The sequence below is a fragment of the Streptomyces sp. NPDC005820 genome, assembly GCF_040630255.1.
Classification (GTDB): domain Bacteria; phylum Actinomycetota; class Actinomycetes; order Streptomycetales; family Streptomycetaceae; genus Streptomyces.
On record NZ_JBEXXE010000058.1, the window covers coordinates 1 to 56,599 of the forward strand.

The following is a 56,599-nucleotide window of genomic DNA, read 5'->3' on the forward strand; positions in this document are numbered from 1 at the left end:
AGTACATCCAGTACGAGGGCTTCCGGCCGGCACGACGAGAGCACGCACCGGACGCCGCTCCTTGACGGGCAAACGTTGCCTGCCGCGGCACTAGGCGTGGACCACATCGACACCGCCGCCTTCTACTTCTCCTCCCTCCGCTCGGCCAACGAACTCATCAACAGCGCGCTCTCCCCGTACCCGGACGGCCTGCTCATCGCCACGAAGGTCGGCCCCTTCCGGACCTGGGCGGGCGAGTGGGGCACCGCGGCCCGCCCCGAGGACCTGCGCGGCCATGTCGAGGAGAACCTGCGCCAGCTCGGCCGCGACCACCTCGACCTCGTCTATCTGCGCCGGATGCGCCAGGACTCGATCGCCGAGCACTTCGGGGCCCTGGCCGACCTGCGCGAGGCCGGTCTGATCCGCCACCTCGGCGTCTCCGACGTCACACCCCGCCATCTCGCCGAGGCGCAGGCCATCGCGCCGGTGGTGAGCGTGCAGAACCGGTACGGCCTCGGCGCCACCACCCCCGCCACCGAGGAACTCCGCACCGCCTGCCGCGACCAGGGCATCGCCTTCGTCCCGTTCTTCGCCATCGCCGGCGACGGCGGAGCCCTCGGCGCGACGACCGCCCACGACGAGGCCGTCCTCGCCGCAGCCCGTGCCCACGCCGTCACCCCCGCCCAGATCCGCCTCGCCTGGACCCTCGCCCAGGGCCCGCATGTCCTGGCCATCCCCGGCACCGGCAACCCCGACCACCTCGCCGAGAACATCGCGGCCGGCGCCCTGCGCCTCACCCCCGGAGAACTGGACCGCCTCGACGCGGCCCACCGGGGCCACGCGTGACCGGCGCCGGACCACTGACGCGGCGCGCCTCCCCGCGCGTCGGGCCCGCCCACCCGCCTACCCCACCCACACCCCCTCCCGCATCACATGCCTTCCCGGCAGCTCACGCACCTCGCACCACGCCTGCACCCCCACCGGCCGCACCCGGAAGAAGGCGTACGCCGCACCGTCCCGACGCGGATCCCACCCCGTCTTCGCCACGAACGCCCGGGCGGCCTCCTCCGGGACCTCGTCGGACCTGTACGTCACCGTCTCCCCGTCGATGACCACCACGTCCCGGGTGTCGCCGAACGCCAGCCGGGCCCGCCCACCGGTCCGCAGGTTGCGACCGGTGGGGTTGGACAGCCGGGTGGACAGCCACACGTACTCGCCGTCCCAGACGAACCACAGGGCCACGAGGCACGGCACGCCCTCCGCGTCCGCGGTGGCGACCCAGATGTCGCTCTCCCGCCCCAGCCGGGCCAGAACGTCCCTCTTCCGCCGCCCGGCCCCGCGAACCGGCTCAGTGATCTCCATGCCCGGACGCTGACGAACGCCCGCACCCGCCGCCTCCGGCCACGGTCCCCACCACACCTAGGGCCGTGGACCTAGTCTTCGAGTCTTCGGACCAGGTCCACACCACCCGCACGCAGCAATGCGCACCCGGCCTGTGCACCCGGCGCCGGGCCCATGGAAACCCAGCTCCCGGGCCCCCGATGAGTCCTGACGCCGCATCGCCGCGATCGAGTCGAGTGGCACCCCGCCGATGGACAACGGAAACTATGAAGTAACGGTTTCGTGAAGGCATCAGTCCACGAGCTGGCGGCGCAATTTCCCCGCTCATCAATCGGCTCGAGGAAACCGGTCGTCGGCCGCATGGGCCGACGGTGACCAGATTTTTCTCAAGGAGCATGCATGCTGGAGAGGTCTGCCGATTACCTGACGTCCGCGCCGGACGAATCCTCAGCCGCCGGGCACGGAACGAAAGGTCCAACGGAAAACATTCCGCAGGTGGACGATATTCAGCCGACGGAGACCGCGAGGAAATTCGCCGAGATACTCGCCGGGGTCGTGTGCGTCGAGCAGGTGTCGGTCGACAGCAACTTCTTCGACGACCTCGGCGGAAATTCATTGGTGATGGCTCAGTTCTGCGCACGCGTCAGGAAGCGGACGGATCTGCCATCGGTGTCGATGAAGGACGTCTACCGTCACCAGACGATCCGCAGCCTGGCGACGGCGCTCGTCGACGCCGGTCCCGGAGTCGGTGCCGCCCCCGCTTCCGTCGGCCCGCAGGTTCCGGGGTCGTCTGAGGCGATGACCCCGTCCGGCACCCTGCAGTACACCCTCTGCGGAACGCTGCAGTTCCTGCTCTTCCTCGGATATTCCCTTCTCGCCGCGATGCTCACCGCACGCGGCTACGCATGGATATCCGCCGGCTCGAACCTGATCGAGGTCTACATCCGCTCCGCCGTGTTCGGCGGCGCCGCCTTCGTCGGCGCGTGCACTTTCCCCATAGCGGCGAAATGGATCCTGGTCGGCCGGTGGAAAACACGCGAATTCCCGGTCTGGGGCCTGACCTATCTGCGCTTCTGGACCGTCAAGGTGCTGCTCCACGCCAACCCGATGGTCTTCTTCATCGGCAACCCCCTCTACGTGCTGTACCTGCGGGCACTCGGTGCACGGATCGGCAGGCGTGTCACGATCCTCTCCCGCAACGTTCCGGTCTGCACCGACCTGCTCACGATCGGCGCCGACACGGTGATCCGCAAGGACTCGTTCTTCCTCTGCTACCGGGCGCACGCCGGCCGTATCCAGACGGGCCCGGTAACCCTCGGCAGGGACGTGTTCATCGGAGAGAAGACCGTGCTCGACATCGACACGTCGATGGGTGACGGCGCGCAGCTCGGTCATACGTCCTCGCTGCACAGCGGCCAGGCGGTCCCGGGCGGCCAGCGGTGGCACGGATCTCCGGCGCAGCGCACGGAGGTCGACTACGTAAGGATCCCGCCCGCCGGCTGCGGCACCCTGCGCCGGGCCGGCTTCGGCCTCGCGGCCCTGCTGCAGATGTTCCTCCTCTCCGTGCCGCTGGCCGTCGGCGGACTGTACATGCTGCTGACCGAGGTCCCGGCGCTGAGCGAGCGGCTGAGGCCGGGCGCGGCAGGGGTCGCGTCGCCGGAGCTCTACCTCGACGCGCTGGTCGTCTCCTGCGCTCTGTTCTTCGGCCTCGTCGTCGTGGGCATCGCCCTGCTGTTCACCGTTCCGCGCCTGCTGAACCGGTTCGTCGAGCCGGACAGGGTCTATCCGCTGTACGGCTTCCATTACTCGACGCATCGGGCGATCGCGCGCATCACCAACGTGAGGTTCTTCACCTGGCTGTTCGGCGACAGCTCCTACATCGTCCCCTATCTGCGCGGCCTTGGATACGACCTGTCCCGCGTGGAGCAGACGGGGTCGAACTTCGGCACCGAAGTGCAGCACGAGACCCCGTACCTCTGCTCCGTGGGCAGCGGCACGATGGTCGCCGACGGCCTGTCCCTCGTGAATGCCGACTTCTCGAGCACGTCGTTCCGGGTGTCCCGGGCGACGATCGGACCGCACAACTTCCTCGGTAACAACATCGCGTATCCGTCCGGTGCCAAGACGGGCGACAACTGCCTTCTTGCGACGAAGGTGATGATTCCGCTCGACGGCGAGATACGTGAAGGGGTGGGGCTGCTCGGCTCACCGTGCTTCGAGATTCCCCGGTCGGTGGAGCGCGACCTCCGGTTCGACCACCTGCGGACCGGCGGCGAGTTGCGCCGCAGTCTCGCCGCCAAGAACCGCTACAACATCCGGTCGATGCTCCTCTTTCTGCTCGTGCGGTGGCTGTACTTCTTCGTGCTGACCCTGCTCGCCCTCGCGGACCTCGATCTGTACGACTCCTACGGACATCTGCTGATCGCGGTATTCCTGGTGCTCACGCTGGCATTCACCCCGGTCTACTTCGTGCTGGTGGAGCGTGCCGTCGTCGCTTTCCGCGGGCTGCGACCGCAGTTGTGCTCCATCTACGACCCGTACTTCTGGTGGCACGAGCGTCTGTGGAAGGTGCCCGACCACTACCTCAACATTTTCAACGGCACCCCCTTCAAGAACGCGATCTGGCGGCTCCTGGGTGTGCGGCTCGGCAGCAGGGTCTTCGACGACGGCTGCTATCTGACGGAGCGGATGCTCACCACCATCGGGAACGACTGCACCCTCAACGCGGGGAGCAAGATCCAGTGCCACTCGCAGGAGGACGGCACCTTCAAGTCCGACCGCAGCACGATCGGCGACGGATGCACTCTCGGTGTCGGCTCCCACGTCCACTACGGCGTGACGATGGGCGACCGCTCGGTGCTCGCGCCCGACTCCTTCCTCATGAAGGGCGAGGAAGTCCCGCAGCACGCGTCCTGGGGTGGAAACCCGGCCACGGAGCTGAGAGCCGCCCCCGCGCCCGGTGACGACGGCGGTGGAGCCGCCCTGGTCGGCGGTGACGGACATCCTGGCCACGGCGAGTGAAGAGGGACTGATCGATGGCAACGCACGTGGAGACGGACCAGGAGTTCTGGCGCGGTGTACTCGTCGCCGGCGGCTCGACCACGATCCCGCGGTGGACGCTCCATCCGATGACGGGTGTCGATGAGCACGAGGCCACGATCCCGGGCCACCTCATGGCCGACTTGCGCCGTCTGGCCACGGACCTCACGATGCCGCTCGGCTCCGTGATGCTGGCCGCGCACGCCAAGGTACTCGCCGCGCTGGCCGGCGAGCAGGACGTCACGGCCGGCTACGTCGCCGAGGAGGGCGGCCGGCCGTTGCCCTGTCGGCTCACGACCGCACCCACGTCATGGCGGGCACTGCTGGTGGACGCCCATCGGGTCGCGTCGGACCTCCTGGCGCACAAGGACTTTCCGGTCGACGCACTCAGGCGCGAACTGGGCCTGTCCGAGGCGCCGATCGAGACCGTCTTCGATCCGCATCCGGCCTCCGGTCCCCGTCCGACGGCCGTCGACGGCGATCCCGCCGCGGACACCCCGCTGCGGGTGGCATTCTCGGAGCACGCCGGCCGGGCCGTGCTGCGACTGCGGTACCGGACCGACGTACTCGACGCCGACCACGCCGCCAGGATCGCCGGCTACCACCTCGCCGCGCTCGCGTGCATCGCCGCGGATCCGGATGCGGAGCACGCGCGACAGAGCCTGCTGTCCACCGAGGAGCTCCGGTTCCAGCTCGACGGGTTGTCCGGACCGCCCCGTGCCCTGCCGGACGCCCGGATGCACGAACTGTTCGAGCAACAGGTGAGGACACGTCCGGATGCCGTGGCCGCCGTGCACGGAGACCGGCAGTGGACGTACGAGGAACTCGACGCGCGTGCCAACCGGCTGGGACGAGCCCTGTTGGCGCGCGGGCTGCGGCGCGAAGGTGTCGTCGCGGTGGTGACCGGGAGAAACCTGGACTGGATGGCAGCGGTCCTCGCGGTGTTCAAGGCCGGAGGCGTGTACCTCCCCGTCGAGCCGCACTTCCCGGCCGACCGCATCGCGGCCATGCTCGCCCGCGCCGAGTGCGGGCTCGTCCTCACCGAACCGGGCAGCACCGACTCGCTCGACCAGGCCCTGCACTCGCTGCCGGGGGTCCGCAAGCTCCTCATCGGCACGGCGTACGACGAGGGCCACGCCGACGACGACCTGGGCATCGCCGTCGCACCGGACCAACTCGCCTACATCTACTTCACCTCCGGCTCCACGGGAGAGCCCAAGGGCGCGATGTGCGAGCACGCGGGCATGCTCAACCACCTCCACGCCAAGATCGACGACCTGGGAATCGGCGAGGGGCAGGCGGTCGCCCAGACCGCGCCCCAGTGCTTCGACATCTCGCTGTGGCAACTGGTGTCCGCGCTCCTGGTCGGTGGGCGGACCGTGCTGGTCGAGCAGGCGGTGATCCTGGACGTCCAGCGGTTCGTCGACGAGATCGTGCGCGGCCGGGTCGCCGTGCTCCAGGTCGTGCCGTCGTACCTCGAGGTCGTTCTGACCTATCTGGAGCAGCACCCGCGCGAACTGCCCGACCTGCGGTGCGTGTCCGTCACCGGTGAGGCCTTGAAGAAGGAGCTCACGCAACGCTGGTTCGCGGCCGAGCCCGACATCAAGCTGGTCAACGCGTACGGCCTGACCGAGACCTCCGACGACACCAACCACGAGGTCATGGACCGGGTGCCGGCCCGTGAACGGGTCCCGCTCGGTCCCCCCGTCGGCAATGTGCGCGTCTACGTCGTCGACGAGCAGCTGTCGCCCGTGCCGCTCGGCGCCCCAGGCGAGATCGTCTTCTCCGGCGTCTGCGTGGGCCGCGGATACGTCAACGACCCCGACCGCACCAAGCAGGCCTTCATGCCCGATCCGCACCGCGAGGGCGCCCGGCTCTACCGGAGCGGCGACCACGGCCGCTGGCTGCCCGAGGGCAAGCTGGAGTTCCTCGGGCGCCGCGACACCCAGGTCAAGATCCGCGGCTTCAGGATCGAGATCGGCGAGATCGAGAACACCCTGCTGCGGGTGCCCGGTGTCCGCGACGGTGCGGTGGTCGTCGTGGAGCGGCCCGACCGGAGCGCACACCTGGTGGCCTTCCACTCCGGCGCGGGGCCGCTCTCGGCCGAGGAGCTGGGGGCCCGGCTGGGTGAGTCGCTGCCGGAGTACATGGTGCCGTCGGCCTTCCACCGGCTGGAGACACTGCCGCTGACCGCCAACGGCAAGACCGACAAGAGGGCACTGGCGGTGCTCGCGGGAGAGCTCGATGCCGTCGGACACCCCGAGGAAGGCCACGACGCTCCGGGCACACCGACCGAGCGATGGCTGGCGGCCGCCTGGGCGAACGTGCTCGGCGTCCCGCAGGATCGCATCGGTCGGCGGGACCACTTCTTCGACCGGGGCGGGACATCGTTGTCGGCCGTGAAGCTGGCCATCGCCCTGGAGCGCTCGGTGTCGCTGGACGACGTGACCCGCCATCCGGTGCTCGCCGATCTGGCCGCGCTCGTCGACGGCAGGCGCGACCGGCCTTCCGGGCTTCTTCAGCCTCTGTACGAACCGGAGGGCGCGCCCAACGGCGCCCTGGTGTGCTTTCCCCACGCCGGCGGCAACGCGGTGAACTTCCAGCCGCTGGCCAAGGCGCTGCGGGGCAGTGGTATCGCGGTCTACGCCGTCGAGCTGCCCGGTCACGACGTGGGTGCCGAGAGTGAGCCCTTCGCGCCGATGGCGGACGTGGTCGCGCGGGTCCTCGCCGAGATCGCCGAGCGAGGCCTGCCCGGAGTCCTGCTGTGGGGCCACTCCTCGGGCGCGGCCCTCGCCCTGGAGACGGCCAGACAGCTGGAGCAGCGCGGGGTGGACGTCCAACGGGTCTTCATCGGCGCGCAGTTGCTCGGCGATGCCGCCGGCCGGCGCGACGCCGTCACCGAGCTGACCGGGCAGAGCAACGCCGAGATCGCCGCGAAACCGAGCACGGACCGCGGCGACACCGGGCTCGCTCCGCCGGATGCGCGGCGGGCCGAGCAGGTCGGTGCCGCCTACCGGCACGACTGCGTGTCCGCACACCGCTATTTCGCGGACCTCCTCGGATCTCCGCCGACGGTGAAGCTGGCCGCGCCGGTCACCGTGGTCGTCGCCGCCGACGACCCGGTCACAGCCGGTCATGCGCGCCGCCACCGCGACTGGGAGCTCCTCGCGGACCGTGTCGACCTGCACGAACTCGCCGAGGGCGGCCACTACTTCCTGCGCACCTGTCCAGCCGAGGCGGCACAGATCGTGGTGCGCACCACCGCACCGCTGTCCTCTCCCTGAGCGGCACACACCGCCGCACACCGAAAGGAATCACGATGTCCTCCATGTCCCCGGCGTCGCCGCTCGACGACGTCGAGTTCCAGCCCGGTCGGCCTCCGATCCTGCGGGCCGAGCCCCCCGGCGACGCGCCGAACTGGGCTGCCGCACACCGGGAAGCGCTGCGGGCCGTCGTAGCCGAGCACGGCTGCGTCCTGATCCGCGGCCTCGGGCTGCGCGACGTGGCCGGCACCGGTGCCGTCTTCGAGCGGCTGAGCACCGGACTGATGACGGAGCGGGAGGCCTTCGCACCCCGGCGGACCTACGCCGACGGCGTGTACTCCTCCGCGCAGTGGCCGGCGAACCAGCCCATGTGCATGCACCACGAACTGAGCTACACGCTGGAGTTCCCCGGCCTGATGCTGTTCGCCTGCCTCACCGCGCCCACCGAGGGCGGGGCGACCGGAGTGGCCGACGCGGCGACCGTGCTCGAGGAGCTGCCCGCCGAGTTGACCGAGCGGTTCGAACGGGAGGGCTGGCTGCTCACCCGCAGCTACAACGACGAGATCGGATCGTCCCTCGTCGAGGCCTTCGGCACCGACGACCGGGACGCCGTCGAACGCTACTGCCGCGCCAACACGATCGAGTTCGACTGGCAGCCCGACGGGAGCCTGCGCACCCGGCAGCGCCGCAGCGCCGTGATGCGCCATCCGGTCACCGGCCGACGCTGCTGGTTCAACCAGATCGCCTTCCTCAACGAGTGGACGCTGGCCCCCGAGGTCCGTGAATACCTCGTCGAGGTCTACGGCGCCGACGGACTGCCGTTCAACACCCGCTTCGGAGGCGGCGACCCGATCGGCGAGGACGTGGTGACCGTGCTCAACAAGGTCTACGAGGCCAACACCGCACGCGAGCCGTGGCAGGCCGGCGACCTGATGCTCGTCGACAACATCCGTACCGCGCACAGCCGGGAGCCCTTCGAGGGATCGCGCGAGGTGCTCGTCGCGATGGCCGACCCGGTGCGACCGTCCGACTCCTCGCCGAACTTCGAGGTGACCGCCCGATGACCCGCAACCGCCCGACGACCACCGTCCCCACCTCCGTGACGGTGTCCGCGACGACCGAGCAGCACACCGTGCGGCCCTTCGCGGTGATTTCCGGGTCCCAGGTCCAACAGGTGCTGGAGGGACGCGAGAAGCAGATCGTCGACCTCGTCGAGGCCACCTACCGGCTGCACGGCGCGGGTGACTCGGTGAACCCGCCGTCGTACTTCCTGCGGTTCGCCGACCGGCCCTCCTCGCGGATCATCGCGCTGCCCGCCTCGATCGGCGGACACGTGGCGGTGGACGGCGTGAAGTGGATCTCCAGCTTCCCGGAGAACGTACAGGCCGGCATCCCGAGGGCGTCCGCCGTGCTGATCCTCAACGACCAGGAGACCGGCTATCCGTTCGCCTGCCTGGAGAGTTCGATCATCAGCGCCACCAGGACGGCCGCGTCGGCGGCGCTCGCCGCGGACCGGCTCAGCCTGGGCAGGCCGCGACCCACGCGCGTCGGGTTCTTCGGGACGGGCCTCATCGCCCGCTACATCCACACGTTCCTGGCGGGCAGCGGCTGGTCGTTCGACGAGATCGGCGTGCACGACCTGTCCGCCGACAGCGCGGCCGGGTTCCGCTGCTACCTCGAGCAGTCGGGCACGGCGGGCCGGATCACGGTGCACGACAGCGCCGAGGAGCTGATCCGCTTCAGCGACCTGGTGGTGTTCGCCACCGTCGCCGGTGAGCCGCACATCAGCGACCCCGCGTGGTTCTCGCACCATCCCGTGGTGCTGCACGTGTCGCTGCGCGACCTCGCGCCGGAGATCGTTCTCGCCTCGACCAACATCGTCGACGACGTCGAGCACTGTCTGAAGGCCGGCACCTCACCCCATCTGGCCGAGCAGCTCACCGGCAACCGGGACTTTCTGCAGGGCACGCTGGACGACGTGATGGCGGGCCGGGTGGCGGTGCCGACGGACCGTACGGTGGTGTTCTCGCCCTTCGGCCTCGGGGTGCTCGACCTCGCGGTCGGCAAATACGTCTACGACGAGGTGGTCCGCTCCGGGGAGTTGCACGTCATCGACGACTTCTTCCATGACATGCGCCGGCACGGATAACGGTCCGAAACGCGTTCAGATCCGGCGCAGGTCCTGCCGCAGATGAGGAGGCCGTCGTGCCCGTCATATCCGCGCCCCATGCCTTCAACGAGGGACAGCTCTATGTCGACCTTGAACCCATCTACGGGCGCTCCCTGTTCCTGAAGTGCGAGGGCTTCAACTTCGCCGGTTCGATCAAGCTCAAAGCGGCGACGGAGATGGTGGAGACCGCCGAGCGGAACGGAGTCCTCAAACCGGACTCGATCCTGGTCGAGTCCTCGTCGGGCAACCTCGGCGTGGCGCTGAGCATGATCGCGGCGAGCAAGGGCTACCGGTTCCTGTGTGTGACGGACTCCCGTTGCAACCTGTCGACCCGACTTCTGATGAAGGCATTGGGCAGCCGGGTGCTCACCATCTCCGACCTGGACGACAACGGCGGCTTCCTGGGCGCACGCCTCAACTACGTCCGCGCGCTGTGCGATGCCGACGACCGGTACGTGTGGCTCAGCCAGTACACCAATCCGGGCAACTGGAAGGCGCATTACCGCAGGACGGCGCCGGAGATCGCCCAGAGCTTCCCGCGCCTGGACGTACTGTTCGTCGGCGCCGGCACCACCGGGACCCTGATGGGCTGCGCACGCTACTTCCGCCAGTGGCACCGGCCGGTGCGGATCGTCGCGGTGGACAGTGCAGGCTCGGTGATCTTCGGTGGTGCGCCTGGCCGCCGCATGATTCCCGGTCTCGGCATGAGCATGCGCCCGCCGCTGCTCGACGAGTCCTACGTGGACGAGGTGATACACGTCGAGGAGACGGACACCATCCGTACGTGTCACCGCCTGGCCAGACACGGATTCCTGTTCGGCGGCTCCACCGGCACGGTCGTCAGCGGCGCCATGCGGTGGCTGGCCGAGAAGGGGGACGAGCGTGAACTCACCGCGGTGGCCATCTCCCCGGACCTCGGCGAGCGCTATCTCGACACCGTCTACCAATCCAATTGGCTGCAGGATCTGTACGGCGAGGAGGTGATGGACTTCGACGACAGTGCCGAAGATTCCTGGGCAGCCGCCCCTCCGCCCACGCGTCAGGAGAGCCGCCCACCGCACCACCCGTAGCCCGGCGGTGGCGGCCGCCACCGCCGGCAGCAGGACCGCCGTGCACAGGTTCCGTCGGCGCAGGTCGCCAGGGTCGGAGTCCTCCGCGGCGCTGTGGGAGCCCCCTCTGTATGCGGCCGGCGAGGAACAGGCGCCTGCGCCGGCCGCATTCGTGGAACCGACCGCGCGCGGTGACCGGCGGCGAGCCGGCCGACTGCCGGCGGAAAGGGTGGCCCGCGTCCCGGCGGCACTGCTGGACCTGATGGACGCGGGCGAGCCCGCAGCCGACGAGCCCGCCGCCGCGCCAGGCTGGTGCCGCGCCCCGGAGTCGATGGCCACCGGCGCGCTGGACGTGCGGCGCCGGCCCGCCGTCACCGTCCCCACGCCGCTGACGCGGGGGCGCCGACACCTGGCGGCCGATGCCGGAAGATCGCGTCCGCTCCGGACGGAGGATCAGTTCCCGGGCGGCTTCAGGAGCGCGGCAGGAAGCGGGCGATCTCCGTCGCCACGGTTTCGGGGACCGGTGACGGCGGGAAGTGTCATCTGGCCGCGAGACGTCGTCAGGGTGACGTGAGGCAGTGCGGTCGCGGGCCGGTCGAGGGGTTTCGGCATCCCCGCCGTCTGCACGAGCGGTGTCCCCACGTGCCGATGCCCTGCCGTACGCGCTCGAATGGCCCGAGGAGCACGGCGGCGGCGCGCCCGACGACCTCGTCGACGCCATGACGCGCGTGGGCTTCGACCTCGGCCCCCGGGGCGAGGACCCGAGCGTGGCGGGCAGGTTGGCCCTTGCCGAGGAGCTCACCGGCGTCCGCGTCACGGCCGGCCTCCTCGCCCGGGACACCTGCCTCACCGGCCACGCGGGCCGGCCCCCGGGCCGGGCGACAGAGCCCCACCGGCCAGGCGTCCCGGCGTTCCGGGACACGGGCGCGGCAAGCTGATCCCGCTCTCCCCGGACACCGTGCGGCAGGACTCGCCCGGCCCGGGCGAACGAGGACGGTCGAGGCGACTGGCGTCTGCGTAGTTTTACGTATAACCTCTCCCGTCAATCGCCCTGCCGATCACCTCCGCCGCTCGCCTCCCGAAAGGCCCCGATGTCCCGCATCGCCCTGGTCACCCTCGTCGTCGACGACTACGACGAGGCGATCCGCTTCTACACCGACGCGCTCGGCTTCCGGCTGGCCGAGGACGAGCCCCGGCCCGACGGCGCCCGCTGGGTCGTCGTACGGCCGGGCGAGGGCCAGGACGGCACCGGGCTGCTGCTCGCCCGCGCCAAGGGCGACGCCCAGCGCGACCGGATCGGCGACCAGACCGGCGGTCGCGTCGGCTTCTTCCTGCACACCGACGACTTCGCCCGCGACCACGCCCGGATGCTCGCGGCCGGCGTGACCTTCCTGGAGGAGCCCCGCCACGAGGTGTACGGCTCCGTCGTCGTCTTCCAGGACCTGTACGGCAACCGCTGGGACCTGCTCCAGCCCGCCGGCTGATTTTCCTCCCGCACCCCGAACCGCCCCGCCTCGCCCAAGGAAAGACCCGCCATGAACGCTACGCGCGTAGAAGCCGATGTGATCCGCCGCCTCCCCAAGGCCGTCCTGCACGACCACCTCGACGGCGGCCTGCGCCCCGCCACGGTCGTCGAGCTCGCCGCCGAGATCGGCCACACGCTCCCCACCACCGACCCCGACGAGCTGGCCGCCTGGTACTTCGAGGCCGCCAACTCCGGCGACCTGGTGCGCTACATAGCCACCTTCGAGCACACCCTCGCCGTGATGCAGTCCCGCGAGGGCCTGCTGCGCGTCGCCGAGGAGTACGTCCTCGACCTCGCCGCCGACGGCGTCGTCTACGCCGAGGTGCGCTACGCGCCCGAACTGAACGTGCGGGGCGGGCTGACGCTCGGCGAGGTCGTGGAGACCGTGCAGGAGGGCCTCGCGGCCGGTATGGCGAAGGCCGCCGCGGCCGGTACCCCGGTTCGCGTCGGCACCCTGCTCTGCGGCATGCGGATGTTCGACCGCGTCCGCGAGGCCGCCGACCTGGCCGTCGCCTACCGTGACGCCGGTGTGGTCGGCTTCGACATCGCCGGCGCCGAGGACGGCTTCCCGCCCGCCGACCACCTCGACGCCTTCGAGCACCTGCGCCGCGAGAGCGTCCCCTTCACCATCCACGCCGGTGAGGCCCACGGCCTGCCCAGCATCCACCAGGCCCTCCAGGTCTGCGGCGCCCAGCGCATCGGGCACGGCGTGCGCATCACCGAGGACATCGTCGACGGCAAGCTCGGCCGACTGGCCGGCTGGGTCCGTGACCGGCGCATCGCGCTGGAGATGTGCCCCACGTCCAATCTCCAGACCGGCGCCGCGACCTCCATCGCCGAGCACCCGATCACCGAGCTGAAGGACCTCGGCTTCCGGGTCACCGTCAACACCGACAACCGGCTGGTCTCCGGCACCACGATGACCCGCGAGATGGCGCTGCTCGTCGAGCAGGCGGGCTGGGGCGTCGAGGACCTGCGCACGGTCACCGTGAACGCCCTGAAGAGCGCGTTCATCCCGTTCGACGAGCGCAAGGCCCTCATCGAGGACGTCGTCCTGCCGGGTTACGCGGCCGCGCTCTGAAGCAGCCCGCGCACATACGCGGCCTGTCCGACGTGCTGAAGATCGTCGGACAGGACGCTGACCAGCCGTACGCCCAGCGTGACCGGCGGATCCCAGCGCACGTCCACGACCCGCTCGAGATCCGCCGCCGTCAGGGCGCGCAGCGCCCGGTGGCTCTGCTCGTGCACGGCGTCGTGGTACCCCGTCAGCAGGCCGGGGTCGGCGACCCGCACCTTCGCCACCTTCGCCGGGCTGTGCCCGTATCCGGTGTCATGGCGCGGCAGGTCGAGACCGAACCGTTTCTCCCAGTTGTCGGCCCGGCCCCACCACACCTGCTCGAGGTCGAAGGCGTCGGCGATGTGGTCGTCCTGGACCCGGGTGAGATGCCAGACGAGCCAGGCGACCGAGTTGGTCGCGGGGGTGGGCCGGGCGTTGAGGGCGTCGGGGTCGAGACCCTCGACGGCGGCGTGGACCTCTTCCCGGATGCGGTTGTACCCGTCGATGAGGATGTCCTTCGCATGCATGACTCCACCATCGCGCAGCCCACCCCCGCCCGCCGCTTCTTCGGCCGCCGTTCAGCGGGTCGTCGACCGCCGCCCACGGGCGGGGGCCGCCGTTCGGATCAGCGGAGGCGGCCCTTGAGGTGATTGCGGTGCGCCGCACGAGCCCGGTCGCCGCGGCGGGGGTACGGCATCCAGGACGTCCGGCAGGAGCCGGACCCGGACCCCAGGTGAGGAGCTCGGCGATGTACGCAGCGGTGCGGCGGTACGAAGGGGTGACCGATCCGGCGGAGGCGGGACGGCTCGTGCACGAGGGCTTCGTGCCGCTCATGCGCCAGGTCCCCGGCTTCGTGGCCTACTACTGGCTCGACGCCGGGGACGGAGTGATGGTCTCGACCAGCGTCTTCCAGGACCGGGCGGGCGCCGAGGAGTCGATCGCGAGGGCGGCGGTCTTCGTCCGGGACCATCTCGCGGCCCTCCTCCCCAACCCTCCGCAGGTCATGGCCGGCGAAGTGGTGGCCTTCGCCTGACGGGGTCACGCCTCCCCGGTCTCCAGCAGCGCCATCAGCGCCCGGGCCGCCGGGCTCGTCGCGTCGGGGGACGGCAGCAGGGCGACCGTCTCGTAGGCCGCCTCGCCGGTGTCCTTCAGGGGCAGTGCGGTCAGCGCCTCGCGCTTGTGCCGGAAGTGCCGCGGTACGACGGCCACCCCGAGGTTCTCGCCCACCAGGTCCAGCAGACTGTGCACGTCGTTGACCTCCAGCGCGACCGTACGGCGCACGCCCGCCTCCGCGAAGGCGGCGTCGGTGGCCCGGCGCGGCCCCCAGTCCGGGTGGAAGTCGACGAAAACCTCGCCCGCGATGTCCTCCGGGACGAGGGCGGCCGCCGCCCGGGTGAGGTGGTGGTCGGGATGGCACAGCACGTACATCGGCTCGGTCGCCAGCGGTACGCAGCGCAGCTGGTCGGTGTCCGCCTGGGTGCGGTAGGCGAAGGCCAGGTCGAGCCGGCCGGCCGCCACCTCCTCGCCGAGAGCGCCCGAGCCGGTCTGCCGCAGCCGGATCTCCACGTCCGGGTGCCGCCGCCGGAACGCGGCCAGCAGCCCCGCCACATGCACCCCCGCGATGCACTGCTCGGTGCCCACCGACAGGGTCCCGCGCACCACGCCCTGCACCGCGGCAACCGCCTCGTGCGCGGCCCTCACCTGCGCCAGGATCCGCTCCGCCTCCGCCAGGAGCGCCCGCCCCGCCTCGGTCAGCGTCACCCGCCGGGTGGTCCGCACGAACAGCGGCGCCCGCAGCTCGCGCTCGAGCGCCCGGATGGACGCCGACAGGCCCGACTGGGACACCATCAGCCGTTCGGCGGCCCGGGTGAAGTGCTGGTCCTCGGCGACCGCGACGAAATGCTGGAGGTGGCGCAGTTCCATGATTGAGAAGCGTAGCCGCACAATTTCATCGGATTCTTCTGTTGGACCGCTGCACGGCACTCGGGAACAGTGGAGGCGGAAGATCGTGGTCAACCCCGGATGGAGTCGCGTTGTACACCGCACACCCCGACCGTTACGCGGACATGCCCTACCGGCGCACCGGACGCAGCGGCCTGCAGCTCCCCGCGCTGTCGCTCGGACTGTGGCACAACTTCGGCCCGGACCGCCCGGCCGAGACCCAGCGGGCCATCCTGCGCCGCGCCTTCGACCTCGGTATCACCCACTTCGACCTGGCCAACAACTACGGCCCGCCGCCCGGCGCCGCCGAGTCCGCGCTCGGTCACTTCCTGAAGACGGACTTCGCGTCCTACCGGGACGAGCTGGTGATCTCCACCAAGGCCGGCTACCTGATGTGGCCCGGCCCGTACGGCGAGTGGGGCTCGCGCAAGTACCTGCTGTCGTCGCTGGACCAGAGCCTGAAGCGGATGGACCTGGACTACGTCGACGTCTTCTACTCGCACCGCCCCGACCCGGAGACTCCGCTGGAGGAGACGATGGGCGCCCTGCACTCCGCCGTCCAGCAGGGCAAGGCCCTCTACGTCGGCGTCTCCAACTACTCCGCGGAGCAGACCCGCGAGGCCGCCCGCATCCTGGGTGAACTGGGCACCCCGCTCCTCATCCACCAGCCGCGCTACTCGATGCTCGACCGCCGCCCCGAGAGCGAGGGCCTGCTGGACGCCCTGGACGAGCTCCAGGTCGGCTCGATCGTCTTCTCCCCGCTGGAGCAGGGCCTGCTCACCTCCCGCTACCTCGACGGCATCCCCGAGGACTCGCGCGCGGCGAGCGACAGCCCGTTCCTGAACTCCGACGCGCTCACCGAGGACCTGGTCGGCAAGCTGCGCGCCCTGGACGACATCGCCAAGTCCCGCGGGCAGTCCCTGGCCCAGCTCGCCCTGGCCTGGGTGCTGCGCGGCGGCCGGGTCACCTCCGCGCTGGTCGGCGCGAGCAGCGCCCGCCAGATCGAGGACAGCGTCGGCGCCCTGGCCAACCTGGACTTCGAGGACGGGGAACTGGCCCGCATCGACGCGGTGATCAACGGCTGAGACGCTCGGCCGGCCGTACGGTGACGGTGTCGCCGTCCTGCTTCCCGACGGCCTTGTCGCGTCTCTCCATGATTCCTCCCCTTCCGGTGGTCCTTGTTCCTGTAGGCCGCCGCAGGGGGAGGAACTCATCGTCGGCCAGGGTGCTATCCGGCCACGCGCGCCGCATCCGCCGTGTCATCGGCCGGTTACCAGGCGAAACGGTCCGCAGGTGAGCGGAGGGTTCGGGTCCGCGGCTGCGTTTCGGCCAGGAGTGGCGATGAATATGCCAAGAGACTGGCCGGAAAGTCATGGTGACAGTGTTTTAGAAGTGAACATACTCGAACGTCAGGGGCGGTGCGCCCCACAGGAGCCGCACGGAAAGCGAGGCACGGCCGGCATACGAGCACTCGGGGGAGTGGAGACGTGCACGACGAATTCCTGTGCCATGTCACGGCGTACGGATACTGCGACGGCCGCCGCATCGGCGTACCGCTCGGGACGTACCGCGCGCCGACGCTGGCGCTCGCGCTGTGGTGGTTACGGGACCGCGCGTTATGGATGGCCGAGCGCCTGGATCCGCAACCCGACGGCCCGCACGTCCCGTCGGGCGCCCTCGTACCGGTGGCCGACACCGTCCCCGACGTACCCGCCCTGCTGCGGGCCTGGTGTGCGAACATCGACCAGCAGGAGCTGGTGGCCGACGAGTTGGCGGGCGGACGGCTGGTGCGGGTCGCCGTCAGCGACGACACCACCGAGTACGAACTGCTCGCCGAGTCCGTGGACGCGCTGCGCATGCAGCGGACGGTCCCGGCGCTCGTCCTCCCCGTCGGCTGAACCTCACCCGGTGGCCGCGCACCACTGGGCGTCCCCGGGTGTGAATCGATAGAATTCCGACCATGGTGGAGCGGCCTGTCGCCCCGACTGCGCCCGAACTCGTGCTGGAGACCGAGACGGGCTCCACGGTGATGATCCCCGGCCGCGCCTACTACGTCGGCCGGGACCCGCTCAGTGACATCGTCATCGACGACCCCCGGGTCTCCTGGCACCACGCCGTCCTGCGGCCCGACGGCGCCCACTGGACCCTCACCGACGAGGACAGCACCAACGGCACCTGGTCCGAGGGCCGCCGGGTCCGGGTGCTCGGCGTGGGCCCCGGCAGCGTGATCCGCTTCGGCAGCTCGGCCGACGGCCCCTGCGCCGTCCTGGCGAGCCGGCCGCCGCCCGCCCCCGAACGCCCCTCGGCGGTGTCCATGCCCGCCCAGACGGGCACCTTCCGCCGGCCCACCTCCGTACGGCCGCTGCCCACCCGGACCGTCCGCATCGGCCGCGCCGCCGACAACGACCTCGTCCTCGACGACCTGGGCGTCTCTCGCCGCCACGCCGAACTGCGCGCCCTGCCCGAGGGCGGCTACGAGATCGTCGACCTCGACAGCCACAACGGCACCTACCTCAACGGCTTCCCCGTCACCCGCGCCCCGATCGGCCCCGGTGACATCGTCGGCATCGGCCACTCGGCGTTCTGCCTGGTCGGCGACGAACTCCAGGAGTACGTCGACACCGGCGAGGTCTCCCTCGACGTCCAGGACCTCACCGTCGCCGTCGACCGCGGCCGCAAGACCCTGCTCGACCGGGTGTCGTTCCCGGTGGGGGAGAAGTGCCTGCTCGCCGTGGTCGGCCCCAGCGGCGCCGGGAAGTCCACCCTGCTCAACGCCCTCACCGGCCAGCGCCCCGCCGACCACGGCACCGTCGTCTACGACGGCCGCGACCTCTACCACGACTACGCCGAACTGCGCCAGCGCATCGGCCTCGTCCCCCAGGACGACATCCTGCACGCCCAGCTCACCGTCCGCTCCGCCCTCACCTACGCCGCCGAACTGCGCTTCCCGCAGGACACCGCCAAGGCCGAGCGCCGCGAGCGGGTCACGGAGGTCATCCGCGAACTGGGCCTCGAACAGCGCGCCGGACAACCGGTGCACAGCCTCTCCGGCGGCCAGCGCAAACGCGTCAGCGTGGCGCTGGAGTTGCTCACCAAACCCTCGCTGCTCTTCCTCGACGAGCCGACCTCCGGCCTCGACCCCGGCATGGACCGCTCGGTGATGCACATGCTGCGCGGTCTCGCCGACGACGGCCGCACCGTCATCGTCGTCACCCACAGCGTCCTGAGCCTCGACGTCTGCGACCGGCTCCTGGTCCTCGCCCCCGGCGGCCGGATCGCCTACTACGGGCCGCCCGGGGACGCCCTCGGCTTCTTCGGCTTCGCCCAGTGGCCCGAGGCCTTCGAGGCCTTCGAACGGGACCAGGACCGCGACTGGGCCGGACAGTACCGCGACTCGGCGTTCCACCACCGGTACGTCGTCAACTCCAGCGCCCAGCCGCGGCTGCCCCGCGAGGGCCCCGTCATCCTGCTGCCGCCGCCCCGGCCCCGCAGCCGCGCCGCCCAGCTCGGCACCCTGGTCCGCCGCTACGCGGCCGCGCTGGGCGCCGACCGCACCTTCCTGGCGATCATGATCGCCCTGCCGTTCGTCATGGGCGCCATGGCCCGCGCGCTCGCCGGCGGCGAACTCACCCGGGACACCGCGATGAACGCCCTGCTGATCCTCTGCGTCGGCGGCGTCCTCACCGGCGCGGCCAACGCCGTGCGCGAACTCGTCAAGGAACGCGTCATCTACCGGCGGGAGCGGGCCGTCGGCCTGTCCAGATCGGCGTACCTGATGTCCAAGGTCGTCGTCCTCGGCACCATCACCGTCGTCCAGGCGGTGGTCCTCACCCTCGTGGCCCTGCTCGGCGTCGACCTCAACGCACCCGGCGGCAAGGGCGTGTTGCTGCCACCCCTGGTCGAGATCACCGTCGCCGTCGCCCTGCTGGCGTTCACCGCGATGATGCTCGGCCTGCTGGTCTCCGCGCTGGTGCGCAAGGAGGAGGTGACGATGCCGCTGCTCGTGCTGCTCGCCATCGTCCAAGTGGTCTTCTGCGGAGCCCTGCTGAAACTCGACGGGGTGCCCGGCCTGGCCCAGCTGTCCTGGCTCGTGCCCTCGCGCTGGGCGCTCGGCGCGATGGCCGGCACCATCGGGCTGTCCCGGATCGTGCCCGGCGACATCACCGCAGACCCGCTGTTCGAGCACCGGGCGGCGGTGTGGCTGCTCGACATCGGCATGCTCGTGGTGCTCTCGGCCCTCTTCGGGTTCGTCGTCTCCCGGCTGCTGCGCCGCCATGAACCCGCCGTGATGCGGAAGTAGGCGCGGCCCATGACGTCCCCCGCCTTCCGGCCCACGCACGTCGTCCCCCCGACGGGCATGCCCGCCTGGGAGGCCCCCGACCCCGCCCGGCCCACCGTGCCCCTGGACCCGCTGCTGCCCGTCCGGCTGCTGGAGCGGCGCGGCGACTGGGGGCACGTGCTGTGCGCCAACGGCTGGCAGGCCTGGGTCGACGGCCGCCACCTCGTCGCGGTACCGCAGGACCCGCCCGCCGCCGACGACCCGCCCACCCCCGTCGCCGACCCCCGGCCGCTGCTCGCCCGGGCCGAGGAGGCCCTCGCCCACTACCGGACCGCGGTCGAGGAGCTGGCCGGCGGCGCCCTGGACGGCGAGTCCTTCCGACGGCGGACCCGGGACCTGCGGATCGGGGTGGTCGTCGACGGCGAGTCCGTGTGGCTGTACGACGCCGCGCAGGAACGCTGGGTCTACGGCGACGGCACCCGGCTGAGCACGTACGCGACGGACCACGCGCCCGACACGGCCCCCGCCCCCGGAGGGCCCTGATGGGGACCAGCGCGTTCTCCGGGCGCCCCTCCGAGCTGGTGGGCCGGCGGATCGCGGGCTACCGCGTCGAACACGAGATCGGCCGGGGTGGCATGGCCGTCGTCTTCCGCGCCCGCGACCTGCGCCTGGAACGCACCGTCGCCCTCAAGCTGCTCGCCCCCGAACTGGCCCGCAACGACACCTTCCGCAAGCGCTTCACCCATGAGTCCCGGGTGGCCGCCGCGATCGACCACCCGCACATCGTGCCGGTCTTCGAGGCCGGGGAGACCGAGGGCGTCCTGTACATCGCCATGAGGTACGTCGAGGGCAGCGACCTGCGCAACCTCCTCGACCGGGAGGGCCCGCTCCCGCTCGCCACGGCCGTCCGGATCGCCGCGCAGGTCGCCTCCGCCCTGGACGCTGCCCACGACCACGGCCTGGTCCACCGGGACGTCAAACCCGGGAACATCCTGGTCTCCCGGGGCACCGACAGCGACCACCCCGAGCACGTCTACCTCACCGACTTCGGCCTGACCAAGAAGTCGCTCTCGCTGACCGGCTTCACGACCGTCGGCCAGTTCGTCGGCACCCTCGACTACGTCGCCCCCGAGCAGATCTCCGGCCGCCCGGTGGACGGCCGCTGCGACGTCTACAGCTTCGCCTGCGTCGTCTACGAGACCCTCGCCGGACATCCGCCCTTCCTCCGCGACGAGGACATGGCCCTGCTCTGGGCCCACCAGGAGGACGATCCGCCCCCGCTCACCGAGTCCCGCCCCGACCTGCCCCCGGGGGTCGACCCCGTGTTCGCGAAGGCCCTGGCGAAGACCCCCGAGGGACGTCACGACACCTGCCGGGCCTTCGTCGCGGCCCTACGGGCGGCGGGACGGGGCGACGGCGACCGGGGCGACGGGCACCCGTCGACGCAGCCGACCGGCCTCCCGGCCGTGCCGCCACCTCCCCCCGACTGGGCCCGGCCCGTCCTCCGCGACCGTCAGCCCTGACCCGGGGGCGGGCCCGTCGCACCGCGCCGGTGCACCGGCCGGGCCAGCAGCGCGCCCAGGAAGCCCGTGACCAGCCCCCACAGCGCCGCCAGCCCGAGCGCGGACCACACCTCGGGACGCAGGAACAGATCCCCGGAGAGACCGGCGAGATCGTTGATGCCGAGCACGGTCAGGCCGTAGTGCGCGGAGACGCGGCCCACCAGACAGATCGTCAGCACGGTGAGCACCAGCGCGGCCGCCATGTGCACGGCGTGCTGCCAGGCACGCATCCGGGCCGGTGAGCGGGCCGCCATCACGAACGCGGCCCCCAGCAGCAGCACCGCGTCCACCACGACCAGCCACCACACCCGGCCGTCGTACTCGGCCATGCTGCTCAGATTCAGCGCGGCGGTCTCCTTGCCGCGCAGCACCTCGTCCAGCACATGCGGCATGGGCAGCCCGAACGGGCCGTCCACCCGGCCGTTCCAGGTGGCGCCCAGCCCGATGGTGAACACCATCCACACCAGGTTGGGCAGGCCGAGCAGGACCACCGCGAGGGTCTCCGGCGCGTGCCCGCGCGTCGCCGCCACCACCAGGGCCACGACCAGGCCGACGACGACACACGCGAGCAGCAGCGCGACCATCGCGTACGCCGCGGGACGCACCGACTCCTGGAACCGCAGCAGCCGGGCCGGCAGCGGCGCCCCGCGCGAGACCAGCAGCGCCAGCAGCAGCACCCCGGCCAGCCACAGCAGCCCGACCAGCAGGGTGAGCGGCACATCCGCGGTGAAGCCGACCTCCGGGTGGACGCCGAACAGATCGCCCAGGTCGTTCAGCGTGTCGCTGCCCAGGTCGATCGCGAAGGTCTGACGGGCGGCGAGCGCCAGACCCAGCAGACCGAGCAGCCACAGCACGGCGATCCGGGCCGCCCAGCCGGCCAGCTCCCGGGCGCCGGCGACCGCCCGGTGCCGCAGAGGCCGCAGAAAACCCGCCGCGGTGACCAGCGCCCCGACCAGGGTCACCGACAGCGGAATCACCGTCAGCCCGGCCTGGGTGTCGGCGAGTCCGCCGGCGTTCCCGGACAGCTCGACGGTGCCGCCGACGGCCGTGACCACGGTCGCCGCGACCACCCGGGGAAACGCGTCCTGCGGCAGGTCCGAGGCCCCAGCCGCCCACAGGCCGAGCGCGGCCACCACCACCATGGAGGCGAGCCCGGTCAGCGCCACACCGAACGCCGTCGCCCAGCCGTGCCGCCCGGCCGCCCTGTTGTCGGTGCCGGGCCGGCCGGCCGCCTGGTCGGTGGGGGCGCGCGGGCTCACCCTGCCACGCTAAGCAAGGCCTGCGGAGCCCGCCCGTCGAGAGGGGCCGTCCGCGTTCGGCTTGCGGGCGGCACCCCGGCGGAGCACACAATGATTCCGTTGTGGCAGAAACCGGTGCGTGTTTCTCATGAGCATGCATCGCGGGACGTACTCCACATCGGGAGAGCATGTGAGCGTCGAACCTCCGTCCTCCGACCGCCCCACGGGACCGCCCTCCGGTCCCCTCTCGGGCCCCTCGCAACCACCCCCGCCGCCCTCCTCGGGACCCCCCACCGAACCGGTGGACGCGGTGTCCTCGGGGGGTTCGTCCGGCGGTTCCTCGGGCGGTGACTTCCCGGACGGCCCGCCCGGACCGGAGCCCGGACCCGACCCCGGCCGGCCCTGGTGGCGGTCTGCTCCCCGGCTCGCCCTGCTCGGCACAGCCGTGGTGGCCGCGGTCGCCCTCGCCGTCCTGCTGACGCTGCCCGGCAGTGGCGGTTCCGGCGGCTCGGGCGGCTCCAAGATCTTCACGCTGGCCGCGGCCCAGACCGGCCCGGACCCCTTCACCGAGTCCACGGCCACCGACGACTCCACCGCGACGGCCTCCGCCGCACCCGCCGACGGCACGACCGAGCCCACCGGCAACGCCCTCAAGGCCGTCGACGGAGGTGCCGCCGGGGTGTACGGCGGCACCCGCGACACGGCCAGCTGCGACGTGGAGAAGCAGATCGGCGCCCTGCAGGCGGCCCCCGCCAAGAACCGGGCGTTCGCCTCGGTGGCCGGCGTCGAACCCTCCGGGGTCCCCGCCTATCTGCGCTCACTCACCCCCGTCCAGCTGCGCATGGACACCTGGGTCACCAACCACGGCTACCGCGACGGCGCCGTCACCACCTACCAGTCCGTCCTCCAGGCCGGCACCGCCGTCCTCGTCGACGGACACGGCGTGCCCCGGGTGCGCTGCGCCTGCGGCAACCCGCTGACCAAGCCCGTCCCGCAGCAGACCGCGCCGGAGCGCGTCGGCGACACCTGGGCCTCGTACAAGCCCTCGAACGTCGTCGTGATCACCCCCGCCCCCAAGGTGGTCAAGGAGTTCGTCCTGTACGACCCCGACCACGGCCACCACTGGTTCGCGCGGCACCGCGGCGACACGGGAGGCAAGCAGGACCGGCCCACGGCTCCCCCGAAGAAGCCCCTGGTCTTCGTGATCGTCACCCCGCCGCCGAGCCCGTCGAGCTCCAGCGCGAGCCCGTCCACGTCCGCGTCGCCGTGTGACCCGACCCGGAAGGTTTCCTGCCCGCCGACCTCGTCCTCGTCCTCGTCCTCGTCTTCGTCGTCGTCCTCTTCGTCCTCGGAGTCGCCGTCGTCCGAGTCCCCGAGCTCGAAGTCCCCGTCGTCCGAGTCCCCGAGCTCGAAGTCCCCGAGCTCGAAGTCCCCGTCGTCCGAGTCCCCGAGCTCGAAGTCCCCGTCGTCCGAGTCCCCGTCCTCGAAGTCCCCGTCCTCGAAGTCCCCGAGCTCGGAGGCCCCGAGCTCGGAGCCGCCGGCCTCCTCGCCGAACGGCTCGGCGGAGGAGCCGTCGACGTCCCAGTCGTCCCCGGAGCAGCAGCCGGAGGAATCCGAGGCACCGAGCACCTCCGGCGCCCCGCCCGCCCCCGCGTCCTCCGCGGCCTCACCGGCCGTGTGAGGCACCCCATGCCCTCCCGGCGCACGGGGTGAGCCGGACGGGGACTGTGCGGCGCGGCACGGGGTACGAGCACAGGTGCAGCAGCGTCCGGCCAGTCCGGCTTCCCAGAGAGACACGCATGATCGAGCACCTGGACGGGGCAGTGATAGCGACTGGTTTCGACGTACCCGTGGAACCGCTGAGGCGGGCGGCGCACTACACCGGCGAACCCGGTTGCATCGCCGAGGCCCGCAGTTTCGCCGCCCACTTCGTCGACCAGCTCAGGACCGAGTGGTGCGCGCGCATCGGCGAGCGCGCGAGCGGTGAGGTGATGCTCGTCGTCAGCGAGCTGATCACCAACGCCGACCGGCACAGCAACGGCCCGTACATCCTGGAACTGGAGGGCACCGACTCCGCCGTGACGGTGTGCGTCTACGACAGCAGCGACGCGCTGCCCCTGCGTTTCCCCAAGGACCCCGAGCGCGTCGGCCGGCACGGGCTGGAGATCGTGCACGCGCTGGCGGCCGAGGTGACCGCCGAGCGCGTGCCGGTCGGGAAGCGGGTCCGCGCCCTGCTCACCTTCGGTGAGTGACCGGCGACCGACCCCGGCCCACGGGATCGGCGGCTCAGGCGCAGCCCAGTTCGCCCAGCATGCCCTCGCGCAGCCGCGTGATGATCCGCTTGATCAGTCGGGACACATGCATCTGGGAGCAGCCCAGCTGCTCGCCGATCTCGGCCTGGGTGGCCTCCTCCACGAACCGCAGATGCAGGATCCGCCGATCGCGCTCGCTGAGCTCGGCCATGAGCGGGGCGAGCGACTGGAAGTCCTCGACCAGCCGCAGCCCGTCCTCCTCCACGCCGATGAAGTCCGCGAGGACCGACTCGCCGTTCTCCGGGCCGTCGCCGGTGAGCGCGGCGTCGAGCGAGGAGGAGTTGTAGCCGTTGGCCGCGATCTGCGCCTCGACGACCTCGTTCTCCGGCAGGTTCATCAGCGTGGCCAGCTCCGCCACGGTGGGCTCCCGGTCGAGCCGGCTCGCCAGCTCGTCGCGCGCCTTCGCCAGTTCCACCCGCAGCTCCTGGAGCCGCCGCGGCACATGCACCGCCCAGGTGGTGTCCCGGAAGAAACGCTTGATCTCCCCGACGATGTACGGCAGGGCGAATGAGGTGAACTCCACCTCACGGGAGATCTCGAACCGGTCGATGGCCTTGATCAGACCGATCATCCCGGTCTGGACGATGTCCTCCATGTCGTCCCCGCGGCCGCGGAACCGTCCGGCCGCGAACCGCACCAGGGACATGTTCATCTCGATGAGCGTGTTGCGGGCGTACTGGTAGTCGTGCGTGCCCTCTTCGAGTTCGGTCAGCCGCTTGAAGAACTGGCGGGACAGCTCCCGTGCGTCGCGCGGAGCCACGCTCCGCGGGTCCTCGACTCCCGGCAACGATGCTCCACCCGTGCTGGTCCCGGCGGTGTCCTCGACAACCCTGGCCTCCGACCCGATCACGGCGGTGTGCATTACCTCTCCCCACGAAAGTCACGGTTCGACGTGTTCTGTTCTCGTTGCGTGAGCGGACGCGCAGATGCCCGACCCGCTCACGGGGCGGGTACCCCGACTCCGCCAGGACATGCGTACCGACGGGAACGACTCCCTCCGCCACGCTCCGTACCCGGTTCGTGACAGAAGTCTCCCGGTGTGCCCGCCCTGGCGCTACATTCACGGCACGTACACGGGGGAGCGGCGGATGAGCACGTCGGGGGAGCGGGGCCCGTACGGGGCGTGGGTGCGATGGCTGCTCGCGGGTCTCCTGGCGCTGATCTGCGTCTTCGCCGTGCACCTCGCCACCGGCAGGCTGGGCCACCACGACGCGGGGGCCGACGCCGGGGCGGGCGGCGCACCCGCGGCCGGGGCGGGCTGGGCGAGGGCCGTCGGTTCCCCGCACCCGCCCCGCACCCTCACCACCCGCGCCGACCTCACCGTCGGCCCCGGCACCTGGCGGGCCACCGTCCGGCACACCCTCCTCCTGCGCCCCGGCGACCCCCTCCTGGACGCGGTCAGGGAGGGCCGCACCGCGGACACCGCCGCCTCCCTCGACGACCGGCTCGCGGGTGACGTCCGCTATGTGGCGGGGGAGGGCCTGCGCACCGACGGAGGCATCGACCGCCGGCTGACGCCACCCGAGGTGACCCAGGACGGGCCACGGGACCGGGCGGTCGTCGTCTGGACGCTGACGGAGACCTGCCGCCGCCCCTGTGCCTGGGACGGCGACTTCCGGTTCACCGTCCGCCCGGCCGGCGCCCCGAGGCCTGCGGACACCCGCTGGATCCTGGACGTGACGGTCCACGGGACGGACACCGGGATCACCGGCATCACCGGAGCCCGGCCCGCCCGGCAGGGCCCCGGGCGCGCCGTCCTGGCACCCCTGGACTCCGCCGCAACCACCTCGGTCGTCTTCCGGGCGGCCGACACCCGGACCCGCGGCTTCCTGGCGGAGCCCTCCGCCGAGACCGGCCCGCGCTTCACTCCGTCGTTCACCGAACCCGTCCCCGTCGTCCTGGGCATCGTGCTGGGCTTCCTGCTCATCGGCGTCGGGGGCGCGTACGGCCTGCGCAGCTTCGACGCACTGGGCGGGGACGGACGGCGGCCCGCCGTGAGCACCCCCCTGTGGATCTTCACCCTCGTGAGCATCCTGTTCGCGGTCGTGGCCTGGGAGTCGCCGCGCATCACCGACGAGGGCGCGCGCTCGGCGGTGGCCACGGTCCTGATCACCTGGTGGGGCGTGGCCGTCCCCGTCGGACTGCTGTACCTGCTGCCCGCCCTGTACAACGTGCTGAAGCGCCCCGGGGAGCCGCTCCAGCAGGTGCTGCACCACCGCGCGTTCCTGGCGCTGAGCGCGGTCACCGGCCTGGGCGTGGTCGTCGAGGCCGCCCTCGTCCTCGCCTACGGGACCGGCGGGGTGTCGCTGCCGGAGGCGGCCGGCGGACCCCTCCTCGCGGTCGCGGCCGCGGCGGCCGTGCCCTTCGTGGCCCCCGTCGGCTTCCGCACGCCGCACGTGTGGAGCGCCGTCGGTGTGGTCGCGGCCGTGGCGGCCTGTGTGGTGACCGGCTGGGGACGGCTGATCGCCGCCGAGGGCGGCGACTCGCCCACCTCCGAGGCCCTGCTGCTCATCGGACTCGGACTGCTGTGGTGGCCCGCCCTCACCCGCGCGACGCTGCTCCTGGGCGCACGGGGCCGGCTGTGGCTGCTCGCCGCCGGGGTGACCGGACTGCTGATGTATCTCCCGGTCGACGTCACCCGCGCCTTCGGTCCGCCCGAGACCGTGCTGGCCTCCACCCCGCACCCCCGGCTGTTCGAGGCCACCCTGGTGGACATCGCCTTCCACGCGGCCGGGGCCTTCATGGTCGTCGCGATCGCGGTGATGGTCCGCAGACGCTGGCACAGCTCCCGGCTGCCGATGCCCCTGACCCGGCACGCCCGGACGATGGAGAAGGAACGGGCGGCCGCCCTGGGGGTCGCCTTCGTCGTGCTCACGGTCAACCCGGTGGTCGCCGCCCAGCACAGCAATGTCACCGACGTGCTGCCGGTGGCCGCCGCCCTCCTCGGCTTCTCCCTTCTCCTGCGCGGCGAGGCCCGGCGCGTCGAGGGCCGCCGGCTGGCCGCCGTCGACCGGTCCGAGCACGGCGCCGCCGTCCGCCGCCACGCCCGCTGGGCGTTGCTGCAGTCGGCCCAGCGCCCGATGTTCCTCAAGGCCCGCGACGGCCTGGTCGACGGCACCCTCACCCCGGCCCGCTTCGACGAGGACTGGCGGCGCCTCGGCCGTGGCGAGGAACCCCCGCCCCTGTCCACCGGCGGGGGCCGCACCCCCTGGCGCAACGGGGTGCACGGCGCCCTCGTCGCCTTCCTTCTCGCCCTGCCCGTCATGGCCATCGAGTGGTACTCGGTGCGCAGACTGCTGCCCGAACTCACCCTGGGCCAGCTGCTCGCCCTCGCCGAGCACACCCTGCGCTGGTCGGCGTACGGGGCGTTCTACGGCTACTTCAGCACCCGGCTGCCCGGCCGCACCCCCGTGATGAAGGCCCAGTCCCTGCTGGCGGCCCTGCTCGTGCCGGAACTGCTCCTGCTGTTCTACCCCTACTCCCGCCAGGTCACCGACCTCGGCCTGGCGAGCGGGCTGCGCATCGGCTGGCTCATCGTGTTCTGCCTGGTCCTCGGCATGTACTGGGAGTGGCGGCTGGTGGCGCGGGCGGGCGTGCAGTGGCGGCTGGTGCGCTCCTTCCGCTCCTGGGCCTCGCTGACCGCGCCGGTCACCGCCGTGGTCGTGGCCGCCGCGACCGCCGTCGCCACCGTCCTGGCCGGCGCGGCGGCCGTCTCCATGACCCAGCAGCCCACCGACGGCGGCAGCCTCCAGCAGCAGTCCTCCTACTCGTCCGGCTCCTCGTCCGGCCCCTGACGGCGGATGCCCGATTCCACCGAGGGCGGAACCCGAATCCCTTCCCGCCGCGCTCCCGGCTCCTAGGCTGGTGCGGTGACCGATCAAGCGCCGAACCGCGCCCGTGTGATCCCCCTGCGCCCGCCCGCCGGACGCCCGGCCGCCGAGCCGTCCGCACCCCGCGAGCCGCTCTGGCGCGATCTCGTCGGAGACGTCCTGCGCCGCGAACGCCAGGCCCAGGAACGCACGTTGAAGGACGTCGCCGACGAGGCCCGCATCTCCATGCCGTATCTGTCGGAGGTGGAGCGCGGCCGCAAGGAGGCCTCCTCGGAGGTCCTCGCGGCCGCCGCCCGCGCCCTCGGCCTGAGCCTCGGTGACCTGCTGGCCAGGGCCCAGGGCGAACTGGTCCGGCTCGGCGGCCGACCCGTCCGCCACGGCCGTACGACGCCTGCCTCCCCGTACTCCTCGCGGTCCTCGCACTCTTCGTACGACGGCCTCTGCCTGGTCGCCTGACGACAGCTCGGACGCCGCGTCAGACGCCGACGAGGCGCCGGCTCAGCACCTCGTCGGCCAGGCCGTACGCCACCGCCTCCTGTGCGGTGAACACCTTGTCGCGGTCCATGTCCGCGCGCAGCACGGCGGGATCGTGACCGGTGTGCCGGGCGAGCACCTCCTCCACCTGGGCGCGGATGCGGACCATCTCCCTGGCCTGCAGCGCCAGATCGGAGACCGTGCCCTGACGGCCGCCGCTGGCCGGCTGTCCGAGGAGCACCCGCGCGTGCTCCAGCACGAACCGGCGGCCCGGATCCCCGCCCGCCAGCAGCACCGCCGCCGTCGAGGCCGCCTGCCCGACGCAGAACGTGGAGATCGGTGCCCGGACGAACGTCATCGTGTCGTAGATCGCCATCAGCGAGGTGAACGAGCCGCCGGGGGAGTTGAGGTAGACCGAGATCTCCTGGTCCGGGGCCGCCGACTCCAGATGGAGGAGCTGCGCCAGGACGACGTTGGCCACGCCGTCGTCGATCTCGGTGCCGAGGAAGATGATCCGCTCCGACAGCAGCCGGCTGAACACGTCCGAGGACCGCTCGCCGTGCGCGGTGCGCTCGACGACATACGGAATCGTGTAGTTCCCCATGTCAGAGCCCCATCCGTCGCCGCGCCGGGGCCGGTCGGACCTCGGTGAACGACTCCACCACCCGGTCCACGATGCCGTACTCCCTGGCCTGCTCGGCCGTGAACCACCGGTCGCGGTCGCCGTCCCGCGCGATCGTCTCCGGCGTCCGGCCGGTGTGCTCGGCGGTGAGCCGCTCGATGGTCCGCTTGGTGAACTCGTGGTTCTCCGCCTGGATCTCGATGTCGGCCGTGGTGCCGCCGATCCCGGCCGACGGCTGGTGCATCATCACACGGGCGTTCGGCAGCGCGAACCGCTTGCCGGGCGCACCCACACTCAGCAGGAACTGGCCCATGCTGGCCGCGAAGCCCAGGGCGAGCGTCGAGACGTCGTTGGGGACCAGCCGCATGGTGTCGTAGACGGCCAGCCCGGCGTGCACCGAGCCGCCCGGGCTGTTGATGAACAGGGCGATGTCGGTGTGCGGGTCCTCCGCCGAGAGGATCAGCAGCTGCGCGCAGACCCGGTTCGCCGACACCTCGTCGACCTGGGTGCCCAGCAGCACGATCCGCTGGGCGAGGAGTTGGGCGGCGAGATGGTCGTCGAACGGGGTGGACGCGGTGTCGCCGTCCTCGGCCCGGGGTGCGAGAGCGGTGGGGAGTGGAGGCATCGGTTCTCCTCGTGGTCGCGGGGATGCCGTCGCCTTCACTGTCGGTCCCGGACCGCGCCCTCGGCCGGTTTCTCTGCCCGCGGCAGATCAGCCGACGGCAGAGCTCGCCCGCAGCGGGATCTGCGGTTCCGCCGGGAACAGCGCGGGCGCGGTCGGCGCGGCGGACGGTTCGTGCGGCGCGGCCGTCCGGCCGGAGCCCGAGTGCCGGCGCTCGCAGTAGGTCCGCGCAGACGAACCGGCCGTCCCGGTCAGCCGGGCCAGTCGACCCACCGGCGAATCGGTCAGGCCGTACGCCAGGGGCTGCGGGCGGGTGGCCTGCTGGACGGCGTAGCCGATGCCCTCCGCCGAGAACGCCGCCCACCGGCGCCAGGACTCCCGCGCACGCTCCCGGGGCTCATCGCCGCCGGCTCCTCGGGCGTCGACTCCCGGGTGGCCCGCGCCCCCGGCATCAGGTTCAGATGGCCGCCGATCACCCGGCCGGTGTGGGCCCGGCCCAGCTCGCGGGAGATCGCCGCGCCCCAGTCGCCGCCCTGCGCCCCGAACCGCTCGTAGCCCAGCCGCGTCATCGGCTCGGCCCAGGCGTCCGCGACCCGGGCCGCCTCCCAGCCCGCCCCGGCGACCGTCCCGGACGGCCCGAACCCCGGGATGCCCGGGACGACGACACGGAAGGCGCCGGCCGGGTGCCCGCCGTGCGCCGCCGGAGTCGAGGTCGCGTTGCGGGATGTCGAGGCGGAAGGGACGGATGCCGCCGTCCGCGGTCGAGGGCGTCATGGACCGGATGCCGGTGCGGCGGATGTGCCGCCATCCGGATTGTCTTCGGCCCGACCGATGAGTTCCCGGGCGTACCCCGGTCGACACTGGTGACCGCGTTCCACGCCCCAGGAGGGACCTCATGACCACCGACGGATTCACCACCTGCCTCTGGTTCGACGGCCAGGCCGAGGAGGCCGCCCACCACTACGCGTCGGTCTTCAAGAACGCCGCTGTCGGGCGGGTGACCCGCTACACCGAGGCCGGACCCGGCCCCGCCGGAACCGTGGTCACGGTGGAATTCACCGCCAACGGCCAGAAGTTCGTCGCGCTCAACGGCGGCCCGGAGTTCAAGTTCACCGAGGCGATCTCCTTCCAGATCGACTGCGCCGACCAGGAGGAGATCGACTACTACTGGACCAGGCTCGTCGAGGGCGGCGGCGAGCCCGGCCCCTGCGGCTGGCTCAAGGACAGGTTCGGCGTGTCCTGGCAGGTCGTCCCGGGCGAGCTCGGCGCCATGATCGCCGACCCGGACCAGGAGAAGGCCACCCGGGCCATGAAGGCCATGCTCTCCATGGGCAAGCTGGACCTCGCCGAACTGCGCAAGGCCCACGCCGGCGGGTAGCGGCGGCCGGACGGCGAGGGCGCGCTACCGGTCCCGGGCCTCCGCGAGGATCTCCTTGATCACATGCCGGGAGTTCTCCGCCAGCGCCGGATTGGTCTCCCAGTAGTACGGCAGCTGGATCAGCGAGATCGACAGGGCCCAGCCCCGGCCGCGCGCCCACTCGTCGTCGTCCGCGCCCACCGCCTCCCGGAACGTGCCGCGTGCCGAGCCGGGCAGCAGGTTCCAGGCCGGGATCAGGTCGACGGCCGGATCGCCCACGCCCACACAGCCGAAGTCGAGCACGGCCGTCAGTCTCCCGTCCGCGACCAGCACGTTTCCGGGCGACAGATCGCCGTGCGCCCACACCCCCGGCGCGGCCCGTCCCGGCACCCGCAGCGCCTCCTCCCACAGGGCGGTGACCGCGTCCGTGTCGATCCGCCCCCGCAGCTGTGCGAGGGCGTCCCGGGTGGGGCCCTCCCGCTCGACGAGCGGGACGCCCCGGTGGTTGGGCGGCCCGTCCTGGACGTCCACCTCGCGCAGTCCGGCGACGAAGGCCCCCAGGTCCGCCGCCAGCGGCTCGGGTTCCTCGACGGCCCCCGCGACCGGATGACTGCCCTCCAGCCAGCGGTAGACGGACCACGGCCAGGGAAAGCCCTCGCCCGGATCGCCCTCCGCCAGCGGCACCGGCACGGCGACCCGCAGACCCGGACCCAGCCGCGCCAGCCAGCGCCGCTCGTGCGCCACGCTCTCCACCGCGCCGGGATACCGGGGGAGGCGGACCACCTTGTCGGCGCCCAGCCGGAACATCGCGTTCTCCGTCCCGGAGGACGGCAGCCGCCGTACCGGCAGCCCCGCCCACTGCGGGAACTGCGCGGCGATCAGCCGGCCCACCAGCGGGGCGTCGAGATCGATCTCGTCCGGGCGCATCCTCAGGGCACACATGCGGCTCATTGCAACGGATCGACGCCCGTACCGTCCAACGGAACAGGACGGCACGGGCGTCGATCCGGCGGCTCAGACCCGGTCGGCCACGATCATCAGATACTGGAAACTGCCGTTCTTGTAGGCGGTCAGGAACGTGTCCTCGATGCCGGTGACCAGATGATCGGCCTGCCGGCGCAGCTCCCAGTACGGAATGGCCGCCTCGGTGAGGTCCTCCACATGGACCGGCACCAGCCGGTTGTCCGCCATCGCCCGGAAGTACCGCGAGCGGGGGTGGATGTCGCAGATGTAGTGCGCGTTGATGAGCGACACCTCGCGCGAGGCCTGCCCGTACGTGTCGTTGTAGCAGCCGGTGATCACGACATAGCGCCCGCCGCGGCGCAGCAGCCGGGCGTGCTCGGCGAACAGCAGGTCCAGCTCTACGTACATGCTCGACTCGTTGTTCCACGAGGCCGCGTACGCGCCGGTCTCCAGGCCCGTGTCCAGCATGTTGCGGTGGTGGTAGCGCACCTTGTCGTCGATGTCCCGCTTGCGGGCCTGCGCGTTGGCGAACTCGGCCTGCTTGGCGGAGATCGTCACCCCGTCCGCGTGGCAGCCGTAGCGCAGATTGGCCGTGACACTGCCGCCGCCGCGCCCGCAGCCGGCGTCGAAGACCCGGTCGGACGGGGTGAGCGGGCCGAGCCGGGAGGCGAGGAGTTCCGCCTGGGCGTGCTCCAGCCGGTGCAGTTCGGTGGTGATCCGCTCCTTGCGCAGCTCGGGATCGGGCTCGTCGAGCACCGACCGGTCGGCGTCACCGACGCCGTAGTGATGGTGGTAGAGATCGTCGATCCGGCCCAGTTCGAGGTTGACCGGGTTCTCCTCCGCGTTCCAGTAGTCCGCGATCCGGTTCTGGTAGACGGACTGGGTCGGCAGCGGCATGGCCTCGGTGAGCGCCTCGGGGGTCATGGTCAACGGTGACTCCTTGTGATGGTGGTGCGGTGACGCCGTATGTGATGGACAGTCAGAAGTGCGCTGCTCACCAGTAGTTGGGCAGCGAGTAGCGGTGGGTGTTGGTGGCGTGCCACTCGTGGTTGCCGGCCACCCAGTCCGACAGACCCTGGAGATAGCGCTCGACGAGCGGCGAGGTCGCGGCGAGCACCGCCGACTCCGACTCGAACGCCTCCATGACCTCGTTGTGGAGGTCGACCGACTTCAGATAGGCGGCCTTCAGCCCGCGCCGGTCGTTGGCGGCCACGACCTGCGGCAGATTGAGATGGGTCGGATCGGACGCCAGCTCCTTGGTGAAGGAGTACAGGTCGTTGACGATCGTGGTGGCGTTGCAGGCGAGCGCCGTGACCCGCTGGATCTCCGGGCGGGCGTAGAGCTGCTCGGGCAGTTCGTAGCCGTCGACCGCGTCGACGATCGACAGACAGGGCCGGAAGTTGTTGAACTGCCGCATCGTCAGGTATTCCCAGATCCGCGGTACGTACCCGGCCTCGCCCCAGGCGGCCTCGCCGAGGTAGCCCAGATGCAGTCGCGCGATGTCGTGCACGAACCGGTCGGTCTGGCTGGGCGTGGCCATCGCCGCGTAGTCCTTCAGCGCCCAGAAGTACGAGCGCAGGGGACCGTCGGCCTGCACACCACGCGCCCATTCCTCCTGGAGGCCGGGCGGGCCGTGATACGGGTCGAGCGCCGACTGGGCGATGATCAGCCGGCCTCCCAGCCCGCTGCGGGAGCCGCCCTTGTCCTCGTCCTCCTCGCAGTAGCAGTTGTCGACGATGTTCTCCGCCAGCAGCAGCTTGCCGGCCACCGTGAGCCTGTCCAGGTCGGCGGCGCCCGGATGCTGCAGGACCACCGCCCGGCCGAACTGGAATCCCGCGAAGTCGCCGTTCCACGCCGTCGGGAACAGCTCCAGGCCGCGGGCCCACTCCTCCAGCCGACGGTCGACCTCGGCCGCCTTCTCCGGGTCGGCGGGCGCGACCTCCCGGTACCGCAGCCCGGGGATCGCCCCGCCGCGCCGGGCCGTCAGGCTCGCGGCGAGGTTCGGCGGCCCCGGCAGCCCGCTTCCCGCCGTCACTCGGCCGTCCGGCCGATCTGGACGTTCTCCAGGATGCCCGCCGCGTCCGGCACCAGCAGCGCCATCGAGTAGTACGCGGTGACCAGGTACCGGATGATCGAGTTGGCGTCGATCCCCATGAACCGCACGTTCAGACCCGGCTGGAACTCGTCCGGGATGCCCGTCTGGTACAGGCCCACCACACCCTGGTCGGCCTCGCCCGTGCGCAGCGCGATGATGCTGCTCGTGTGCTGCTCGCTGATCGGGATCTTGTTGCACGGGAAGATCGGCACCCCGCGCCAGGCCGGGATCTCATGCCCCTCCACGGTCGCCGTCCCCGGCACCAGACCACGCCGGTTGCACTGCCGGAAGAACGCCGCGATCGCCTTGGGATGGGCGAGGAACAGCTTGGTCTTGCGCCGCATCGACAGCAGCTCGTCCATGTCATCGGGGGTCGGCGGCCCGGTGAAGGTGCTGACGCGCTGCCCGTAGTCGACGTTGTGCAGCAGCCCGAACTGCCGGTTGTTCACCAGCTCCCACTCCTGGCGCTCCCGGATCTCCTCGACCGTGAGCCGCAACTGCTGCTGGGTCTGGTCCATCGGGTGGTTGTAGAGGTCGGCGACCCGGGTGTGCACCTTGAGCACGGTCTGGGTCAGCGACAGCTCGTACTCGCGCGGCGAGAGCTCGTAGTCGACGTAGCCGGCCCCGATCGTCGGCTCGCCGGTGTGGCCGGCCTGGAGCGGCTGCTCGGCCTCGCCCTTGCGGTTCATCGGCCGCCGCTGCCGCTCGGCGTACGCCTCGAGGTGCGCGGCGAGCGAGGGCACCCGGCCGAGGAACTCCCGCAGCACGTCCCCCGGCAGCACCATCAGCACACCCGAGGTCTCCGCGCGCACCGAGGACAGCCACAGCGGGTCGTCCTGTCCGATGGCCTCCTCGCCGAGCTGGTCGCCGCCGGAGACGACCCCGACGATCTCCTCCTCGCCGTACTTCCCGGCGGTGTAGCGGGTGAAGCGGCCGTGCACGACGAGATAGGTCTCGGTGACCGGCTGACCGGCCTCGAAGATCACCTGCCCGGGCCGGACCTCACGGGTCTGGAAGCGGGACGCGAGCTCGGCCAGGGCCCCGTTGTCGGAGTAGCCGCGCAGCACCCGCAGCTCGGTGAGGGTGTCAGGGAGGACCCGGACGTCGTCGGCGCCGTTGTGCTCGAACTGCACCCGGCCCCGGCCCACGGACAGCTGCAGCCGCCGGTTGACCCGGTAGGTGCCGCCCTTCACGTCCACCCACGGCAGCATGCGCAGCAGCCAGCGCGAGCTGATCGCCTGCATCTGCGGTTCGGACTTGTGGGTGGTGGCGAGCTGGCGGGCCGCCTGGGTGCTGAGGCTGGTGAGCTGCCCGTCGGCCGACGGCTCGAAGGGGGGTTCGTCGAGGGCGGAAGCGGTGGCACTGTCCGGTGTGGACACATTCTCTCCAGAAAGGTGGTGCGCGGAGCGGGGCGGACGGGTCGCGAAGATCGGTTTCGAAGATCCGCAGGCACCAGCCAAACACCCTCTGTGACGGAGGGGTACGGCGCGAAAGGGGCGGATACGGGTGCTACGGGTGCACAGCGGGGCGGATGGTGGAGAAGGCGCCTCAAATGCACCAGGAGACGACCCGTGTGCTCCCGCGCGCCGTGATCAGGAGGGTTGGGAGAGATCGTTCACCAGAACGGCTGCGCCGTCGAACTGACCTGCGGCGAGATCCCGCAGCGCCTGCGGGGCCCGCGACAGCGGATACGTGTGCGTCGTCGCCCGTACGCCCAGCCGCGCCGCCAGGGTCAGGAACTCCCGTGCGTCGGCACGCGTGTTGGAGGTGACGCTGCGTACCTGCTTCTCGTAGAACAGTTCGCTCTCGTAGTTCAGCGGCGGTACGTCGCTGAGGTGGATCCCGGCGACGGCCAGCACCCCGCCCCGGTCCAGCGCCCGCAGCGCCACAGGGACGAGCTCGCCGACCGGTGCGAAGAGGATCGCGCCGTCCAGCGGCTCCGGAGGCGCCTCGTGGACGTCCCGCGCCGAGGCCGCCCCCAGCTCCAGCGCCAGCCGCCGTGCCGCGGCTCCCCGGGTCATCACATGCACCCGCGCGCCCTGGGCCAGTGCCACCTGCGCGCACAGATGGGCGCTGCCCCCGAAACCGTACAGCCCGAGCCGCCCGCCCGGCGGCAGCGCGGTCCGCCGCAGCGCCCGGTAGCCGATGATGCCCGCGCACAGCAGCGGCGCGAGCGCCACCTCGTCCACCCCGTCCGGCAGCGGATGGGCGAACGCGGCCGGCACGGTCGTGTACTCGGCGTAGCCGCCGTCGGCGTCCCAGCCCGTGTACGACGACCCCGGGCACAGGTTCTCGGCGCCCCGGGCGCAGTACGCGCACACCCCGCAGGTGCGCCGCAGCCAGGCCACGCCCACCCGGTCGCCCGGCGCGAACCCGCGCACCGCGGCACCCCGCCCCGCCACCTCCCCGACCACCTCGTGCCCGGGCGTCACCCCGGGCCGCCGTACCGGCAGATCGCCCTCGGTGACATGCAGATCGGTCCGGCACACCCCGCAGGCGCGCACCCGCACCAGCAGTTCGTCGTCGCCGGGCGCCGGCACCGGCCTGCGCACCAGCCGCAGCGGCTCCCCGGTCACAGGCCCCGGCTCGGTCACCGACCACGCGCTCATCGTGCCGTCCGCCATGACCCGCCCCGTCCTGCCGCCGGACCGTCCCCTCCCAGTGTGGGACGGACGGAGGCGTTCGGCGCGCGCGCCGACGAGCGGGTGACTAGCGTGAGGATCCGGACAGAGTCGTCTCTTCGGAAGGGCCGCCGACATGGCCGTACAACCAGAGGGAACCCCGTGCTGGGCCGACGCGATGTTCACCGACGTCGAGGGCGCCAAGAACTTCTACGGCGAGGTCCTCGGCTGGACCTTCGGCGAGTCGTCGTCGGAGTACGGCAACTACACCCAGGCCTACGTCGACGGCAAGGCGGTCGCCGCGGTCGTCCCGCCGATGCCCGGCCAGGAGGGCCAGTCGCAGTGGTGTCTGTACTTCGCCTCCCCGGACGCGGCGGCGACGGCGGCCAAGATCCGCGCGCACCACGGCGAGGTGCTGATGGAACCGATGCAGGTCGGCGACTTCGGCACGATGTGCCTGGCGCGGGAGCCCAGCGGCGCGGTCTTCGGCGTCTGGCAGGCGGGGACCCACGAGGGGTTCGAGGCCGAGGCCGTCCCCGGCGCCTACGGCTGGGCCGAGGTCTTCACCCGTGAGCCCGACCGGGCGGACACCTTCTTCTCCTCCGTTTTCCCGTACACCGCCCAGCAGATCGAGGACGACAACGTCGACTTCCGCATGTTCAACGTCGGCGACACCACGGTCCTCGGCCGGATGCGGATGACGGACGAATTCCCGCCCGAGGTGCCGTCCTACGTCAACGTCTACTTCATCGTCGGCGACTGCGACGAGGCCGTGGCGAAGGCGACCAAGCTCGGCGGCGTCCTGCGCTTCGGACCCATGAGCAGCCCCTTCGGGCGGTTCGCGGCCCTCAGCGACCCGCAGGGCGCCAACTTCTCGGTGATCGACCTCACGACCACCGAGGGCGAGCTGCCGAAGACCAGGCCGGTCTGACCGGACCCCGCGCCCGGCCATGGCATGATCGAGCCCATGCGTGAACGTGTGGTGGCCGCGTGCGACGGGGCTTCGAAGGGGAACCCGGGACCGGCCGGCTGGGCATGGGTGGTCGCCGACGACGCGGAGAGCCCGGCCCGCTGGGAGGCGGGCCCGCTCGGCAAGGCCACGAACAACGTCGCCGAACTCACCGCGCTGGAGCGCCTGCTGGCCTCGACCGACCCGGGTGTGCCGCTCGAGGTGCGGATGGACTCGCAGTACGCGATGAAGGCCGTCACCACCTGGCTGCCCGGTTGGAAGCGCAACGGCTGGAAGACCTCCGCGGGCAAGCCGGTCGCCAACCAGGAACTCGTCGTCCGCATCGACGAACTGCTCGACGGCCGCGCGGTCGAGTTCCGTTACGTACCCGCCCACCAGGTCGACGGCGACCCGCTCAACGACTTCGCCGACCGCGCCGCCAGCCAGGCGGCGAGCGTCCAGCGGGCGGCGGGCAGCGAGCAGGGCTCCCCGGAGCCGCCGCCGTCCCCGGACACCCCGAAGCAGGCCCGCACCGGCGGGGCCAAGTCACCCCGCCGGAGCGGCGGTTCGGCCACCCGCAGTGGTGCGTCCGCCCGCACGATCAAGGCCAAGTTCCCCGGCCGCTGTGTGTGCGGCCGGGGCTACGCGGCCGGCGAGCAGATCGCCAAGAACGCCCAGGGCTGGGGTCACCCCGAGTGCCGGACGGCCGAGGCCTGACCGCCTGACCGCCCGATCAGACGTCGAACGTGTAGTGCGGGGTGTGGTCGAGCAGGGCCGCCGGGGTCGTGTCGTTCCAGGGCTTCATCGTCTCGTTCAGATCCACGACGTCCGGCGTCCCGCCGCCCGGCAGGTACGCCGACCCCGGGTGCCGGCGCCGCCACTCGGCCCACAGCTTGTCGATGTAGGCGTGGTGCAGCCAGAACACCGGATCGTTGGGGGAGACCCCGGTCGCCATCTGTCCGCCGACCCAGACGTGCACCCGGTTGTGCAGATTGACCCCGCGCCATCCCTCCAGATGGTTGCGGAAGCCGTCGGAGCCGCTGTTCCAGGGCGCCATGTCGTACGTCGACATCGCCAGCACCGAGTCGACCTCGGCCCGCGTCGGCAGCTCGCGCACGCTCGTGCCGAGGGACCGGCGCAGATAGGTGCGGCCGTCCACCCGGACGTTGATCGGCCACTTCCCGGCCGACGCGGCGAACGGCCCGTCCATCACCTGCCCGTCCCGGCTGCGCCCGGTACCGCCGAGGAAGTCCGGCGCCCACAGCGAGGAACGCGCAGAGCGGTCGGTGGACCAGTCCCAGTACGGCAGCGCCACCGACGTGTCCACCGACTGCAGCGCCCGCTCGAACTCCAGCAGGAATCTGCGGTGCCACGGCAGGAACGAGGGCGAACGGTGGCCCGTGCGCTCGCCGTTGTCGGTGTCGCCGAGAATGAACGCGTTGTGCGTGGTGACGAAGTCGTCGTAGCGGCCGCTGCGTTTCAGTTCGAGGACGGCGGCGACGAAACGCCGCTTCTCCTCGGCGGTCAGGGACGCCTGGTTCTTGCGGACGGTCATGTGCGGATGCTCCAAAGAGGCGTGCGGGAAGGTCAGTTGGCGGGCGATGTGGGGAAGGGCAGCAGCCGGGCGCCCTGCAGTTCGTCGACCGCGGCCCGGGCGGCGGCCCTCGGGGTCGGCACCGGGGCGTAGTGGCTGACGACGCTGATCCAGGTGCCGTCGGCGTTGCGCATGACGTGCAGTTCGACGCCGTCCACGGACACGGCGTAGCCGCCGCCGTGGTGGTGGCCGCCGGCCGAGGACGGCCGGCCCTGTATGCGGCGGCCCCGGTAGACCTCGTCGAAGGCGGCGGGGGAGTCGTGGTGCGCGTCGTGGTCGTGCGCGGGGGCGCTCGCCCGGGCGGCGGCGGGGACGGCGAGCGCCGTGGCGCCGGCGAGGGCGGTCGCGGCGGTGAGCGCGCGACGGCGGCTGAGGTCGGGCATGCGGGATCTCCTGAGGTGCGTTCGGGTGCCGACCCGGCATGCCTATCGAGGACATCGGGGGCGGGAGAAATCGTTCGGGACCGGTTGGCCGTGATCCGGACAATCACTTACATGTCGTGCAATCTTGAACCAAGATGATCTTGGCGCGTCAGGGGTCGGGGCGGGGCCGGAACGGGCAATTCCTTTCCGTGGAGCATCACCTTCCGGTGATCTTTCGCGCGGGGACGCACCGCCCGTGGTGTGGCTCACGTGCAGAAAGTGGCGGAAACCGGGAGACGGGACGTCCCGGGAGGGGGTCCCCGCACTGCTACTCTGCGTCGTCAATCCATCACGTCTGGTCATTTCAAGGGGTGTGCGTGAAGGTCGCCTGTGTCGGCGGCGGGCCCGCCGGCCTGTATCTCTCCGTCCTGCTCAAACTGCAGGACCCGTCCCACGACGTCACCGTCCTCGAGCGCAACCCCGAGGGCTCGACGTACGGCTGGGGCGTCACCTACTGGCAGGGGCTCCTCGACAAGCTCCGCGCCCGCGACCCCGAGTCGGCCCGCGCGATCGAGGAGCACTCGGTCGTGTGGAACCAGGGCGTCGCCCACGTACGGGACCTGTCGACCCGCAGACCCGGCGACGAGGGCCACGGCATCGGCCGCCACAAACTCCTGGAGATCCTCGCGGAACGCGCCCGCGCACTCGGCGTACGGCTGGAGTTCGAGTGCGAGGTCACCCCGGACGACCTTCCGCACGCGGACCTGGTCGTGGCCGGGGACGGCGTCCACAGCGCCCTGCGCACCCGGCACGCCGACCACTTCGGCGCCGAACTCGCACCCGGCCGCAACTCCTACGTCTGGCTCGGCACCAGCAAGGTCTTCGACTCCTTCACCTTCGCCTTCGTGGAGACCGAACACGGCTGGATCTGGTGCTACGGCTACCCCTTCAGCACCGCGCAGAGCACCTGCGTCATCGAGTGCGCCCCCGAGACCTGCGCCGGGCTCGGCCTGGACCGGGCGAGCGAGGCGGACGGCCTGGCCCTGCTGGAGAAGCTCTTCGCGCACATCCTCGACGGCCACCCCCTGATCGGCCGGGCCGCCGCCGACGGCGGCTCCCCGTGGCTGACCTTCCGCACCCTCACCAACCGCACCTGGCACCGCGACAACCTGGTCCTCCTCGGCGACGCCGCCCACACCACCCACTACTCCATCGGCGCCGGCACCACCCTCGCCCTGGAGGACTCGCTCGCCCTCGCCGACGCGCTCGCCGCGAGCGACGGCGTTCCACGGGCCCTCGCCCGCTACGAACACGAACGCCGGACCGCCCTGCTGCCCCAGCAGAGCGCCGCCCGCTACAGCGCCCAGTGGTACGAGAACCTCACCCGGTACATCGACCTCCCCCCGGAGCGGATGTTCGCCCTGCTCGGCCAGCGCCACTCGCCCCTGCTGCCGTACGTCCCGCCCCAGCTCTACTACCGCCTCGACCGGGCCGCAGGACAGCTGGAGGCGCTGCGCCGGTTCAAGCGCTGGCTCGGGCCGAAGATCGCCCGCAATGCCCACACCAGGGCCCTGGCGGCCCGGAAGTAGCACCCGCCGGACCCTCGGAAGGGCGTCGCCCACTTGGGTGAATGTGAATTCACTGCTACGGTGAATTCACATTCACCCATTCTTCGCCGCTGCGCCGGCCGCTGGAGTCCCCATGGCGTCGCCCGCTCCGATATCCGCCCCGACTAGGGAAGACGCCGGCCCGAGAGCCCGGTTCGCGATCCCGGTCCTGGCCTACTGCGGGATTCTGATGGCGGTCATGCAGACCGTCGTCGTCCCCCTTCTGCCCGACCTGCCCCGGCTGACCGGCGCCTCGCCCGCCGCGGTCTCCTGGATGGTGACCGCCTCCCTGCTCTCCGGCGCCGTCCTCACCCCGGTGCTCGGCCGCGCCGGGGACATGTACGGCAAGCGACGGGTCCTGCTGCTGTCCTTCACCCTGATGGCCACCGGCTCGGTGATCTGCGCGCTGACCTCCGAGATCGGTGTGCTCATCGCGGCCCGCGCCCTCCAGGGCGCCGCCTCCTCCGTCGTACCGCTGTCCATCAGCATCCTGCGCGACGAACTGCCCGCCGAGCGCCGGGGCTCCGCGATCGCGCTGATGAGCTCCACGGTCGGCATCGGCGCCGCGCTCGGCCTGCCCGCGGCGGCCATGGTCATCCAGTACGCCGACTGGCACACGATGTTCTGGGTCACCGCCGCCCTCGGCGCCACCGGCGTCGCGCTGATCCGCTGGGCGGTGCCGGAGTCGCCCGTGCGCGAGCCCGGCCGGTTCGACGTGTCGGGCGCGCTGGGACTCGCCGTCGGGCTGGTCTGTCTGCTGCTCGCCGTGTCCCAGGGCGGCCAGTGGGGCTGGGGCAGCGCCAGGATCGTGGGCCTCTTCCTCGCGGCCGTCGTCGTCCTCGCCCTGTGGTGGTGGCGGCAACTGCGCGCCGCGCGGCCGCTGGTGGATCTGCGGCTGGTGTCCCGGCCCCGGGTCGGCCTCTCCCATGTGGCCGCGCTGCTCACCGGTTTCGCGTTCTACGCCAACTCCCTGGTGACCGCCCAGCTGGTGCAGGCGCCCAGGGCCAGCGGCTACGGCCTCGGGCTCTCCATCGTCCAGACGGGCCTGTGCCTGCTGCCCGGTGGCGTCGTCATGCTGCTGCTCTCCCCGCTCTCCGCCCGGATCTCCGCCGCCCGGGGTCCGCGCGTCACCCTCGCGCTGGGCGCCGCCGTCATCGCCGTCGGATACGCCGTACGCATCGCCGACAGCCGCGATCTGTGGATGATCATGGTGGGCGCGACGGTCGTGGCCACCGGCACCACGCTCGCCTACTCCGCGCTGCCCGCCCTGATCCTGCACGCGGTGCCGGCCGGGCAGACCGCCTCGGCGAACGGCGTCAACGTCCTGATGCGCACCATCGGACAGGCCGTCTCCAGCGCCGCCGTCGCCGCCGTCCTCGTCCACCACACCGGCCTCGTCGGGGGCGCCCCGGTGCCCACCCTGCACGGCTACCTGCTGGCCTTCGCGATGGCGGGCGCGGTCGCCCTGGCGGCCTGCGCGGTGGCGCTGACCATCCCCGGCGACCCCGACCCCGACCCCGACCCCGACCCCGAGTCCGAGGCCGCCGGCCCCGCCCGCGACCGCACCCCCGCCACCGGGGACGAGGCGATGGAGGGAGCATGAACACCGTGAACACCACACCCGGTACCCGTGCGACCGCGGGCGCCTCGCCCGCCCCCGCCCGCCGAGACGCCGAGGCGACGAAGGCGGCCATCCTGCGGGCCGCCCGGCATCTCCTCGCCCGCCACGCCCACGCGGACATCACCCTCAAGGCCGTCGCGGAGCGGGCCGGGGTGAGCCCGCCGCTGGTCCTGAAGTACTTCGGCAACAAGGACGCCCTCTTCGCCCGCGTGATGTCCTTCGAGGAGGACGCCGCCGCGCTCCTCGACGCCCCCGTGGAGGACCTGGGCCGGCACATGGTCCGGCATGTCGTGGTCGGCCAGCGCGAGCGCGGCGCCGACCCCGTCCTGCGGATCGCGTTCGCCCCCCTGCACGGCGACCACGGCGACATCCTGCGCGCCAACTTCCGCACCCAGGTCACCGAACGCCTCGCCGCCCGCCTCGGCGGCCCCGATGCGCGCAACCGCGCCGAACTCGCCCTCGCCACCCTCCTCGGCCTGGGCGTGATGTTCGGCATCGCCCGGGGCGAGGCGCTGCGCGCGATGCCGGTGGAGGAGATCGTCGACCGCTACGGCCCGACGGTCCAGGCCCAGCTGACGCCCTAGAGGGCGGTCACGGGAACAGCCGCTCGTGCAGCGGGGCGCGGAACACCCGGTGCGGGTCCAGCCGCTCCAGCGTGGCCGCGGCCTCGCCCCACGCCGCCGTACCGAACGACTCCGGCACGACCGTCCCCAGCACCTCCTCGTCGCTCCAGGCCGCCTCGTCCGTGTACCCCCACCCCTTCGACCACTCCACCCGGGTGAGGGCGTCCGTCCCGTCGTACGCCGACAGCAGGAACCGCTCCAGTTCCCGGAAGAACGCGTCGGCGTACGGCGTCCCGGGCAGCGTCAGCACGTCCAGCCAGACGGCGGTGTCCCACTCGGGGTGCCCCGGGTCGGGCCGCAGCGCGGACAGCGACGGCGCGCGGGCACCGGCGAGGCCGGCCTCCGCCGGGTCGTCCAGCCCGGTGACCCGGATCTCCACCGAGCCGTTCACGGGGAAGCGCCCCAGTGCCGCGTACGCCGCGAGCCGCTCCCGGTAGAACGCGGTGAACTCGGCCACCACCCGCTGCACCTGGTCCCGGCCGGTCAGCACCGCGTACCCGTTGGCGTGCACCCGCAGCGTGGTCGGCCGGATGTACAGCAGGGTGTTCTTCGAGGGCCCCCAGACGTCCGCCGACAGCGTCGCCACCAGCCCCAGCGAGGCCGCGTCGAGCTGGGCGTTGCCGAGCACCGGCGCCAGGTACCAGGCCGCGTCCGACACCATCCGCCCCGCGAGATCCGCCACCACGGTCGGCACGTTGTCCGAGAAGGGGTAGGGGTACGGCGAGGTCACGCGCCGCGAGGTGAGCGGCTTCGTCGGCTCGACCGACCACACCTTGAACCAGGGGAACTCGGTGAACGCGAACCAGATCGCCTCCACCCGCCCCTCGGCCTCCAGGAAGCTCGCCAGCGTCCGCCCCCGGGCTGCGCCGGGCGCCGCGAACAGTTCCTTCGCCGGGATGTCCGTACGGCTCACACACCGCAGGTCGGCGTTCGCCCCGACCCGCAGCACCACCTCGGTCACCAGTGACCGCCCGAGATGCGTGAGCAGCGCGGCGCAGTCCGCCTCGTCGCGGTGGAACGTCCGCAGCGCGTACGCCCCGGCGCCCGCGTCCCACACCACCGCCGTCAGCTCCAGCACCCGGTTGCTGAGCGAGCCGTACGTCTGCCCGGGCGGCCGCTCCTCGTCCCGCGCCGCAACCGCCGTGCCGTGCGCGTCGATCGCCAGCGCCCCGCCCAGCGTGAGGTCGCCGGGCGCGGGCGAGGCGGTGACCCCGAGTCCGTGCCCTTCGAGGAAGGTGAGCAGCGTCTCCAGCGTCACCCCGGTGCCGACGCGCACCGCGCTCGCCGAGTCCAGGGACAGGCCGGTGAGATGAGGGCCGGTGTCGACCAGCAGGATCCGGGCGTCGGCGGGCGTGTCCGCCGGGACGGTCAGCGGCGACCAGCCGTGCGAGGAGCCCCGGGCCCGGACCGTCCAGCCGTGCCGCCAGGCCCAGTTGACGACGTCGGCCACCTGCTCCGGGCCGGCCGGCGCGCACGCCCACAGCCCGGTCACGGTGATCTCGCCGTCCCAGTTGCGGTATGCCGTGCGCGAGAGCGCCACGCCCGCCGGGAAATCGGGCAGTTGCTCCGCCGCGACGGCCGGATCGGCGGCCACCAGGACGGGGACGGCGGCCAGCGCGGCGGCGGAGCGCAGAAAGCCGCGTCGGGTCCAGGAGGGGTCTCCCGGTCGGAAGTTGCTCACTGAACGATCAGTCACGGGCACACGCTAGGCGTCCGTCGACATCCGATCCCCGTCCTTCGAACACGATCACCCATGTGAGTGAACGATTCGCCTGTCTCCCTGCGCCCGGGCCGGAGCCGCCGATTCCGCGCCGGGCCTGGACGGATGACAGACTGACGCCATGGAAGAGCGCGAATTCGGCAGGTCCGGTCAGCATGCGTCCGTCGTCGGTCTCGGCACCTGGCAACTGGGCGCCGACTGGGGAGACGTCGACGACAAGGAAGCCCTCACGGTGCTGGAGACTGCGGCCGAGTCGGGGGTGACCTTCTTCGACACCGCCGACGTCTACGGCGACGGGCGCAGCGAGCAGACCATCGCCACCTTCCTCGGCAGTCGCCCCGACCTGCATGTGCTGGTCGCCACCAAGATGGGCCGACGGGTCGAACAGATCCCGGAAAACTACGTCCTGGACAACTTCCGCGCCTGGAACGACCGCTCCCGCCGCAACCTCGGCGTCGACCGCCTCGACCTGGTGCAGCTGCACTGCCCGCCCACCCCCGTCTACTCCAGCGACGAGGTCTTCGACGCCCTCGACACCCTCGTCGAGGAGGAGCGCATCGCCCACTACGGCGTCAGCGTGGAGACCGCCGCCGAGGCCCTGACCGCCATCGCCCGCCCCGGCGTGGCCAGCGTCCAGATCATCCTCAACCCGTTCCGTATGAAGCCGCTGCACGAGGTGCTCCCGGCGGCCCGCGAGGCCGGCGTCGGCATCATCGCGCGCGTCCCGCTCGCCTCCGGCCTGCTGTCGGGCAAGTACACCAAGGACACCGTCTTCCCCGAGAACGACCACCGCACCTACAACCGGCACGGCGAGGCCTTCGACCAGGGCGAGACCTTCTCCGGCGTCGACTACACCACCGGCGTCGAGGCCGCCGCCGAGTTCGCCGCCCTCGCACCCGAGGGGTACACCCCGGCCCAGCTCGCCCTGCGCTGGATCGTCCAGCAGCCCGGCGTGACCACGGTGATCCCGGGCGCCCGCTCGCCCGAGCAGGCCCGCGTCAACGCGGACGCCGCCCGGCTGCCCGCGCTGTCCGAGCAGACCCTGACGGCGATCCGGGACCTGTACGACCGGCGGATCAAGGAGCAGGTCGAGACCCGCTGGTAAGTCGGGACCCGCTGGTAAGTCGGGACCCGCTGGTAAGGGGAGATCCGCACGTTTGAAGATCGGCGGCCCGGGTTACCCGGGTCGCATGGATCCGGCAGAGCGTGGCACGGGCCGCGACGAGACCCCGGAGGAGCGGGCCGACCGCATGTGGGTCGACCTCATCCAGGAGGTTCGGGTGGCCCAGACCGGCGTCCAGATCCTGTTCGGATTCCTGCTCACCGTGGCGTTCACCCCGAAGTACACCACCCTGAACGACACCGACCAGGCCATCTACATCACCACCGTCGTCCTGGGCGCCTCCGCCACCGGCGCCCTGATCGGACCGGTGTCCCTGCACCGGCTGGTGTCGGGCCGGCGCATCAAACCGCGGGCCGTGGCCTGGGCCTCCCGGCTGACCTTCGTCGGCCTGCTGCTGCTCCTCGCCACCATGACGTGCGCACTGCTGCTGATCCTGCGCGTCGCGACCCACGGCGACCACGTCGTCTGGCTGGTCGTCGCCGTGGTCGCCTGGTACCTGCTGTGCTGGTTCGGCCTGCCGCTGTGGGCCCGCTTCCGGCACACGTCGAAGTGAGAACACGTCGAAGTGAGAACACGTCGAAGTGAGACGGTGGAGACGCCGTACGGCTATTCGGCCGCCCCGGCGGCCGGGCGCGCCCCGCGCAGCGACGCGATGCAGGAGCCGATCGCGTGCTGCAGCTCCTCCAACTGCTGCACCATGTCGTCCTCGTAGAACTCCTGCGCGTCGTCGAAGGTCAGTTCCTCGAACACCTTCGTCGCCCGCTGGAGGCTGCTGTAGAACTTGGTGCGCCGCTCCTGGACCCGCAGCTCGGGGTCGGCCTCCACGGTCTCCACGACGAGGTTCTTCATCGTGTCGTACGCCTCGGACGCCCACTCGCCGGCGTCCTCGCCCTCGTCCAGCTCGTCGATCAGCGACAGATGCCGCTCGGCCTCCCGGCGCAGCTCCACCGGCGCGTCGATGGTCTGCCCCGCGGGCGTCTTCACCTGGCCGGACTCGGCGATCTGGCGGACGTACCCGATGCGGTCGGCCGAGCGGCTCTCGGTCGCCACCGCCTTCTTCAGGTCGTCGGTGCGCACGACGTCCCGGGCCAGCGCGGACTGCAGCTCCGGGTCCTCCTTGATCCGGTCCAGGAGCGCGGTGCGGGCCGCGCGGGCCGTGGAGGGGTCGGCGAGGATCGCGGCGCGCAGGGCCGTCGGGTTCTCCGCGACCTCCAGCGCCTTCGTCGGCCGGATGCCCTCCGCCTCGGCGGCCTCGCTGATCGCCGTGCCGCGCTCGGAGGTGGCGCTGTTGCGGGAGACGTAGTACGCGAGCCAGACGTCGGCGTCCGGCAGCTCCACCTCCTGGCCCGGCGCCAGCTCCTCGAACTGCGGGACGAGCCCGTCGTCCGCGGCCCGGTCCCACGCCTTGTAGTAGCGCATCACCCGCTCCGGCGAGCAGCCCGCCAGCTCCGCGAACTCCTTGGCCGACACCTTCGGCGTCTCGTCCGCGCCCTGCCCGCCCGGGCGCACACTGCGCGCCACCAGCAGGGCGAACGCCCAGCCTCCGGTGCGCGCGTACACTCCGAACTCCCGCGCGTCACGCGCCACGAGGTCGGACAGGGGTGCGGGGCCGTCCTCGGCGGACGTCTCGGGCAGGTCGATCGCCAGGGTCACGGATGGTCTCCTCGGGAGGCTGCGGGACGGACATGCGTGCAGAACCGCAGCCTATATGGACCCGTTGACGAGGGTTTGCCACCCGGCGCAACCGCCCGCCCGACACGGCGATGCCGATCGGCGGCGGCGTGTCGGGCAGGTCCCACGGGCGCGCCGAGTCCATGTCGTAGTGCCCGCCGTGCCGGGTCACGTGCCCGCCCTCGAACAGGGCGCGGATGATCTCCACGGAGAGTGGCCCTGGGAACGCAGCCAGGGGAAGTAGTGGTCCGAGGTCACCGAGAAGTCGCACCACACGCCCCGAATCTCCGGCCGTCCGAGAGGGAAACGGGTCGACCGGGTCAGGAGGGCGAGCCCGGTCGGAACGTGTCGAGGAACGTGTCCAGGGCCTGCCGGTTGGCGGCCTTGTCCCAGTCGGCGGCGGGCGTCGTCCAGCGCAGGGAGAAGCTCCGGCCGCCGCCCAGGAGGAAGCCGCGCCCGAAGGTCCGCGTCCGGGTGCCGTCGACGTCGACGATCCACTCCATGTCGGCGGCCTTGTACCCCTGGTACGTCGTCGCCTCGATGTCACCGATCCGCCGGAAGCCGTCCTGCTTCTTCAGCGACGGCTCCACCTCGTCGCGCCAGACGGCCACCGGGTCCGGACCGGCCTGCGTGCTGTACGTCACCGCCAGCGTGCGCGGATCGCCGTCCGCGCCGAAGGTGACCCGGTACGCCACATCGCCCTGCTGCTGGGTGTCCACCCGCTTCCACCCCTTGGGCAGCGCCACCGAGAAACCCTCGGGGGCGTGGTAGACGCGGAAACCGTCGGGAAGGGCGTCGATCGAGGCCGCCGGGGAGGACGGGGCGCCCGACGGGGTACCGGACCGCGAAGGCGTGGCGGAGCCGCCGGCGGCGGGCGTGCTCGGCGCCGGTGTGGCTCTGTCGCCCGCCTCGGCGTCCTCCCCGGAAGGCCCGGTGGACACCGACGGCTGGGCCTGGGCGCCACCGGCCGCGGTGTCGGCGGTGCCGGGCAGCTGGTGGGTCACGGCGAGCGCGGCGACCGCGACCGTGACGACGGCCAGCGCCGTCCCGGCGGCCATGGCCCGCCCGCTCCACTGCGGTCCGATGTGCCGGGCCGCGGCACACGCCCGCCGCAGCCGGGGCGTCGGCAGGATGGTGTGCGGGTCCTCGTCCAGCACCCGGGCGAGCGCCTGACGGACCGTCGTCCGGGTCAGCCGTTCCCGGGATTCCTTGCGCAGCAGGCCCTGCACGGTCGCGGTGAGCGGGCCCGCCCGCAGCGGGGTGCGCAGCGGCAGCCGGTCCACGCCCCGCAGCGTGCTCTCGGGCCGGTCCCGGTCCCGGTACGGAGGGCGCCCCTCGAGCAGCGTGTAGAGGATCGCGCCCAGCGCCCAGAGGTCCGCCGCCGGGCCGATCCGCTCGTCACGGGCCTGTTCCGGGGAGGCGTACGACGGTGCCGCCAGCCTCGGGACGAGTGTCGCGCCCGCCAGCCCGAAGCCGGTGACCACGAGCGGGCCCCGGGCCCGTACGAACACCTGGCCCGGGCTGAGCTCGCCGTGTGTGATGCCCTCGCCGTGCGCGGCCTCCAGGACATCGAGCAGCTGCAGTCCGATCGTGGCCGCCCTGCCCGGGCCGAAGGGGCCCTTCTGGTCCATCAGCTGACCGAGCGGCAGTCCGTCGATCCACTCCGTGACCGTCCACAGGGAACCCCCGTCCACCGTCGCGTCGACGACCGTGGCGATCCGGCCGGGGCACACCTGGGCCATCGTCTCCGACATCCGCATCACCCGGTCGGCGGCCTGGCACGCCTCCTCCTCGCCCAGGTCGGACGGCAGACCGACCCGGGTGACCAGGCACGGCCGCGCCCCCTGCACGTCCTCGCCGTACCAGCTGACCCGATTGGTCTCGCGGTGTACGACGTCGAGGAGCCGGTACCTTCCGGCGACCAACTCGTGCGTGGAGACATGCGCCTTGACCATGGTCATCCTTCGCTGAACCCCCGGTGTTCTCCCTTTCCCAGAAGTACGGGGGACGCGTGGGGGTCCGTTCAAATGGACCACGACTCCGGCGTGATTGCTGTCTTTTATTCAAGGATGCCGGTCGTATGTGCGAGGAAAAGAAATTACCGGGGGCCGTCCGGGCGTGTAACCAGGGGTAAACAAGATCAGGACGGTCTGATCGGGCTCCGGCGAAAGCGCTCTCGGAGGTCACGGCGCATTTCGGCCGGATACCGTCACGGGGGATTTCTCCTTTGCCGGTCAGGCGCCGAAGAGCTGGGTCCAGTAGGTGCCCGACGGGCCGCCGCCCGCGTAGCCGACGCCGATGTGGGTGAAGGCGGGCTTGAGGATGTTGGCGCGGTGGCCGGGACTGTTCATCCAGCCCTCCACGACCTCGGCGGCCGAGCGCTGGCCGCAGGCGATGTTCTCGCCGATCGTCCGCCGGGTGGAACCCGCGGCGGCCGCCCGGTCCCAGGGCTGGGTGCCCTCCGGGGAGGTGTGGGAGTAGAAGGCGCGCGCCACCATGTCCGCGCAGTGCGCCTGCGCGGCGGTGGCGAGCCGCGCGTCCACGGCGAGGGGCCGCAGCCCCGCGCGGGTCCGCTCGCGGTTGGTGAGGTCCACGACCTCGGCGGTCGTACGCGCCAGACCGTCCGCGGTGAGGGGGCTCGCCCACAGCGCTGTCCAGTACGTGATCCCGCCGCGGGGGTCCGTCGCCTGCGCCAGGGCGACATGGGTGAACGCCCGGTCCCGCAGGGTGCGGCTCGCCTGGTCGGTGCGCAGGCAGTAGTCGACGAACTCGGCGGGGGAGCGCGGCCCGGAGACCAGGTGCTCGCCCACGGCGAGATACGTGTATCCGGCGGCCGTGACCCGTTGGTGCAGCGAGACGCCGTCCCGCCCCTCGCTCCCGAGCCGACCGGCCTCGGCCATGGCGGAGGCATGCGCCCGCGCGGCCGACGCCAGCCGGGCGTCGAGCGAGACGGGCGGCGAACCGGCGGCGGCCCGGGCCGGGTTGACGAGGGCCAGGAAGCCGTCGGGGTCGGCGGACGGGGTGTGCGGCGCCGGCGCGAGGAGGCCGTGCCCCGGGGTCGGGGTGTCGTCGAGGACGTCCACGCCGAAGTCCCTGGCCAGCCCCGCCAGGCCGTCCGCGTAGCCCTGACCGAGCGCCCTGAGCTTCCACGACGGGCCCCGCCGGTAGACCTCCGCGAGGAGCAGGACCGTCTCCTGGCGCGGGGCGGGCGGGGCGAACCGGGCGAGTTCACGGCCACGGGAATCGGTGACCTGGAGGGTGGGGGCGGGCAGCCGGGCCGGCGGGGTGCCCGGTTCGGCGGCGCTGATCACCACCGTCACCCGGGTGGCGCCGGCGCGCAGCCGGCCGGGCTCCAGGGTGAGCGTGTCGCCCCGGAGCGCCGCCCCGGGTGCCGTCGGCTGGTTGTAGAACACGAAGTCGGCGTCACCGCCGACCTTCCCGCTGTCGTCCGTCACCAGGGCGCACACGTCGAAGGGCCCCGGCACCCGAACGGCGAGAACCCCACCCGGAAGGGTCAGATTGCCACCGGGAACCAACTCGCTCATCCTGCCGCCCTGATGTCATCGCCCCCACCTCACCGGGGCGGTGCCAGGACAACGGCCGCCCGACGCACGGGGTTCCCGCCCCGCCGGAGGTCCTCGGCCGTATCCCGTGGGGCAGTGGTCCGACGGTGGGTCGGGGGCTTGCCGCAGAATGTCGGGTCGAGGGTGCGCAGCATCGCCGTATGGACCTTTGAGCTGTTGGAGGCGTTGGCGAGGGCGGTGAGGGTGCGGTGGCCGTCGGACGAGGTGAACGCGTAGGTGTAGTAGCCCTGTACGGCGCCCGTGTGCCCGTACACCCAGACCCCGCAGGACAGCTTGCGGCGCCGCAGCCCGAGGCCGTAGGACTGGGTGGCGCCCGCCGGGACCCAGCGGCGCATCTCCTTCAGCGCGCCGGCCGACATGAGCCTGCCCCGCAGCAGCGCCGACAGGAACGTGTCGAGATCCTCGGTGCTGGAGATCAGGGCGCCCGCGCTCTGCGCCCAGGACACCGTCTGCCGGGTCGCGTCGACCAGCGCCCCGCCCGGTGCGTCCGGCGTGAGATAGCCACGGGTGTGCCGGCCGGGGATCGCGGTGTCGGGGTGGACGTAGAAGGTGTCGTGCAGCCGGAGGGGCTCGATGACGCGCCTGCGGTACGCGGTGGCCACCGGCTGCCCCGTCAGCTTCTCGATGAGCAGTCCCGCGACGACGAAGTTGGTGTTGGAGTAGGAGTAGGCGCCGCCGGGCGAGGTCGTGCGGGCGTGGCGCAGGGAGCGGTCGATCAGTTGGCGGTAGGTGAACACCTTCGTACGGACCGCCTCGAAGCCGGAGACGGACCGGGCGAACAGATCGTCGCTGTAGTCGTACAGGCCGCTGCGGTGGCTCAGGACATGGCGGACCGTGATCCGGTCGTCGGGGAGCAGCCCCGGAAGATAGCGGTCGACCGGCGCGTCGAGCGACAGTCGGGCCTCGTCCACCAGTTGCAGGAGGACGACCGCGGAGAACGTCTTGGTGACGCTGCCGATGCGGAAGCGGTCCGCGGTGCTCAGCGCCCGGCCCGTCCGCCGGTCGGCGACTCCCACGGCGACCTTGTGCACCGTGCCGTGGTCGTCGAGCCGCGCCATGGCCCCGGGCGCCCCCTGGCCCACCGCCGTGCGCAGCACACCCCGCAGACCGGTCAGGTCGGGTTGCGGCAGGCCCGTGGCGGCGGCCGGCCGCCCGGGCGCGGCCACCGTCGGCGCCGGCAGCAGGGACAAGGCCGTGGCAGCGGCGCACACCGCCGTCGAGAGGCCGCCGAGCCGTCTCCGCCGGCGGGTCGGCGATGCGAGATCCGTCACATGCACCCGGGGGAACCTCCTGCCGTCGTGTCACATCTCCACAGGCGACGCACAGTTCGGCGCTCGCCGATCACCGTGCGTCTCGGATTCGCCAAGTATCGCCATGTAAGCCCCGCAAAGCGATGATTTCGGCTTTACATGTGCATGACGCATCCGTAAGGGTGGGCCTCCGGGGCCCGACCAGCCCCTTGGCGCCCAACGGCGCCATGTCTCACGGCGGTTGGGGAACCCACGCCGCCTGAACGAAGGAACCCTCACCTTTGCGTAGCGCACCCATACGCATGCTGGCGGTCGCCGTCGCCGTCACCACGGCCGCCACGGGCCTGGCAGGCACGGCCTTCGCGGGCCCGTCCGCGGGGGAGACGCGGGCCACGACCACCGCCGACGCCCAGGGCACCGCCGTCGTGCGGGCCGCCCGTGCCGCCGCCTTCGCCCACGCCTCGGCCACCGGCGTCGGTCAGGACGACGCCCTTCAGCCGCAGGACGTGCTGATCGACCCCGAGGGCGCCCGCCACGTCCGGTTCGTCCGGACCCACCAGGGCATGCCCGTCCTCGGCGGCGACCTCGTCGTCCACCTCACCAAGAGCCTCGCCTACGCCGGTGCGACCCGCGCCGCGGACCACAAGGTCGCGCCCGCCACCGTGCGGGCCGAGCTGACGGCCGCCGAGGCCGAGGCCAAGGCCGCCGCCGTGGCCAAGGGCGACGCGGGGACCGCCGAACTCGTCGTGGACGCCCGCGGCGGCGCCTCCGCGCTCGCCTACCAGGTCCAGGTGACCGACAGCGACACCACCGAGGCCGGCGGCTCCCGCACGGTCGTCGTGGACGCCGTCACCGGCAAGGTGCGCAGCAACACGCCCGACAGCGACGAGTTCCTCTCGCCCGGCCTGGTCGACACCCTGCGCGAGCGAGGCGAGACCCTCGACCCCGCCACCGGCATCGCCCCGCTGTCCGCCCGTCTCACGGCGGCCCCCTCGGCAGCCGCCCGCTACCCCACCACCGCCAAGGGCACGGGCAGCTCCCTGTTCGTCGGCAAGGTGCCGCTCACCACCACCCGCACCGCGGCCCGCAGCTATCTGCTCAAGGACCCCACCCACTGGGGCACCGAGACCCGGGACGCCAAGAACAAGGAGCAGGAGAACTTCGCGCGCGGCACGAAGTTCACCAGCACCACCAACAAGTGGGGCAACGGCGCCCTCTCCAGCCGCGCCAGCGCCGCCGTCGACGCCCAGTACGGCGTCATCCAGACGCTGGACTTCTACAAGAAGACCTTCGGCCGCAAGGGCATCGAGAACAACGGCAAGGGCGCCCGCGCCATGGTCCACTTCGGCAACAAGGTGGCCAACGCGTTCTGGGACCCGGCCTGCGACTGCATGCTGTACGGCGACGGCGACGGCGACATGTTCAAGAAGCCCCTCGTCGTCCTGGACGTCACCGGCCACGAGCTCACCCACGGCGTCGTCGACGCGACCGCCCGCCTGGAGCCGACCTTCGTCGACGGAGACGGCAACCAGTACGGCGAGCCGGGGTCGCTGAACGAGTCCCTCGCGGACATCTTCGGCTCCAACGTCGAGTTCAGCGCCAACAACCCCAAGAACCCGCCGAACTACCTCGTCGGCGAGAAGCTCGGCCTGGACCAGAAGTTCCTGCGCCGCCTCGACCGGCCGTCCCTGGACGTCCTCGAGGGCGCGATCGACTACTGGTCGCCCGAGACGTACTACACCGAGGTCCACGCCGGCTCCGGCGTCTCCTCGCACGCGTACTACCTGCTCGCCGAGGGCAGCGGACGGAAGAAGATCGGCGCGGTCACCTATGACTCGCCGACCTACGACGGCGCCGCGGTGAAGGGCATCGGCCGGGCCAAGGCCACCAAGATCTTCTACCGTGCCCTGACCCGCTACATGGTCTCCACGACCGACTTCCACGACGCGCGCCTCGCGACGCTGAGGGCGGCCCGGGACCTGTACGGCCGGGACGGGGTGGAGTACAAGACGGTGGACAGGGCCTGGGCCGCCGTCAACGTCACCGCGGCGAACGTGCCGCCCGCCGTGCGCTGACGGCTCCGGCCGGGCCGATCCGGCTCCGTCCCGTCAGTAGTCGGGGCAGAGGTTGGTGTGCACGGCGTCGACGATCCGTGTGCTCTTGACGCGGCCGAAGCCGTCCGGGTGACCGGGAGAGACGAAGCGCTGCATCGCGGCGCCGATCTGCTCCTCCCGGTCCCCGGGGTGGTCGTGGATCGTGGCGCACTGGTCGCGGCCGCGCTCGACGGCCTCGTCCTCCTTGTCGTGCACGATGTCCGGGTCGATCGCGGTGAGCGCCCGCACATAGGCGCCCTCGCCGTCACGGTCGGGGCGCGGCGGCAGCGCCGCCTTGCCCTTCGCCGCCTGACGCGTCGCGGAGGGCGACGTGGCGGCCCTGGAACTGCCGCCCGCCGCCTCCGGAGTGGCGGAGGCCGCACCGGAGGCGGCGGGGGACGGCGTTCCGGCCGGTGCCCGCGACCCCGCCGACGGGGCCGTGGTGCCCACCGCGGGCGTCTGCTCCCCTGCCGCCGGTTCCTTGTGGCTCGCGGCCGGATCCCCCGAGCCACAGGCGGTGAGTACGGCGACGGCGAGAGCGCAGGACGCCAGAGCGGCTGCGGTGGTGCGGTGGTTCACGGGTCTCCTGGTGCCTGCGGTACGACGGCTGAGCTCCGTGAGCGTATGGGCAGCTTGTATGCCCGCGAGGGTCGTTCACCCCCGTTGCCGGGGTGGCGAAGAGGTGCCGGGGGGCGCACGCGCCGAGCCGGAGCGCCCCTACCCCCGCCGCAGGATCTGCGCCCAGTCCGCCGGCACCCGGCCCGCGGGGCCCGGGGACGGCTGGTCCGCCGGGTGGCTGGCCGGGGGCGCCAACTCCGGTCCGGAATCGTAGAGTTCATCGGTCGAGTAGTCCCAGAACCACTCCTCGCCGGGCTCGAAGCTGCGCACGATCGGATGCCCGGTGGCCTTGTAGTGGGCGGTCGCGTGCTGGGCGGGGGAGGAATCGCAGCAGCCGATGTGGCCGCAGCTCGCACAGCGTCGCAGATGGAACCACCAGCCCCCGACCGCGTCGCAGTCCACACAGCCGCTGCCGCTCGGCGGGACGGACGGGTCGATGGCGTCG

At 72.0% G+C, this 56,599-nt stretch carries 48 protein-coding genes and 3 pseudogenes (1 of these 51 cut by a window edge); 28 read left to right on the top strand and 23 right to left on the bottom strand.

Features of this window, described 5'->3' with window-relative positions; genetic code table 11:
* Window positions 1-90: 90 nt before the first annotated feature.
* Window positions 91-825 (top strand): annotated as a pseudogene (locus ABZ464_RS45090) (aldo/keto reductase); the annotation flags it as partial.
* Between the two features lie 57 nt (window positions 826-882).
* Here ABZ464_RS45090 and ABZ464_RS45095 read toward each other — a convergent pair.
* A complete protein-coding gene (locus tag ABZ464_RS45095; RefSeq protein WP_359287753.1) occupies window positions 883-1,341 on the bottom strand; it encodes a pyridoxamine 5'-phosphate oxidase family protein in 459 nt (152 codons plus the stop codon).
* 378 nt (window positions 1,342-1,719) lie between these two features.
* Between ABZ464_RS45095 and ABZ464_RS45100 the strand changes: the two genes are divergently transcribed.
* From ABZ464_RS45100 to ABZ464_RS45135, 8 genes are all read left to right on the top strand, one after another.
* A complete protein-coding gene (locus ABZ464_RS45100; protein ID WP_359287754.1) occupies window positions 1,720-4,341 on the top strand; it encodes a Pls/PosA family non-ribosomal peptide synthetase in 2,622 nt (873 codons plus the stop codon).
* Window positions 4,342-4,355: 14 nt separating this feature from the next.
* Window positions 4,356-7,643: an amino acid adenylation domain-containing protein gene (locus tag ABZ464_RS45105; protein ID WP_359287755.1), complete on the top strand. Its 3,288-nt coding sequence runs from the start codon at window positions 4,356-4,358 to the stop codon at window positions 7,641-7,643.
* A 35-nt stretch (window positions 7,644-7,678) separates the two neighbouring features.
* Window positions 7,679-8,686 (top strand): TauD/TfdA family dioxygenase, encoded by a 1,008-nt coding sequence (locus ABZ464_RS45110; protein WP_359287756.1) that lies wholly within the window; start codon window positions 7,679-7,681, stop codon window positions 8,684-8,686.
* The gene (gene sbnB / locus ABZ464_RS45115; protein WP_359287757.1) at window positions 8,683-9,771 is read left to right on the top strand and encodes a 2,3-diaminopropionate biosynthesis protein SbnB; all 1,089 of its coding nucleotides are present in this window, start codon (window positions 8,683-8,685) and stop codon (window positions 9,769-9,771) included. Before ABZ464_RS45110 ends, sbnB begins: the two co-directional genes overlap by 4 nt.
* A gap of 56 nt (window positions 9,772-9,827) precedes the next feature.
* Entirely contained in the window at window positions 9,828-10,862 is a 1,035-nt protein-coding gene (gene sbnA / locus ABZ464_RS45120) for a 2,3-diaminopropionate biosynthesis protein SbnA (RefSeq protein ID WP_359287758.1), read from the top strand.
* Window positions 10,863-11,473: 611 nt separating this feature from the next.
* Window positions 11,474-11,779 (top strand): DUF6461 domain-containing protein, encoded by a 306-nt coding sequence (locus ABZ464_RS45125; protein WP_359287759.1) that lies wholly within the window; start codon window positions 11,474-11,476, stop codon window positions 11,777-11,779.
* Window positions 11,780-11,932: 153 nt separating this feature from the next.
* Window positions 11,933-12,325, top strand: a complete 393-nt coding sequence (locus tag ABZ464_RS45130) for a VOC family protein (RefSeq protein ID WP_359287760.1) — start codon at window positions 11,933-11,935, stop codon at window positions 12,323-12,325.
* 51 nt (window positions 12,326-12,376) lie between these two features.
* A complete protein-coding gene (locus tag ABZ464_RS45135; protein ID WP_359287761.1) occupies window positions 12,377-13,447 on the top strand; it encodes an adenosine deaminase in 1,071 nt (356 codons plus the stop codon).
* Here the strand turns inward: ABZ464_RS45135 and ABZ464_RS45140 are convergent.
* Window positions 13,429-13,950 (bottom strand): DUF664 domain-containing protein, encoded by a 522-nt coding sequence (locus ABZ464_RS45140; RefSeq protein WP_359287762.1) that lies wholly within the window; start codon window positions 13,948-13,950, stop codon window positions 13,429-13,431. The two genes, ABZ464_RS45135 and ABZ464_RS45140, sit on opposite strands and share 19 nt — an antisense overlap.
* A 221-nt stretch (window positions 13,951-14,171) precedes the next feature.
* Between ABZ464_RS45140 and ABZ464_RS45145 the strand changes: the two genes are divergently transcribed.
* Window positions 14,172-14,456, top strand: coding sequence for a hypothetical protein (locus ABZ464_RS45145; protein ID WP_359287763.1), 285 nt, complete (start codon window positions 14,172-14,174; stop codon window positions 14,454-14,456).
* A gap of 5 nt (window positions 14,457-14,461) precedes the next feature.
* On the opposite strand, the gene ABZ464_RS45150 is transcribed toward ABZ464_RS45145, so the two are convergent.
* Window positions 14,462-15,346, bottom strand: coding sequence for a LysR substrate-binding domain-containing protein (locus ABZ464_RS45150; protein WP_359287764.1), 885 nt, complete (start codon window positions 15,344-15,346; stop codon window positions 14,462-14,464).
* A 110-nt stretch (window positions 15,347-15,456) separates the two neighbouring features.
* Between ABZ464_RS45150 and mgrA the strand changes: the two genes are divergently transcribed.
* The 5 genes from mgrA (at window position 15,457) to ABZ464_RS45175 (ending at window position 21,166) form a co-directional block, all read left to right on the top strand.
* Window positions 15,457-16,449 carry an L-glyceraldehyde 3-phosphate reductase gene (gene mgrA / locus ABZ464_RS45155; protein WP_359287765.1) on the top strand — a complete coding sequence of 331 codons (993 nt, stop codon included), beginning with the start codon at window positions 15,457-15,459 and terminating at the stop codon, window positions 16,447-16,449.
* Window positions 16,450-16,851: 402 nt separating this feature from the next.
* A complete protein-coding gene (locus ABZ464_RS45160; RefSeq protein WP_359287766.1) occupies window positions 16,852-17,262 on the top strand; it encodes a hypothetical protein in 411 nt (136 codons plus the stop codon).
* Between the two features lie 62 nt (window positions 17,263-17,324).
* Window positions 17,325-19,664 (top strand): FHA domain-containing protein, encoded by a 2,340-nt coding sequence (locus ABZ464_RS45165; protein ID WP_359287767.1) that lies wholly within the window; start codon window positions 17,325-17,327, stop codon window positions 19,662-19,664.
* A gap of 9 nt (window positions 19,665-19,673) precedes the next feature.
* The gene (locus ABZ464_RS45170; RefSeq protein ID WP_359287768.1) at window positions 19,674-20,186 is read left to right on the top strand and encodes a hypothetical protein; all 513 of its coding nucleotides are present in this window, start codon (window positions 19,674-19,676) and stop codon (window positions 20,184-20,186) included.
* Window positions 20,186-21,166, top strand: a complete 981-nt coding sequence (locus tag ABZ464_RS45175) for a serine/threonine-protein kinase (protein ID WP_359287769.1) — start codon at window positions 20,186-20,188, stop codon at window positions 21,164-21,166. The genes ABZ464_RS45170 and ABZ464_RS45175 overlap by 1 nt, the downstream gene beginning before the upstream one ends.
* Here the strand turns inward: ABZ464_RS45175 and ABZ464_RS45180 are convergent.
* The gene (locus tag ABZ464_RS45180) at window positions 21,157-22,347 is read right to left on the bottom strand and encodes a streptophobe family protein (protein ID WP_359287811.1); all 1,191 of its coding nucleotides are present in this window, start codon (window positions 22,345-22,347) and stop codon (window positions 21,157-21,159) included. The two genes, ABZ464_RS45175 and ABZ464_RS45180, sit on opposite strands and share 10 nt — an antisense overlap.
* Window positions 22,348-22,633: 286 nt before the next feature.
* On the opposite strand from ABZ464_RS45180, the gene ABZ464_RS45185 reads away from it, so the two are divergent.
* Together ABZ464_RS45185 and ABZ464_RS45190 are read left to right on the top strand one after the other, a co-directional pair.
* Window positions 22,634-24,124: a DUF6777 domain-containing protein gene (locus ABZ464_RS45185; protein ID WP_359287770.1), complete on the top strand. Its 1,491-nt coding sequence runs from the start codon at window positions 22,634-22,636 to the stop codon at window positions 24,122-24,124.
* Between the two features lie 118 nt (window positions 24,125-24,242).
* Window positions 24,243-24,695 carry an ATP-binding protein gene (locus ABZ464_RS45190; protein WP_359287771.1) on the top strand — a complete coding sequence of 151 codons (453 nt, stop codon included), beginning with the start codon at window positions 24,243-24,245 and terminating at the stop codon, window positions 24,693-24,695.
* 34 nt (window positions 24,696-24,729) lie between these two features.
* Here ABZ464_RS45190 and ABZ464_RS45195 read toward each other — a convergent pair whose 3' ends face one another.
* Entirely contained in the window at window positions 24,730-25,617 is an 888-nt protein-coding gene (locus ABZ464_RS45195; RefSeq protein WP_359287772.1) for an RNA polymerase sigma factor SigF, read from the bottom strand.
* A 226-nt stretch (window positions 25,618-25,843) separates the two neighbouring features.
* On the opposite strand from ABZ464_RS45195, the gene ABZ464_RS45200 reads away from it, so the two are divergent.
* Window positions 25,844-28,549 carry a hypothetical protein gene (locus tag ABZ464_RS45200; protein WP_359287773.1) on the top strand — a complete coding sequence of 902 codons (2,706 nt, stop codon included), beginning with the start codon at window positions 25,844-25,846 and terminating at the stop codon, window positions 28,547-28,549.
* A 75-nt stretch (window positions 28,550-28,624) separates the two neighbouring features.
* Window positions 28,625-29,041 carry a helix-turn-helix transcriptional regulator gene (locus ABZ464_RS45205; RefSeq protein WP_359287774.1) on the top strand — a complete coding sequence of 139 codons (417 nt, stop codon included), beginning with the start codon at window positions 28,625-28,627 and terminating at the stop codon, window positions 29,039-29,041.
* Window positions 29,042-29,060: 19 nt separating this feature from the next.
* Here ABZ464_RS45205 and ABZ464_RS45210 read toward each other — a convergent pair whose 3' ends face one another.
* From ABZ464_RS45210 to ABZ464_RS45220, 3 genes and pseudogenes are all read right to left on the bottom strand, one after another.
* Window positions 29,061-29,663 (bottom strand): ATP-dependent Clp protease proteolytic subunit, encoded by a 603-nt coding sequence (locus tag ABZ464_RS45210; RefSeq protein ID WP_359287775.1) that lies wholly within the window; start codon window positions 29,661-29,663, stop codon window positions 29,061-29,063.
* A gap of 1 nt (window position 29,664) precedes the next feature.
* Entirely contained in the window at window positions 29,665-30,306 is a 642-nt protein-coding gene (locus ABZ464_RS45215) for an ATP-dependent Clp protease proteolytic subunit (protein WP_359287776.1), read from the bottom strand.
* Window positions 30,307-30,414: 108 nt separating this feature from the next.
* A pseudogene (locus ABZ464_RS45220) lies at window positions 30,415-31,013 on the bottom strand (epoxide hydrolase); the annotation flags it as partial.
* A 185-nt stretch (window positions 31,014-31,198) separates the two neighbouring features.
* Here ABZ464_RS45220 and ABZ464_RS45225 point away from each other — a divergent pair.
* Window positions 31,199-31,681 carry a VOC family protein gene (locus ABZ464_RS45225; RefSeq protein WP_359287777.1) on the top strand — a complete coding sequence of 161 codons (483 nt, stop codon included), beginning with the start codon at window positions 31,199-31,201 and terminating at the stop codon, window positions 31,679-31,681.
* Between the two features lie 24 nt (window positions 31,682-31,705).
* Here the strand turns inward: ABZ464_RS45225 and ABZ464_RS45230 are convergent, their stop codons facing one another.
* The 5 genes from ABZ464_RS45230 to ABZ464_RS45250 form a co-directional block, all read right to left on the bottom strand.
* Window positions 31,706-32,602, bottom strand: coding sequence for an aminoglycoside phosphotransferase family protein (locus ABZ464_RS45230; protein WP_359287778.1), 897 nt, complete (start codon window positions 32,600-32,602; stop codon window positions 31,706-31,708).
* A gap of 72 nt (window positions 32,603-32,674) precedes the next feature.
* Window positions 32,675-33,547, bottom strand: a complete 873-nt coding sequence (locus ABZ464_RS45235; protein WP_359287812.1) for a geranyl diphosphate 2-C-methyltransferase — start codon at window positions 33,545-33,547, stop codon at window positions 32,675-32,677.
* A 70-nt stretch (window positions 33,548-33,617) separates the two neighbouring features.
* Window positions 33,618-34,658 (bottom strand): family 2 encapsulin nanocompartment cargo protein terpene cyclase, encoded by a 1,041-nt coding sequence (locus ABZ464_RS45240; RefSeq protein ID WP_359287779.1) that lies wholly within the window; start codon window positions 34,656-34,658, stop codon window positions 33,618-33,620.
* Window positions 34,655-36,097, bottom strand: a complete 1,443-nt coding sequence (locus ABZ464_RS45245) for a family 2B encapsulin nanocompartment shell protein (protein ID WP_359287780.1) — start codon at window positions 36,095-36,097, stop codon at window positions 34,655-34,657. The genes ABZ464_RS45240 and ABZ464_RS45245 overlap by 4 nt, the downstream gene beginning before the upstream one ends.
* A gap of 213 nt (window positions 36,098-36,310) precedes the next feature.
* The gene (locus ABZ464_RS45250; protein ID WP_359287813.1) at window positions 36,311-37,327 is read right to left on the bottom strand and encodes a zinc-binding alcohol dehydrogenase family protein; all 1,017 of its coding nucleotides are present in this window, start codon (window positions 37,325-37,327) and stop codon (window positions 36,311-36,313) included.
* Between the two features lie 148 nt (window positions 37,328-37,475).
* Between ABZ464_RS45250 and ABZ464_RS45255 the strand changes: the two genes are divergently transcribed.
* Together ABZ464_RS45255 and ABZ464_RS45260 are read left to right on the top strand one after the other, a co-directional pair.
* On the top strand, window positions 37,476-38,270 hold the full coding sequence (locus tag ABZ464_RS45255) for a VOC family protein (protein ID WP_359287781.1): 795 nt from the start codon (window positions 37,476-37,478) through the stop codon (window positions 38,268-38,270).
* Window positions 38,271-38,294: 24 nt separating this feature from the next.
* The gene (locus ABZ464_RS45260; RefSeq protein ID WP_359287782.1) at window positions 38,295-39,005 is read left to right on the top strand and encodes a ribonuclease H; all 711 of its coding nucleotides are present in this window, start codon (window positions 38,295-38,297) and stop codon (window positions 39,003-39,005) included.
* A 16-nt stretch (window positions 39,006-39,021) separates the two neighbouring features.
* Here ABZ464_RS45260 and ABZ464_RS45265 read toward each other — a convergent pair whose 3' ends face one another.
* The gene (locus ABZ464_RS45265; RefSeq protein ID WP_359287783.1) at window positions 39,022-39,843 is read right to left on the bottom strand and encodes a tyrosinase family protein; all 822 of its coding nucleotides are present in this window, start codon (window positions 39,841-39,843) and stop codon (window positions 39,022-39,024) included.
* A gap of 32 nt (window positions 39,844-39,875) precedes the next feature.
* Entirely contained in the window at window positions 39,876-40,265 is a 390-nt protein-coding gene (locus ABZ464_RS45270; protein WP_359287784.1) for a tyrosinase cofactor, read from the bottom strand.
* A 356-nt stretch (window positions 40,266-40,621) separates the two neighbouring features.
* On the opposite strand from ABZ464_RS45270, the gene ABZ464_RS45275 reads away from it, so the two are divergent.
* The 3 genes from ABZ464_RS45275 to ABZ464_RS45285 all read left to right on the top strand — a co-directional run bounded on the left by ABZ464_RS45275 (window position 40,622) and on the right by ABZ464_RS45285 (window position 44,056).
* Complete coding sequence (locus ABZ464_RS45275; RefSeq protein WP_359287785.1) at window positions 40,622-41,833, top strand: FAD-dependent monooxygenase; 1,212 nt, start codon at window positions 40,622-40,624, stop codon at window positions 41,831-41,833.
* Window positions 41,834-41,945: 112 nt separating this feature from the next.
* On the top strand, window positions 41,946-43,454 hold the full coding sequence (locus tag ABZ464_RS45280; RefSeq protein ID WP_359287786.1) for an MFS transporter: 1,509 nt from the start codon (window positions 41,946-41,948) through the stop codon (window positions 43,452-43,454).
* Window positions 43,451-44,056, top strand: a complete 606-nt coding sequence (locus ABZ464_RS45285) for a TetR family transcriptional regulator (RefSeq protein ID WP_359287787.1) — start codon at window positions 43,451-43,453, stop codon at window positions 44,054-44,056. The genes ABZ464_RS45280 and ABZ464_RS45285 overlap by 4 nt, the downstream gene beginning before the upstream one ends.
* A gap of 7 nt (window positions 44,057-44,063) precedes the next feature.
* On the opposite strand, the gene ABZ464_RS45290 is transcribed toward ABZ464_RS45285, so the two are convergent.
* Window positions 44,064-45,791, bottom strand: coding sequence for a cholesterol oxidase substrate-binding domain-containing protein (locus ABZ464_RS45290; RefSeq protein ID WP_359287788.1), 1,728 nt, complete (start codon window positions 45,789-45,791; stop codon window positions 44,064-44,066).
* Between the two features lie 145 nt (window positions 45,792-45,936).
* On the opposite strand from ABZ464_RS45290, the gene ABZ464_RS45295 reads away from it, so the two are divergent.
* Both ABZ464_RS45295 and ABZ464_RS45300 read left to right on the top strand, forming a co-directional pair.
* The gene (locus ABZ464_RS45295; protein ID WP_359287789.1) at window positions 45,937-46,920 is read left to right on the top strand and encodes an aldo/keto reductase; all 984 of its coding nucleotides are present in this window, start codon (window positions 45,937-45,939) and stop codon (window positions 46,918-46,920) included.
* An 85-nt stretch (window positions 46,921-47,005) separates the two neighbouring features.
* Complete coding sequence (locus tag ABZ464_RS45300; RefSeq protein ID WP_359287790.1) at window positions 47,006-47,491, top strand: DUF6328 family protein; 486 nt, start codon at window positions 47,006-47,008, stop codon at window positions 47,489-47,491.
* Between the two features lie 53 nt (window positions 47,492-47,544).
* Here ABZ464_RS45300 and ABZ464_RS45305 read toward each other — a convergent pair whose 3' ends face one another.
* From ABZ464_RS45305 to ABZ464_RS45325, 5 genes and pseudogenes are all read right to left on the bottom strand, one after another.
* Window positions 47,545-48,591: a hypothetical protein gene (locus ABZ464_RS45305; RefSeq protein ID WP_359287791.1), complete on the bottom strand. Its 1,047-nt coding sequence runs from the start codon at window positions 48,589-48,591 to the stop codon at window positions 47,545-47,547.
* Window positions 48,592-48,688: 97 nt separating this feature from the next.
* Window positions 48,689-48,933, bottom strand: a pseudogene (locus tag ABZ464_RS45310) (hypothetical protein); the annotation flags it as partial.
* Complete coding sequence (locus tag ABZ464_RS45315) at window positions 48,930-50,570, bottom strand: protein kinase (protein ID WP_359287792.1); 1,641 nt, start codon at window positions 50,568-50,570, stop codon at window positions 48,930-48,932. The pseudogene ABZ464_RS45310 and the gene ABZ464_RS45315, both read right to left, overlap by 4 nt.
* A 273-nt stretch (window positions 50,571-50,843) precedes the next feature.
* Window positions 50,844-52,154, bottom strand: coding sequence for a CAP domain-containing protein (locus tag ABZ464_RS45320; protein ID WP_359287793.1), 1,311 nt, complete (start codon window positions 52,152-52,154; stop codon window positions 50,844-50,846).
* Window positions 52,155-52,183: 29 nt separating this feature from the next.
* Window positions 52,184-53,359 (bottom strand): serine hydrolase domain-containing protein, encoded by a 1,176-nt coding sequence (locus tag ABZ464_RS45325; RefSeq protein WP_359287814.1) that lies wholly within the window; start codon window positions 53,357-53,359, stop codon window positions 52,184-52,186.
* A gap of 386 nt (window positions 53,360-53,745) precedes the next feature.
* Between ABZ464_RS45325 and ABZ464_RS45330 the strand changes: the two genes are divergently transcribed.
* Window positions 53,746-55,518: a M4 family metallopeptidase gene (locus ABZ464_RS45330; RefSeq protein ID WP_359287815.1), complete on the top strand. Its 1,773-nt coding sequence runs from the start codon at window positions 53,746-53,748 to the stop codon at window positions 55,516-55,518.
* Window positions 55,519-55,551: 33 nt separating this feature from the next.
* Here ABZ464_RS45330 and ABZ464_RS45335 read toward each other — a convergent pair whose 3' ends face one another.
* Both ABZ464_RS45335 and ABZ464_RS45340 read right to left on the bottom strand, forming a co-directional pair.
* On the bottom strand, window positions 55,552-56,115 hold the full coding sequence (locus tag ABZ464_RS45335) for a hypothetical protein (RefSeq protein ID WP_359287794.1): 564 nt from the start codon (window positions 56,113-56,115) through the stop codon (window positions 55,552-55,554).
* A gap of 138 nt (window positions 56,116-56,253) precedes the next feature.
* A protein-coding gene (locus tag ABZ464_RS45340; RefSeq protein ID WP_359287795.1) for a UBP-type zinc finger domain-containing protein crosses the window boundary here: on the bottom strand, window positions 56,254-56,599 show its 3' portion. 11 nt of this gene lie beyond the right edge of the window; 346 of the gene's 357 nt are visible here — the last part of the coding sequence; the start codon falls outside the window, past its right edge; the stop codon is at window positions 56,254-56,256.

Bases quoted from the DNA above. Each gene is read 5' to 3' on its own strand.
- ABZ464_RS45285 (WP_359287787.1), top strand. From the start codon at position 43,451: ATGAACACCGTGAACACCACACCCGGTACCCGTGCGACCGCGGGCGCC.
- ABZ464_RS45270 (WP_359287784.1), bottom strand. From the start codon at position 40,265: ATGCCCGACCTCAGCCGCCGTCGCGCGCTCACCGCCGCGACCGCCCTC.
- ABZ464_RS45135 (WP_359287761.1), top strand. From the start codon at position 12,377: ATGAACGCTACGCGCGTAGAAGCCGATGTGATCCGCCGCCTCCCCAAG.
- ABZ464_RS45215 (WP_359287776.1), bottom strand. From the start codon at position 30,306: ATGCCTCCACTCCCCACCGCTCTCGCACCCCGGGCCGAGGACGGCGAC.
- ABZ464_RS45315 (WP_359287792.1), bottom strand. From the start codon at position 50,570: ATGACCATGGTCAAGGCGCATGTCTCCACGCACGAGTTGGTCGCCGGA.
- ABZ464_RS45170 (WP_359287768.1), top strand. From the start codon at position 19,674: ATGACGTCCCCCGCCTTCCGGCCCACGCACGTCGTCCCCCCGACGGGC.
- ABZ464_RS45190 (WP_359287771.1), top strand. From the start codon at position 24,243: ATGATCGAGCACCTGGACGGGGCAGTGATAGCGACTGGTTTCGACGTA.
- ABZ464_RS45330 (WP_359287815.1), top strand. From the start codon at position 53,746: ATGCTGGCGGTCGCCGTCGCCGTCACCACGGCCGCCACGGGCCTGGCA.
- ABZ464_RS45095 (WP_359287753.1), bottom strand. From the start codon at position 1,341: ATGGAGATCACTGAGCCGGTTCGCGGGGCCGGGCGGCGGAAGAGGGAC.
- ABZ464_RS45280 (WP_359287786.1), top strand. From the start codon at position 41,946: ATGGCGTCGCCCGCTCCGATATCCGCCCCGACTAGGGAAGACGCCGGC.
- ABZ464_RS45260 (WP_359287782.1), top strand. From the start codon at position 38,295: ATGATCGAGCCCATGCGTGAACGTGTGGTGGCCGCGTGCGACGGGGCT.
- ABZ464_RS45165 (WP_359287767.1), top strand. From the start codon at position 17,325: ATGGTGGAGCGGCCTGTCGCCCCGACTGCGCCCGAACTCGTGCTGGAG.
- ABZ464_RS45200 (WP_359287773.1), top strand. From the start codon at position 25,844: ATGAGCACGTCGGGGGAGCGGGGCCCGTACGGGGCGTGGGTGCGATGG.
- ABZ464_RS45100 (WP_359287754.1), top strand. From the start codon at position 1,720: ATGCTGGAGAGGTCTGCCGATTACCTGACGTCCGCGCCGGACGAATCC.
- ABZ464_RS45175 (WP_359287769.1), top strand. From the start codon at position 20,186: ATGGGGACCAGCGCGTTCTCCGGGCGCCCCTCCGAGCTGGTGGGCCGG.
- ABZ464_RS45140 (WP_359287762.1), bottom strand. From the start codon at position 13,950: ATGCATGCGAAGGACATCCTCATCGACGGGTACAACCGCATCCGGGAA.
- ABZ464_RS45210 (WP_359287775.1), bottom strand. From the start codon at position 29,663: ATGGGGAACTACACGATTCCGTATGTCGTCGAGCGCACCGCGCACGGC.
- ABZ464_RS45320 (WP_359287793.1), bottom strand. From the start codon at position 52,154: ATGAGCGAGTTGGTTCCCGGTGGCAATCTGACCCTTCCGGGTGGGGTT.
- ABZ464_RS45235 (WP_359287812.1), bottom strand. From the start codon at position 33,547: ATGACCCCCGAGGCGCTCACCGAGGCCATGCCGCTGCCGACCCAGTCC.
- ABZ464_RS45145 (WP_359287763.1), top strand. From the start codon at position 14,172: ATGTACGCAGCGGTGCGGCGGTACGAAGGGGTGACCGATCCGGCGGAG.
- ABZ464_RS45230 (WP_359287778.1), bottom strand. From the start codon at position 32,602: ATGTGTGCCCTGAGGATGCGCCCGGACGAGATCGATCTCGACGCCCCG.
- ABZ464_RS45180 (WP_359287811.1), bottom strand. From the start codon at position 22,347: ATGGTGGTGGTGGCCGCGCTCGGCCTGTGGGCGGCTGGGGCCTCGGAC.
- ABZ464_RS45110 (WP_359287756.1), top strand. From the start codon at position 7,679: ATGTCCTCCATGTCCCCGGCGTCGCCGCTCGACGACGTCGAGTTCCAG.
- ABZ464_RS45130 (WP_359287760.1), top strand. From the start codon at position 11,933: ATGTCCCGCATCGCCCTGGTCACCCTCGTCGTCGACGACTACGACGAG.
- ABZ464_RS45195 (WP_359287772.1), bottom strand. From the start codon at position 25,617: ATGCACACCGCCGTGATCGGGTCGGAGGCCAGGGTTGTCGAGGACACC.
- ABZ464_RS45300 (WP_359287790.1), top strand. From the start codon at position 47,006: ATGGATCCGGCAGAGCGTGGCACGGGCCGCGACGAGACCCCGGAGGAG.
- ABZ464_RS45250 (WP_359287813.1), bottom strand. From the start codon at position 37,327: ATGAGCGCGTGGTCGGTGACCGAGCCGGGGCCTGTGACCGGGGAGCCG.
- ABZ464_RS45150 (WP_359287764.1), bottom strand. From the start codon at position 15,346: ATGGAACTGCGCCACCTCCAGCATTTCGTCGCGGTCGCCGAGGACCAG.
- ABZ464_RS45295 (WP_359287789.1), top strand. From the start codon at position 45,937: ATGGAAGAGCGCGAATTCGGCAGGTCCGGTCAGCATGCGTCCGTCGTC.
- ABZ464_RS45265 (WP_359287783.1), bottom strand. From the start codon at position 39,843: ATGACCGTCCGCAAGAACCAGGCGTCCCTGACCGCCGAGGAGAAGCGG.
- ABZ464_RS45255 (WP_359287781.1), top strand. From the start codon at position 37,476: ATGGCCGTACAACCAGAGGGAACCCCGTGCTGGGCCGACGCGATGTTC.
- ABZ464_RS45105 (WP_359287755.1), top strand. From the start codon at position 4,356: ATGGCAACGCACGTGGAGACGGACCAGGAGTTCTGGCGCGGTGTACTC.
- sbnB (WP_359287757.1), top strand. From the start codon at position 8,683: ATGACCCGCAACCGCCCGACGACCACCGTCCCCACCTCCGTGACGGTG.
- ABZ464_RS45225 (WP_359287777.1), top strand. From the start codon at position 31,199: ATGACCACCGACGGATTCACCACCTGCCTCTGGTTCGACGGCCAGGCC.